The sequence below is a fragment of the Staphylococcus sp. GDY8P94P genome (assembly GCF_017892255.1).
GTDB lineage: Bacteria > Bacillota > Bacilli > Staphylococcales > Staphylococcaceae > Staphylococcus > Staphylococcus cohnii.
In genome coordinates this window covers 1-57,671 of sequence record NZ_JAESKU010000014.1, presented here as the reverse complement: position 1 = coordinate 57,671, position 57,671 = coordinate 1, and the positions used below count along the sequence as shown (strand labels likewise).

The following is a 57,671-nucleotide window of genomic DNA, read 5'->3' as shown; positions in this document are numbered from 1 at the left end:
AGACTTTATAAATTTCATCTTATACGTATGAACAGGATGGAATAATTTAAGTGGCGACTCATCATAAGGATCTTCATGCGCTAACGTTATGTAGTCGCCCTCAGCTTTGTTGGTTTTCTTATTAATAATGCGATACACATTTTTCTTACCTGGTGTTGTTACTTTTTCTGCATTGTTAGATAACTTTATTCGGTCTACATAATTCCCTGAAGCATCTTCAACTGCCACAAGTTTATATACAGCACCTAAGGCTGGCTGGTCGTAACCAGTAATTAATTTAGTACCAACTCCCCATGAATCGACCTTTGCACCTTGCGATTTCAAACTTGTAATTGTTTGCTCATCTAAGTCATTTGATGCAATAATTTTAGTCTTAGTGAACCCAGCCTCATCTAACATGCGACGTGCTTCTTTTGATAAATAAGCAATATCACCAGAATCTAAACGTATACCAATAAAGTTAATTTCATCACCAAGTTCTTTAGCCACTTTAATCGCTGTTGGCACACCAGATTTCAAGGTATGAAAAGTATCAACTAAGAACACGCAATCTTTATGACGTTCTGCATATTTTTTAAATGCAATATATTCATCACCATATGTTTGAACCATTGCATGCGCATGTGTCCCTGATACTGGTATACCAAAAAGTTTTCCTGCACGCACATTACTAGTTGAATCAAATCCACCAATATATGCTGCTCTTGCACCCCACAAAGCAGCATCCGCTTCTTGTGCACGTCTTGTTCCAAATTCCATTAATGTGTCATTGGGCGCTACTTGTTTTATTCTACTTGCTTTCGTAGTAATTAACGTGTGAAAATTCACGATATTTAACAACATCGTTTCAATTAATTGCGCTTGGATGAGTGGTGCTTCAACTCTTAATAAAGGTTCATTACCAAAGCATAATTCTCCTTCTTGCATAGAACGAATATTACCAGTAAATTTCATATCTTTTAAATATTCCAAAAAGTCTTCTTGATAACCAATAGATTTTAAATATTTAATATCCGATTCTGAAAAATGAAAGTTATTAATATAAGCTATAACTCTTTTTAATCCATTAAACACTGCATAACCACTGTTGAAGGGCATATTTCTAAAATATAAATCAAATACAGCGTATCTCTCATGAATACCATCATTCCAATAACTCTCCGCCATATTTATTTGATATAAATCATTATGTAATACTAAAGTATCATCCTCAAATTGGTACACCGCTATCTCTCCTATCGGCTTTTTCATTAGTTTAACACAAAAAATTAAACGTTTATATCTGAAACAAATTTATCTATATTACTTCAATTATAACTCAGCACATTATTAAATATAATTTTGTTATTTATTAATTATTTAGTTAGTAGTAAATTCAAAATAGTAGCGACAAAATCATGACAATTACACAGTTAAGCATTAAAAATAGAAAAAATACCGTATAATATGTGCGAGGTGTTTTATATGTTAAATGAAGCTAAATCATTTATTCAAACAATGTATAAAGAATTAAATTATAATGAAAATATTATATTAAAACGACTAAATCAGATAGAAACACAAATCAACTTAACAGGTACGTATGAACATACTAATGAAGAACTTGTATATGGTGCTAAGATGGCATGGAGAAATTCAAATCGTTGTATAGGTCGTGCATTCTGGGATGCTTTAACTGTCAAAGATGCAAGACATATTCAGTCAGAACACGAATTTATAGACGCAATAGAAAATCATATTCAATTTGCAACAAATGATGGAAAAATCAAACCATGTATCACTATTTTTGCCGCTCAAAACCCACCAAAAATATTTAATAATCAACTCATCAGATATGCTGGGTATGAAGATGTTGGCGACCCTGCTGAAATAAAAATCACTCAATTAGCAGAACATTTAGGGTGGACAAGCAATCATACTGATTTTGATATTTTACCTTTAATTTATAAAATTCCTGGGGAAACATTAAAATTTCATAATTATCAACCTGAATTAATTAAGGAAGTACCCATTACACATGACCGTTTTCCAAAATTAGCAAAGCTTGGATTAAAATGGTATGCCGTACCAATTATATCTAGCATGGACTTGAAAATTGGTGGAATCACATATCCAACCGCACCATTCAATGGTTGGTATATGGTAAATGAAATTGCTGTGCGTAATTTTACGGATTCATATCGCTATAATTTACTAGAAACCGTTGCAGAAGCTTTTGAATTTGATACACTAAAGAATAATTCTTTTAATAAAGATAGAACATTAGTTGAATTGAATTATGCAGTATATCATTCATTTAAAAATGAGGGCGTGTCAATGGTTGATCATTTAACCGCGTCAAAACAATTTGAAAGATTTGAAAAAAATGAACGCAAGAATGGAAGAGATGTAACTGGTAAATGGTCTTGGTTAGCACCCTCTTTATCTCCAACGCTAGTATCTAATTACCATCATGGATATAAAAACGAGATGAGAGAACCAAATTTCTATTATAAAAAGCAATCATCTGCTTCTGGGTGTCCTTTCCATTAATTTTTAAAATTAACACATATATTTAAGGGGTAACGTCAAATGAAATTATATTATTTAGGTCCAAAAGGAACATTTTCATATTTAGCGGCAAAACAATATCAATCAGAGTCTGAGTTTGACTATATATCTAAATCTAATTTGTATGAAGTAGTTACTGCTGTCTCAGAAGATGATCAAAGCATTGCTGTTGTGCCTATCGAAAATTCAATAGAAGGTACAATCAATATTGTTGCCGATGCCTTAACTCAACAGAACATTTATGCTCAGGGAGAAATTCATTTAGATATACAATTTGCTTTATATGGCCCTGAAAATGCTACAGTAAATGATATATCAAAAGTTTATTCAATAAGCCCAGCAATTAGTCAAACGAGTAAATATATACAACAGCATAACTTCACATATGATTATGTAGATAGCACAATACAAAGTTTAGAAAAAATAACTAACCAAGTTGGCGCAATCGCACCTTTAGGTAGCGGGGAAACTTATGGTTTCCAACCTATAGAACAAAACATTCAAGATTTCCCTCACAATGTTACTCGTTTTTTAGTCGTAAGTAACCAGCCGCAACATTTGGACAATGCAAGCGATACAATGTTACTCATCACACCGCAATTTGATAAACCAGGTTTACTAGCAAGTATTCTAAATACCTTTGTACTTTTTAACATCAACTTATCTTGGATTGAGTCTAGACCTTTAAAAACACAATTAGGTATGTATCACTTTTTCGTCCAAGCAGACACTGGATTGACGGAAGAATTATCTAAAGTCATTAAAATCTTGAACACTTTAGATTTTCAAGTTACAGTCATTGGGTCTTTCAATAAGTTAAATCACGATTAATTAATAAAGTAAAACTTACTGAAATTCCAACTCGAAAACTTATCATTTTATATATTTCAATAATAGAGCCTGAGACATTTTATATGCCTCAGGCTCTATGACGCTTTTAGTTATTTTAATGGTAAAGGCTTGGTAACATCTATACCTAATACTGGTGGTACTAAGAAATAAACCACTAACACAATAACAATAATACTCAACATATTGACCCAAAATCCAACTGATGCCATTTTTTTAATACTAATTTTTCCAGTACCAAATACAATAGCATTTGGCGGTGTACCAACCGGTAACATATAAGCACAATTGGCAGCCATAGCAGCCGGCACCATAAGTAGTAGTGGATGTACATTAACTGCAACAGAAAGTGTAGCAAGAATAGGTAAAATCATAGTCGCAGTAGCTGTATTCGAAGTTATTTCTGTTAAGAATAACACAAATATTGTAATGACAAGGACGATAATTAATGGACTGACACCTTCGATTAACTTTAATTGTTCCCCTAGCCATGTGGCTAAACCGCTCTCTGAAATACCTTTAGCAAGTGCTAAACCTCCACCAAACAAAATGAGCACGCCCCATGGCAAGTCCTTGGCAACATTCCAATCAATAATACGTGTATGTTGCGCTTTATTTTTAGCTGGAATTAAGAATAATAATACAGCTATAAACATTGCAATCGTACCGTCGGCAACTTCTGAGGTGAACGACCAATTTTTCAATAAGAATTCTCTACTAATCCATAATAAACTTGCCAATATAAAAATTACTTGTACTACTTTTTCTTCATATTTCATCTTGCCTAATTCATCTAATTTTTTTCTAATTAAATTTTGACCGCCTGGCAGTTCCTTCATATCATGTTTAAATGCAACATAACGCAAATATAACCATACTAAAATCAATAGCACAATGACCGTTGGCACGCCAACAACCATCCATTTGGCAAAGCTGATTTCTTCACCAAATGCTGATTGATATTGCCCTTTTAGAATAATAAGTGGTGGCGTTCCAATCAAAGTTCCTAATCCACCAATTGTTCCTGCATATCCGATAGCTAATACTAATGATTGTTCAAATTTATTGATGCTTGTAGCATTCATTTCTTCCCCTTTTAAATCATTTGCTTCTTTAATAATTGCTAAACCTATCGGTATCATAATCATCACAGCTGCAGTGTTCGAAACAAACATAGATAAAAACCCTGTCGCAATCATAAAACCTAATAAAATTTTTCCAGTACTTGTACCTAAAATACTGATAATTGTTAATGCTACACGTGTATGTAAATTCCATCTTTCCATAGCTATAGCTAGTATGAATCCACCTAAAAATAGGAAGATAATATCATTACCATACTGAGCAGATACTTCTTCCGGGCTAAGTACATGACCAATAGGCAATAAAATTAATGGTAATAAACTAGTTGCTGCAATTGGTATTGCTTCAGTAATCCACCAAATAGCTATCCAAATTGTAATTGCTAACACAAAAACACCTTTATAAGATAAATTTTCAGGTTGAAAAGTTAACAATGTCAAAATAAATAATAGTGGCCCTAAAATCAATCCTGTCAGCTGTCCTGCATTATAAGATTTATTTTTTTCAGAAAAAAATGTTAAATAATGTGAACGTCTAAATTCCCCTTTGTTCATGTTATTCATAATGTTCCCCCCGATTTTAGTTGTTTTCTGAATTTTCTTACATTATTACTCTTTAAGATAATATAATTTCAATTAAATTACAATATGTTTTATATTGTGTTTTAATTCAGAACTACTAAAATAAAGAATCATTATTTTATGTTTATTTTTTTAATGTTTATATTTTTTTCATCTGATAGATACAAATTTTCTATATCTTTTAAATAAAGTCTTTGATGTTTATTATCAAAATAATTCTGTGCAATAAATATATTCTTGTGTTTTACGTTATGGTAACTTTGCACTCGAATTGCATCTTTAGACATATGACCAATAAAATGATTCTGGTAAATATATAAATTACTTCCAGATTGAGTTGTTCTTACCTTACCGGTAAGGTCTTGCGCATTTTTACCATCTTTCACTGCTAAAAACCGAATACCGCCCCCACAATTTTTGAATATATTATCGTGAATAAAAGTATCTTTTGATTTTAAAGGTGTCAGTGCATATTGATTTATTCCTTCAAACGTATTAAAACGAATATGTATGTTTTCATAAAATTGATTAAATCTACTCGCGTGAGATCCTATCGCTCTATTCCACGCGCCCATTGTAGGTGTTTTCGAATTTCCAAAATAACAATTTTCAATCACTACATTTTTAGTTATCGTACCATCCGTTGCACCGAATTTTGGAAATGCGCCTTTTACTTGTATATCAATTTGTACCGCTTCTGAAAACAATCTTTCCCCTTTGTCATCTTTAAATCCTAAAAATTGGCAGCCATTGATATATAATCCATTGATGCCACATGCATCTATGGCATGACCTCCAACAACATCTTTAAATGTTACGTCTAAAATTTGAATATTTTGAGCATGACCCATGCACATTGCTGTATTGTTATACGGATAGTCATAACCATTCATATCCAGTGTGCCACCAGCAATACAGATTGCACCATTACCTTCGTATCCATAATAAGATTTCAACCATCTACCGTTTTTTAATAAAGTATCTTTACCTACTCTTTTTAATACTGCTTCATCATCCAATATCAAAGTAGTTGAGTCATATATTACCAACGGCCTATGAATATGATACTCTCCTTTAGGAATATAAATTGTTGTGTTTTTGTGATTTCTAGCATATTTCAATGCTTTTTGAATCGCACGTGTATCTGCCCATTTATGCTTACCTTTTAATCCAAACTGCATTGCGTTAATGATCATTAGCAACTCTTCCTCCTTACTTAATACTTTATAATAAACTAATATTTAGTTTTTAAACGCTTTAAATGCTCCTTTAATGATTTATGTACTTAGTATATAATAACTATAATCTTAATTTTGGGAGTGTTACATTAGATGAAAAATAGTGCGCTTATTATTGTTGACTATTCAAATGATTTTGTTGCTGATAATGGCAAATTAACTTGTGGCCTTCCTGGGCAACAAATTGAAAATTATATTGTTGAAAGAATTGAAGTATATAATAAAAAACAGGCTAATATCTTTTTTCTTATGGATTTACATTATGAAGAAAATAGTTATCATCCAGAAAACAAACTTTTCCCACCTCATAATATAATAGACACCACTGGAAGAGAACTCTACGGTAAAGTAAATGATATTTATCAAAATATCTTATTTAATGATCATGTTCATTATTTAGATAAAACGCGTTATGATTCATTTTGTGGTACGCCTTTAGACATTATGTTACGCGAACGCAACATTACGCATTTAGAAATTGTCGGGGTATGTACAGACATTTGCGTGCTTCACACTGCTATCACTGCCTACAATTTGGGATATGCTATTTCAATTTCCCATAAGGGTGTTGCTTCATTTAATCCAACAGGACATCAATGGGCATTAGATCATTTTAAAAATTCATTAGGTGCTGAAGTAGAATAACAATAGAAAATCATGATAAAATAAAATTAAATAAAAAATTAAGGAGAATTAAAACATGGCAAAAACTTATATTTTCGGTCATAAAAATCCAGATACAGATGCAATTTCATCAGCTATTATTATGGCAGACTTTGAACAACAAACAGGAAATACAGACGCAACACCTTATCGTTTAGGTGAAGTAGGACCTGAAACTCAATATGCATTAGATCATTTTAATGTGGAAACACCAGAATTACTTAGCGATGATTTAAATAATCAAAATGTTATTTTAGTTGACCATAATGAATTCCAACAAAGTGCTGATACGATTGACAAGTCATCAATTCAACATGTCGTTGATCATCATAGAATTTCAAACTTTGAAACTGCAGCACCATTGTATTATCGTGCAGAGCCAGTAGGTTGTACTGCAACAATCTTATACAAAATGTACAAAGAACGCGGATTTGAAATCAAACCTGAAATTGCTGGTTTAATGATTTCTGCTATCATTTCAGATAGCCTACTATTTAAATCACCAACTTGTACACAACAAGATATTGACGCTGCTGAAGCTTTAAAATCAATTGCAGACATTGACTTAGAATCCTATGGTCTAGAAATGTTAAAAGCAGGTGCGTCTACAACTGATAAAACTGCATCTGAACTGTTAAATATGGATGCGAAATCATTTAATATGGGTGACTATATTACACGTATTGGCCAAGTTAATACTGTAGATATTGATGAAGTATTCCAACGTCAAGAAGAGTTAGAAAAAGAAATGTTAGAAGTAAGTACAAATGAAAAATATGATTTATTTGTATTGCTTGTAACTGATATCATCAACAGTGACTCTAAGATTTTAGTCGTTGGTGCCGAAAAAGATAAAGTAGGCAATGCATTCAATGTTCGACTAGACAACAACACTGCATTTTTACCAGGTGTTGTATCTCGTAAAAAACAAGTGGTACCACAAATTACAGAAGCTTTAAGTTAATTTCATACTTTATCAATATATAACGTTGTAATAGTAAAAACTTAAATAGTTTACTATATAGAAAAACTGGAACATAATAATAATTATGTTCCAGTTTTTTATCCATCATTTTAAACTATCTAAATCATCAATATACTAGGAGGAATAATATTTGAATTCAATAGAACAATCTTTCCACAATAGTAAACAATATTTTAATACTCATGAAACCAAATCACTTAAATTCAGAAAAAAGCAACTCAAGCAATTAAGTAAGAGTATTAAAAACTATGAAAGTGAATTACTTGAAGCTTTTCAAGAAGATTTAGGTAAAAATAAAGTAGAAGCCTATGCAACTGAGATTGGCTTTACATTAAAAAATATTAAATCAGCTCGTAAAGAACTTAAAAATTGGGCGAAAACCAAACAAGTAAACACACCATTATTTATGTTCCCTACTAAAAGCTACATTATGAAAGAACCTTATGGCACAGTACTCATTATTGGACCTTTTAACTATCCGTTCCAATTACTAATAGAACCGTTGATTGGTGCAATTGCTGCGGGGAACACTGTGATACTAAAGCCTTCTGAGTTCACACCAAATGTATCTGGTGTCATACAACAAATTATTGCCGATGCATTTGATCCTGAATATATTAATATCATTCAAGGAAATGCTGATACAACTCAAACTTTACTTCAATTTCCTTTTGATTATATTTTCTTTACAGGTAGTGAACAGGTTGGACGCGTTGTTTATGGCGCAGCAAGTAAAAACTTAACACCAGTAACTTTAGAGCTTGGTGGAAAGTCACCTGCAATCATTGATGAGAGTGCAAATATTAAAGTTGCAAGTGAACGTATTTGTTTTGGTAAGTTTACAAATGCTGGGCAAACTTGTGTTGCACCGGATTACTTACTTGTAAACCGTAAAGTTAAAGATGAACTTATCAGTGCATTAAAAAAGACAATCACTGAATTTTATGGCACAAATATTCAAGATAGTCCAGACTATGGGCGAATTGTAAACCAAAAACATTATCATCGTTTAAACGAATTATTAAATATCCATTACCCTGAAATTACTTTCGGTGGTCAAACTGACATTAATGAAAATTTTATTGCACCTACGATTTTAGAAGGTACTACTTTCGATTCAAAAATTATGGAAAATGAAATTTTTGGCCCAATTTTACCTATTATAGCTTATGATGATTTTGACGAAGCAATTGATTTAATACGTACTAAACCTAAACCACTAAGTCTTTATTTATTTAGTGAAGATGAAAACAGTTCAGAGAGAATATTAAATGAATTATCATTTGGTGGCGGTGCAATCAATGATACCCTTATGCATTTAGCAAATCCTAACTTACCTTTTGGCGGTGTTGGTGCTTCCGGTATAGGAAAATATCATGGAAAATACTCATTTGATACTTTTAGCCATGATAAATCTTATATTTTCAAATCTACAAGGCTTGAATCAAGCCTATTGTTCCCTCCTTATAAAGGAAAATTTAAATATATTAAAGCATTTTTCAACAAATAGTATTTTGATATATTAAAGCCCGAAAACTTAATATAGTTTTCGGGCTTCTTATCATTTGTTTTTATTTTAAGAACTGAACACAAACACCTTCTGGCGCATTTTGTGATTCATCTGATTTCTCTAATTTCCCAGTAACTTTATCTCGCTTAAATACAACTACTTCATAATTACCTTCTTGGTGAGCGCAAACTAAGAAATCATCTGATTCAGGAATATTAAAATCACGTGGAAATGCTCCGCCGCTCGCTACTATATCTACAAGTGAAATTGTTGATCCATTGTCTCCAACTTTAAATATAGCTATACTATCATGTCCTCTATTGCTGATATATAGGAATTTTTGATCATGAGATAATCTTACTGCAGCTAATTTTGTTGCACCTTCAAAATTTTCGGGTATTGTTGCATGGCGTTCAATTTCTGAGAACTCACCATTTTCATATGCCATAACACTTACAATATTTGATAATTCATGTACAACATAAGCAATTTTGCCATTTTCATGGAATGAAATATGTCGTGGCCCATCTCCGGGCTCAAAATCATATACAGCATATTCACTGTAGCCATTATCTCCAAATTCATATGTCACAATCTTGTCAGTCCCTAAATCCATGGCTACCACATATTTTTCATCTGGCGTTATACCAAGGTAATGGACATGAGGTTGCTCTTGTCTTTCTAATGGGCCTGTTGGATAGTCATGTGTTAACTCTTGGATTAAACGAATAACTTCACCAGTAGTCGGATTCGCTTCATAAATACGAGCCAGTCCTGCACCATAAACTGCCTCAAAGATATATTTTCCATCTGGTGAAACTGAAACATAACATCCGCAACCTTTTGTTGAAGCTAAACATTTATTAATAAGGCTAAGTTTGCTATCTTTTTCTATTTTAAAACTTGCGATACCGCAGTCTTCACCTTCACGTGTGACAGCATATAAAAATGAATGATGCTGATTCACGTATGTTGATGCTTCTAATTCATAACCCGTTTCTACCTCGACAACCGTTCCTGTTTGTTCATCTAATTCAAAACGGTAAATGCCCTTTCCCTCTTTTTTCGTATATGAACCGATATATCCTACTGTAGTCATGTAAACCCCTCCATATTATGATACTTTCATTTTAATAAATATTAATACTAAATGACAATATAATGGTTTTAGCGTTAATACGCCGTTTATAAATAATCCTATTGAAACTTGCATGACATAAATATATTTTACTTTTATTGAACTGACTTATCTTAATTAAACTTATCATTTTCTAACTTTCATTTTAATTATTATCTACTTTCTTTTATAAGATAACTGAGTTTTCAGACATTGGAATCAATGTTTTATTAAATATTGAAAAATAACTTGCAATAATACGAACAAGTGTTCTATTATTAAGTTGAGGTGATTGGATGCTTTCAAGTAAATATAATAATAAAGAAACAGATTACAGAAAAATACCTAGAGAAAAATTAAATCCTAATATTCCACAAGGGCGTGGTATGGTTAAATGGGCGCCTTTTGCAACGTTACCCGAACAATTTGAGGCAGTACAACAACATATCATTGATCAAAATAAAATTGACCGTCCTATTTTATCAGACGATCAATTAAATGAACTCAATATTCAACTACATCAAGCACTACATGCGAATACACCAGTGAATATCGAATACTATAAGAATGGTTGGTTAGAATATATCACATTGGAAATTAAGAATATTGATATGCTTCATATGTATTTGGAAGGATATCCACTTGCTACTTCAAACACAATAAAATTATCGCTTTTTGATATCACAAACATAAATCTAAAGCACCAACCAAAGTCGAATTAAAAGTCAATTATTGGATACACTTAATTCTCAGTCTTTCGACTGCATAAGCCTCCGTATCATCTGCATTCTGCAGCACTCTCGTTTTAGGTTCGCAGTCTTTCGACTGCATAAGCCTCCGTACATCTGCATTCTGCAGATGTACGGAGGCTAAAAAAATAGAACACTTAAAAGTGTTCTATCAGTAATTAATTATTAGATTCGATGTCTGAAACGATTTCTTTTGTTTTATTTTCGATATCTTCAAAGTCTTTTTTGAAAATATAAGCAAATACAACAGCACCTATTCCTGCTGCTAACGATACAGTAAGAATTGTACCGAATACAAATTTAAATAAACCTTTAATAAAATTCCACATTCTGTTTCACCTCAATAATTTATTAACATGTCTAACATTTATGATAGCATACTTAAAGACATCAATAAATATATACCCTTTTTCAAATAAATTATTCTTAGCATTCATAATATAAAATTACATTATAAATATACTAAATAACTATTATATACTAAATAGTTTGAAAAGAATTGAAATATTAATAACCATTTGAAGTAAACATGATACTACTATAAAATAATTATTAGATACTAATTACCCCACCAAGTTGATAGAGCATCTCTTAATTGTCCATAGTAATTTAACATAATCATCACCTCATTCAACTAAATTAAGCTTTAGTTTTAAAAGTTAATTTTATGATAACTTCCACAGCACGGTAATACAATTAACATGACGTTACAATGAGATAACATTATTGTAAGGTTACACTTAACATAGGAGTTTTTTTATGCAAAAAGTACAATCAGATATTTTAACGCATCGAGGATCACATTTTGATTTAGGCATCAAAACTGCTCAATGGATGCAGCAAACGCCAATGCTAAAAAACAGAGAAAAAGAATGGAAAAAGCGTATGCCTAGATTTGATATAAACATTAAAGAAACATATGATGTTTTCCAAATGTACGCACCACAAATTTGGGAAGAAATAAAAGGTATGCAAGAAGTTTTAAACCTTCCTACCAAACAAATGATACTAAACTTCGGACATTATCGTTTTACACCATTAAAAAATAGCGGCTGCACTGTATTTTTAGGTAATGATTACATGGTACGCAACTACGATTATCATCCTGCCACTTATGATGGTCGATATTTATTATTTCAACCAAATGATGGTGGTTTAGCACAGATTGGCCCAACTTCACGCGTAACTGGAAGAATGGACGGAATGAACGAAGCCGGCCTTTCTATGGGCTACAATTTCATGCATCGTAAACATCCTGGTGATGGTTTTGTATGTTACATGATTGGCAGAATTATTTTGCAGTACTGTAAAACTGTGCCAGAAGCAATTCAATTGTTAAAAGAAATCCCACATAGAAGTTCGTTTAGTTACATTGTTATGGATAAAAACCTAGAACATGCAATCATTGAAGTTACACCTCGTTCGATTAATGTGCGTTATGACCAAACTTGTACGAATCACTTTAAATTATTAACACATGAAAATAGAAATTATACAGCAGAATCAGAAGCGCGTTTAGAACGGCTTATTAAGCATAAACCAACGCATTTAAATAAAGCAGAAGCCTTTAAGCTGTTTAATAATCCACAATATAAAATTTACAGTAAATTATTTAAAAGTTGGTCAGGAACGATACATACAAGCATGTATGAACCTCAAAGTTTAACTGCACATATTGCAATCGGCGAAAATAATTATCCGACCATAATAAACTTTGCAGATTGGATTAATGGACAAGCTTTATCCACAGACACACTTTTTGGTCATTTAGATACCGAATTAACTTTTGCAACATATTGAACTATATTAAAAAAGTGGGACGACGAAACCTAATTATATTAAAAAGATTTCGTCGCCCCATACCAATAAAGATGACTAGGATTGAAAAAAGTATAAAATGATTACTTGAGCTGAAGCTCAGTCAACTACTAACAACAAGCACGAGTCAGGGACGAATCAATGATGTCCCTGACTCTATAAAATAATTAATCAACCACTATATCCCCATCAGTGGTATATAGCTCTAAAATATTATCCCCATTTCCAACTTTTTCATTCATAAAATGCTTATTATTAACTTTTTTATCACCATGAAATGGATATAACTTAAGAAGTGTGTTTTTCGGAGCGTTTTTATAACTAATGTTAATATCTCCTTTTTTAGCAGATGCCTTAAAATTTGAATTGATGTCAGTATCAGATAATCTTATAGTTCCATTGTTTGCTAATAACACTGAGTCCTGAATAAGCGTATTTTCACCCGTTATTCTGGCATTTTCAGTTTTAATATTGGCATTATTTATTTCACTTTCTTTAAACGTTATAGCTGAATTTAATCCTTTATATTTTAACTTTCCAAACTTAGATTCATTTAAAATCACTTTACCGCCATTTTTATGATTTTTTGATAAATTTGCATCATTTACATTTAATTGTTTAACAATTATAGTATTATATTTACTTGATACATGTAGCTTATTTAATTTTTCTTCAGGCAAAGTAATAATTAAGTTATCCTCAAAATTTCTAAAAGGATTGTAATTTAAACCATAATGATTTTCTAGTTTTTCAGTCTCTTTAACTTTCAACGTTTTATCATTATTGTTGATATCAAGATTTCTTTTACCTTTATATCTCACTGACGTTTTATCTCCAGGTTTAATTAAAACTTTACAATTTTCAGTTAAAACATCTAAATTATTAATATCTTTAGAATCTAATACTTTATTAACACTATTTAATTTTTCATTTTGTTTTTCAAAACCGAACCATGTAACACTTCCTAAAAGAAAGCATGTTATAAATAAAGTTAGCCCACCTAAAAATAACCGCTTCATAAATCTACACTTCCTTTAATTGTTCGGATATTCCATCTTAAGTATTTTAAAATTAAACGATAGACAAGTTGTGCTAATTTAGCAATAATTACAAATAAAACAATACCTAATCCTGTAAAAGAAAAAGCAAAAAAGTAATTGCTTATCGCGAGGCTGATCATATGATTCAATAATCCATGCACAATTAACAATATGGGGCTAATAGTTAAGAAAAATGCAACGAGCAATAATGCACACATAAACACTGCTAGTATAACCATGGGTATCAAAATAATAATTAATGACAAGATCCCCATACCTAAAGAAGCCATAATTGCTCTGACAATATTTTTAGTATTTGGCCTATATTCAGCAGATACAATAGCATTTTTTGCCATTATCTGCTTACCAATCTGCTTTGGTGATTCTAAAGCTCCAATGATTTGGTATTCATTTTTTCCATTATTTTCTTGTTCAAAAAAATATTGTTCATATTCATACATCACTTTGTCTCGTTCATTTCGAGGTAGGTTTTCTAATTCTTGTTCTAGCGCATTTAAAAATGTGATTTTATCCAAGTTATCTACCGCCATTCAAATTGTAGGATTTAATCAATTTCTATTTCAATTCAAAAATGGCAAACCACTGCGGAGTGTCATTACCAAATTTAGTTACTATAAATTTCAATGCTCTATATTTCACCATTTCTATGTACAAAAAAAATTTTAATATATTTTATTATCCAAATGTAACTTACAAAAGTTCAATGATTATATAATTAATTAATGTTTAAATATTATTAGTTAAAAAATAGATATCAAAAAGTTATGTAACTCAATGTTGTTTTACACTATTCATACTAAATCAATATAGCATAAACATTTAGTATTTTCATTTAAAACAAATATTAAAACTTATTACTTTTCTAAGTATTAAAAATTTTCTTTCATTTAAAATTGTTGATATAATAATAGCTAATAAATTAAAGGGGGAAAAATAATGACAAGTTTAGAAACTTATTTCAAAAACAGTCAACCACTTGATCAGTACATTGAGGATATGACTGAAAACCAAGAAAATTTACTAACAATTTATAAATCATTCTCACTTCCTCAAGATGATGAACGTCTTGAAAAAATCAAATCTTTACCTTACAGTAAAGTGCTTGTAATAACGGAAGATTGGTGTGGAGATGCTATGATGAACCTTCCTATTCTAAAGCATATAAGCGAAGAACTACACTTGGAAGTCAGAGTATTCCATCGCGATGAAAATACAGATTTAATAGATCAATACTTAACAAATGGCACAGCTAGATCCATTCCAATATTTGTTTTTCTAAATGATGACTTTGAACAACAAACTGTTTGGGGTCCTCGTGCTAGACAAGTCCAAAATTTTGTAGATGAAACGCGTTCAAAATTACCTGAAAAAGACGATCCTACATTTAAAGATAAATCTGCAGAAACACATACAATTATTGCAAATCGTTACAAAACAGACTCACAAATGTGGAAACATGTTTACGATTCCATCTTAGATAAATTAATCACTAAATAATTAAACACGTATGAATTGGATTAGCTTTACTACAATTCATACGTGTTTTTTATTGAAGTTTAATTTCTACTATTAAATATCTTTTTTAGATGCATAGAATAGATTAATAATAAATAAAATAACAATTGAAGCTGAGGTAATAAACCATTGCCAATTACTAAATGTATAATCTCCAGAAGTCGTTTTCGATGTTAAATAACTAAATGGAATATATTTTAATGAGTCTTGTATATTATCTCCAATTTTTGGAATCATTGGTAAGAAAGGCTCTGCAAAAGGCACAATCAATACTAAGAAAATCCCTAATGTGAATATAAGCGCTGTTTTAGGCACTACTAATGCAAATAAATATAATAGTAATCCAAAGAATAAATGGAACATTAGGAAAAACCATAATAATTCAAAAATTTTATCAGTTTTAATATTTTCACCATCTACAATACCCTGAACAATTAAAACAAATGCAACAAGAATTGCTGTTATTAATATGGCAATTAATATAATAGAAACAACTTTTGCAACAACATAACCTACACGACTCGATGTTTTATTCATATATAATTGAATCGTACCTTGTGAAATATCACGTGTGATTGTTTTTATTACAAAAAGTAGTCCCATAATAGAAAAGAACCAACTACCTATTGAAAGTAATGTATTACCGTTCATTTCATCAGATTGTTGAACAAATAAAATTGTAAATCCAATCATTGGTAAAATAGTCAATAATAATGCTAAGTAAGTTAAAGGACTTTTAAAAATACTAATCAAGTCATATTTTACAAGTTGAATACTGTTCATTATTGGCCACCTTTCTGATTGATATTGAAGTACGTATCACGTAAAGAACTTTTGCGTGTTTCAATAAACTCAGGGAAAATTTCTTTACTTGCTAGTCCTTTTAATATGTCTTTATAGTTTTTTTGAGCCTTTAATATAACTTCTCCTGTCTCTCTTTGAGACTGTATAACATCAAAGTGTTCATTTAAATAAGCTAATCCTGCTTCAAAGTCATCCGCTTCAAGATTCAATACTGTAGAATCAGTTGGGGCGCCTTCTTTCATATCAACATCTTGCACAAATGTACCATCTCTTAAAAAGACTGCTCTATCACAAATTAATTCTATATCCTCAAGTTTATGACTTGAAATCAAAATTTTCATATCTAGTTCCTGAACAAGCGATTGTATCGTTTTTAAAACGTCAATTGAGCCATCAGGATCCATTCCATTTGTTGGTTCATCTAATATTAAATATTTAGGCTTATTCATTAAAGAAACTGCAATGGCTAACTTTTGTTTCATACCCATTGAATATTTTTTAATTTTCTTTTTAATATAACTACGCATTCCAAATGCATCAATAATTTGATCAGCATACTTTTTATCAAATCCTTTTCCTAACACATTTGCAAAAAGTTTCAAGTTATATAAACCAGATTTATTATCATATAGTTTAGGGTGTTCTATTAAATAACCTACGTTTTCTTTATTACTTAATTGAACTTCACCTTTATAATTTACAATGTTGCCATTCATCACTTTCATTAAAGTGGTTTTACCCACCCCATTTTTGCCTATTAAACCAACAATTTGACTATGGCCAAAATCAAAATCAATATGGTCTAATACATTATTATTACCATATGTTTTAGTAATTTGTTTTAACTGCATAATGCGCCTCCTTTAAAGTTAATTTAGCTTTTTATATTGAATGATATAATTTACTCCTAAAAATATAACACTTAACAATAAGAAGCCATAGTTAAAGAAATCTTTAAAATATCTTAAATGTTCAAAGTCATAATCAAATAGTACAGAACAACCAATAATGATAATTGCAATGACAAAAGGTAAGAAAATTAACATTCCTAACACATAAGGAATAAATGAAATATATTCTGCCTTTTGTTCTATAAACCGCTTAAAACCTAATGGTATCGCGAAAAGATTAATGGCAATATAAGAAAATGGCAATGTGAAGTTAATATTAATTGTATTACTTGAATAGTTATCATTGGATATGCCATATAAGGATAAGATACCTGCACCAACCAAAGTAAATACCAAAACAGTTATATAGTTCGCATTTAATAAAGATAATTTAGAAACCGGTAAACTGGCAAAAAAATCATATGACTGTTTATGTCCTAGCTTTTTATTAAATCTAAAAACATGTCCTGAATCTAACACTGAAATAACTACTAGTACCATAACAAGTGCAGAATAAAGCACTTTATTTATCAATGTCTCATGATTCAAAATTAATTGTAGAGGTGAAACAATCAGTAAAACTGCATATAAAACAATCGTCCATTTGCGTAACTTAAGGTTTCGAATAAGTAAATTTTTCATCTTATACCTCCCACATTGTTAATTATTAGAAAGTCCCAAATTATGCTTTGGGGTTCCTTTTTCGAGGTAAACCATTAAGTCTTCAATTGTTGGACTTGTGATTGCAACAGCATTACCAAATATTTCATAAAACACATTAGCCTGTGTTGTTAACGCAGTATAACCCGTTTTATTAATTTCAAAATATTGAGTTAAATGCATTAACTCTTCATCAATTTGGTTGGAATCACCTTTGACAATTTTAAATTGAGTTAAAAGATGATCTAAAAAGTCATTTAAAACAACTTCACCATCCTTAATATAAACTAAATAATCAGCAATTTTCTCCAAATCAGAAATAATGTGTGTCGATAAAAAAACAGTCTTTCTTTCATCAATAAGTTCTTTTTGAATGATATCTAAAACTTCATTTCTATTTATAGGATCTAAACCTGAAGTAGGTTCATCTAAAATAAATAGTTCAGCTTGATGACTAAATGCGATTGCAATCGATAACTTCATCTTCATTCCCGTTGAGAATGTTTTAATCTTTTTATTAAAAGGCAAATCAAATAATCCAACATAATGTTCAAAAACATCATGGTTCCAATAACTATAAAATGGCGCAATATAATTTTCGATTTTTTTAATAGTCCATTTGTCATTAAGATATAATTCCGAATAAATAAAACCAATTTTATCTTTTATTGCTACAGCGTTATTTTTCATTTTTTGATTAAAAACTAATATTTCACCATCATTGGGCTCAATTAAGTCCATGATTAACCTGATAATTGTAGTTTTACCAACACCATTTGCACCGATGAAACCAGTTACAAAACCTTGAGGAACTTCAAATGAAATATCATTTAATTGAAATTCTTTAAATTGATAGTTAATATTTTTCAATTCTATAGCATTCATTCGTCGTCCTCCTCATAAATCAACGATAAAATTTCTTGTAACTCAGATAAAGTCATCCCAATGGTCTTGGCTTCTTTACTCATTGATTTGGCTAAGGACTCAATAACTATAAACTGTTTTTCTTTTAAAATTGAACTATCCTGTTCCTTCACAAATGTACCTTTTCCTCTTATGGTAAAAACAAAACCATCTTTCTCTAAATCTTCGTAAGCACGTTTCGTAGTGATTACACTAACACTTAAATCCTGCGCCAGTTCTCTCATTGATGGCAAATGTTCTCCAGGAGTAACGTGTCCTTTTAAAATGTTCTCTTTTACTTGTTGTTTGATTTGTTCATAAATCGGTCTTTCACTACTGTTTTTTAAAAGTATTTTCATTAACGTCCTCCCCTATAACTGTATATACACAATATATACACGCTTGTAAAGTCAAATTTTCATTTTTACTAAAAACTTTAAAGTGATTAAAAATTTTGAGCTAAAATAAGTGCAAATAACTATACCATTTAAAATAAAAAAAGACTAACCCACATAAAATGGTCAGCCTTATCCAATATGAAAGAGATGTCTCACTCTTATTACTTATTTCTTTTTATTATTTTGATTATTTTTTTTGCGTCTATCATTACTTCTATTTATAAATGCACAAATCATAAACATAATTGCTGCAATTAACAATTTTATGCCTGAATTTTCATGTCCAGTAGCCTGTAAATAGTAACCAACGACAAATAATACAATAGCAATAATCACAAATATTTTTGTTAAATGTTTCACTATACTCACCTCAAATAATTACATTGTATCAAAATTTACTCACAATTTCTAAAACTCATTCATACTATTTTAATTTTAAAATAATCTTATTATTAATTTGCATTACATGCAATAGAATATATTGTTTGCAGTTTATACTTGGCGGTGCTAAAATATAATTGTATCCACGAATTATACTACACAACCCCAAGTCTGATAGCGCAGACTTGGGGTTTTTTTGTGTAAGGCCACCTATTTGTCTTTCCACTTATCTTCTAACCAAACACGGAATACAACAAGTAAGCCACCTGTTATTAAAGTTACTAAAATTTCTTGCCACCACGTAATCATACTACACCCCCCACAAAAAAAGTACCATGTAGGATTTTGATGGCCTATCTATATTCTAACATAAAACAGAACACCTGTTCGTATAAAATGACCTTAAATTTATATTTTTCTTATAAAATGTTTGCAACGCTTTAATTTTGACTGATTTCAAGATAATATAGTTATATCATTTAAAAAGTAAAGAGAGGTTAACAAACTATGAATCCTTTAGCTTTAGATTTAAACGAACAATTATCTAAATCCAATCCTGAAATTGCAGATATGCTTTCTGATTTAGGCAAATTAATGTATTATCCAAAGGGCATTTTATCACAATCCGCAGAAGCGAAAGCTACTAAATATAACGCCACAATCGGTATGGCAACATATAAAGATAGTAAAATGTATGCTGAAACGTTAAATGATATGTTCAATCATTTAGAACCAAATGACATCTTTCCGTACGCACCTCCTCAAGGTTTAGAAGCACTTCGTGATTTATGGCAACAAAAAATGTTGAAAGATAATCCTGATTTAACTGCGAACCACATGACAAGACCTATTGTTACGAATGCATTGACACACGGTCTATCTATTGTAGGAGATATGTTCGTTGATAGCGGTGACACAATTTTACTACCATCACATAATTGGGGTAACTATAAACTAGTATATAGTACAAGACATAGTGCTGAAATTGAAACATATGATATCTTCGATGAGCACGGACATTTTACCACTGAACAGCTTGTTCATACTTTAGAACAATATAACAAAGATAAAGTTATTTTAATCCTAAATTATCCTAATAACCCAACTGGCTACACGCCTACTAAAGATGAAGTAGCCGTTATTGTCGATGCCATCAAATCACTTGCAGAGCGTGGTACTAATGTTATTGCATTAATAGATGACGCTTACTATGGTTTATTCTATGAAGATGTTTACACGCAATCTCTATTTACTGCATTAACAAATTTGCATTTACCTAATTTATTACCTATCCGTTTAGATGGAGCTACTAAAGAATTCTTTGCATGGGGATTACGCGTAGGCTTTATCAGTTTTGGTGTTAACGACCCTATTACAAAGCAAGTCTTAGAAGCCAAAGTAAAAGGATTAATTAGAAGTAATATTTCTAGTGGACCTATGCCCTCTCAAAGCGCAGTTAAATATGTACTTGAAAACCATGATCAATTTGATAAAGAAATTCAAAAGAATATTGATACATTAAATGCAAGATACCAAACTACAAAATCTGTTGTTTATGACGAAAAATATTCAACATATTGGCAACCCTATGATTTTAACTCTGGATACTTTATGGCGCTTAAAGTTAAAAATGTTGATCCAGAACAATTGCGTAAGCATTTAATCGAAAATTATTCTATTGGTATAATTGCATTAAATGATTCTGACATTAGAATTGCTTTTAGTTGTGTAGAAAAAGATGATATCCCTCATGTCTTTGATTCAATAGCTAAAGCCATTTCTGATTTACAAAATGTATAAAAAAAGATGAAATTGCTATTCATAGCAATTTCATCTTTTTTAATTTATTGTTGTTGTTTTAAAACACGTGACATTTCTTCAATTTTACCAGCATGTAAAGGAATATGAATGGCATTTAATACCAACAATTCATCCAATGTATTACAACCTGCGATTGTTTCAGTTAATTCTGTTTGTAGCTCTTCATCTGAAAGTTTTTGAGCGCGCTCTGGTAAGGTCTGTAAATCGTTCAATATTTCATCTATTTTTGGTATTGTTTCATCTCCCCAATTTTCTGGTGAGGAACCATAACCAAATAAGCGTGTGTATTGTTCTATATCAACTGTATTTTTATCATATAGAGATAAAGCAGATTCAAATATAGTTAAAACATGACCATATTGCCAATGTATTGTATTTGGAAATAAATCAATTTTATCGTCCAATACTTGGTCATTATTCCAATTATCATAACCTGAAATTAAATAATTAACACCCATATCAATAACATCATATACTGATTTCTTAGTCATAATTTAATTCCCTCCACTCTTCAAATATCGTGCAGCTAAAATATGTTGCAACTATTAAAACGTACACCCACTCTCTACCCTTTTATTTAATACTTATTCACATTACTAAAATTATTATTAACAATAAATATTATGATTATTTATTTCCCTCACATTAATTCAAAATTTATATATAAACTATAATATAAAATAAGACGCTTCTCAAAAAGCTTTATGCTTAATGAGAAACGTCAATGATTAACTTCAATAGCTATCTTACATCATACCTGGCATACCGCCCATACCTGGTTGTGGTTCATTGTTATTTTCTTCAGGAATATTGGCTACGACTGCTTCTGTTGTTAAGAACATTGCTGCAACACTTGCTGCGTGTTGTAGCGAAGAGCGGGTTACTTTAGTTGGGTCTACAATACCAGCTTCAAGCATATTTACCCATTCATTAGTAGCCGCATTAAAGCCAACGCCAACTTCTGAATTTTTAAGTCTTTCAACTATAATTGAGCCTTCTAAACCAGCATTCTCTGCTATTTGACGTACAGGGGCTTCTAAAGCTTTTAAGACAATATTAACCCCAGTAGCTACGTCGTCTTCAGCTTCAATTTTCGATACTTTGTCAAAAATGTTCATAAATGCTGTGCCACCGCCTGCTACGATGCCTTCTTCAACAGCAGCTCTTGTAGAATTTAAAGCATCTTCAATACGTAATTTACGTTCTTTTAATTCTGTTTCACTTGCAGCACCAACTTTAATTACTGCAACACCACCTGCTAATTTTGCTAAACGTTCTTGTAATTTTTCTCTATCAAAATCAGAATCAGTTTCTTCAATTTGTGATTTGATTTGACTTACTCTTGCATCGATATTGTTTTGATCACCATCACCATCGACAACTGTAGTATTGTCTTTAGTAATTTCAGCTTTGTTAGCAGTACCAAGCATATCAATTGATGCATCTTTAAGTTCTAGACCTAAATCGTCAGTAATCACTTGTGCACCTGTTAAAATTGCTAAATCTTCTAACATAGCTTTACGACGATCACCAAATCCAGGCGCTTTTACTGCTACTGCTGTGAATGTACCACGCATACGGTTTAAGACTATATTTGTTAATGCGTCGCCTTCAACGTCATCAGCTACAATTAAAATTGGACGATTAGCTTGAACCACTTGTTCTAATAACGGTAAAATATCTTGGAAAGATGAAATCTTTTTATCTGTAATTAAAATATACGGTCTTTCTAACTCTGCAACCATCTTATCTGAATCTGTGACCATATAAGGAGATTGATAACCTCTGTCGAATTGCATACCCTCTACAACTTCTAATTCAGTATTAAAGCCACTTGACTCTTCAATTGTAATAACACCGTCATTTCCAACTTTTTCCATTGCTTCAGAAATATATTTACCAATTTCTTCATCAGCTGCTGAAATAGAACCAACTTGAGCGATTTCATTTTTATTATCTACATTTTGTGAAATTTCATGTAAAGCTTCAATCGCTACTTCTACAGCTTTGTCGATACCTTGACGTAACCCAACTGGATTAGCACCACTTGTAACATTTTTTAAACCTTCTTGAATCATTGCTTGTGCTAATACAGTAGCTGTTGTTGTACCATCACCAGCGATTTCATTTGTTTTATTTGCTACTTCTTGTACTAATTTAGCACCCATATTTTCATAAGGATCTTCTAATTCAATTTCTTTTGCAATCGTTACACCATCATTTGTAATTAATGGTGAAGTGTACTCTTTATCTAATACAACATTACGCCCTTTAGGACCAATTGTAACTTTAACAGCATTTGCTAATTTATCTACACCTCTTAGCATAGATTGACGTGCATCTTCAGAGAATTTTAAATCTTTAGCCATATTTCTTAACCTCCATGTTGTTAGTATGATTTATCGTTTTATAATTTATTATTCAATAATTGCTAAAATATCATCTTCGTTAAGGATTAAATATGTTTCGTCTCCACGTTTAACTTCTGTGCCAGCATATTGTTGAAAAACAACGTTATCGCCTTCGTTCACTTCAGGAGCAACTCGAGAACCATCTTTTAAAATACGTCCTGCACCTACTGCAATTATCGTACCTTCATTTGACTTCTCTTTAGCGCTATCAGTTAATACAATACCACTTTTTGTTGTTTGCTCTTGTTCTATTTTTTGAATAATTACTCGGTTACCTAATGGTTTTAACATTGATTGTTCCTCCTTAGAATTGGAAATCTTTAGCACTTCATTACCTTGAGTGCTAATCTAATTTCTATAATAATCAAAGTTGGTCAACATTTCAAGTTAAAACCATCGTTGTATATTTTGTGTGTGACGATAATTTACGCTAAAATAAGATATAAACTATTTTTTGGAGGTTCATTATGTCTCGTTTGTGGGTATCCATATTGACATTAATTATTTATGGTCTAGCGCAATATGGTGTTATATTTTTACATATGGCAGGTTTTTTCAACAATTTAAGTGGTAAATCGTTAATGTTTACCAATATTTATACACAAGTTATTTTATTTATAATCGCATCAATCATTATCATTATAATCAATAATTTCATTGCTAACCCAACACAATTAGAACAACGAACAAAAGAAAAGAAACGCTATGCAATATTATGGGCGCTCGTTGGATATGTTTGTGTTATGGTATATCAAATTATTGCTAATTTAATTAATATGTTCGTATTAGGTGGTCCACAATCAAGTCCAAATACTGAAAGATTAATGAAAGTAGCTCAAGATATCCCCGTCTTCATTATTTTAATTTCAGTTGTAGGTCCAATCCTCGAGGAATATGTATTTCGAAAAGTTATTTTTGGTGAGTTATATCAACTTATGAAAGGCAATAAAACCTTAAAATTCATAGTAGCTTCAGTAGTAAGTTCTATTATATTTAGTGCCGCACATGGCGACCCAGCATTCTTCATCATTTACTTTGGTATGGGAATGATTTTTTCAGGGTTATACGCTTTTACAAAACGCATATGGGTACCTATTGCTGTACATATGATGCAAAATGGTTTTGTGGTAATAATTCAAGTTTTAATTGGCCCAGAAAAAATAAAAGAATTACAAGAAACCACTTCTTTTATTTTCAGTCTTATTATTTAACAAATTTGGAAATAACTTCTATGCTCAAAATAAAGGACTAATCCATACTATTGAATGGATTAGTCCTTTTTATATTTCAATTATTCATTATTTTTATTTTTACGATGAACAAAGTAACCAACTACGACACCAATAAATATAATAAAAATAGCTGTTATTAAAGCGAATAAAGTACGTTCAAATTTTATATCGATAGTATTTTTTGAATTTTTGTCTGCAGTTTCAGTCATTTCTTCATCGCTGCTAGAATGATACTCATATTTACCTGAAGCACTTTCCGTTTTTGGATTTTTTAAATCTGGCATTGATCCAATTTCACCAGTAATCAAAGCTAATACTTGATTATCCAAATTTTGATAATAATCTTGTGATTTCAAAGGATTAAAATACTGAAATTTAAAATAATTCGTTCCTTTCTGTAACTCATTTAAAAAAGCATTATCATCAAATCGTTGTGGTCTAAGAATGGATAAAATATCTCTGTTAGAGATTTTTTGTTCACCATTATTTAATTGTTTTACTTGGTTTACGACAAAAGGATTATATTTAAACGAACCGGTAGACATTTGATTAAATCTATTTAAAATTTGACGATCACTATTTGTACTGCTCGACGTTTGACTTGTATCTTGTTTAACTGACAAGTCTCCATAATTTATTTCATTTTGATATTTGTTTTGTTGCGTATTTTCACTTGGTCTTTTTAAGTTTGGTCGTGTAGGGTTTGAAGGTTTGACTGGTTGTGTTGGTTGATACGCATCGTCATTAACGCTTCTATGGTTTCCATTACTTGGTTTATTTGGATAATGTGATTGCGGAGGTGTCAAATTCGGTCGGTCTGGATTTGTCGGTACGCCTGTTCCTCCATTTGAACCAGATGTATCTCCATTACTTGGTTTATCTGGTTTTGGTGGCGTGCCTCCACCTTCATTTGGTCGTCCAGGGTTCGTTGGTTCGTCTGTCCCTTCATTTGTATCAGTGTTATCTCCATTACTTGGTTTATCTGGTTTTGGCGGCGTGCCTCCACCTCCATTTGGTCGTCCAGGGTTCGTTGGTTCATCTGTCCCTTCATTTGTATCAGTGTTATCTCCATTACTTGGTTTGTCTGGTTTTGGCGGCGTTCCTCCACCTTCATTTGGTCGGTCTGGAGTCGTTGGTTCGTCTGTCCCTTCATTTGTATCAGTGTTATCTCCATTACTTGGTTTATCTGGTTTTGGCGGCGTTCCTCCACCTTCATCTGGTCGGTCTGGAGTCGTTGGTTCGTCTGTCCCGTCATTTGTACCAGAATTATCTCCATCGTTTGAATCAGACGTGTCATCATTACTTGGATTGTCTGGTTCTGATGGTGTACTCTCATCTTCGCTTGGTTGATCTGGTGTTGATGACTCTCCTGTATTAGTGTCTTCACTTGAATCAGACGTGTCACCATCGCTTGGTTCATCTGTCCCTTCATTTGCACCAGAGTTATCGCCTTCACTTGAATCAGACGTGTCTCCATCACTTGGATTGTCTGGTTCTGATGGCGTACTTTCATCTTCGTTTGGTTGATCTGGTGTTGATGGCTCCCCTGTATTATCGTCTTCATTTGGTTCATCTGGTGTTGATGGCCCACCTGTATTAGCGTCTTCATTTGAACCTGATGTGTCTTCATCTGGTTGAACTGGTGTATCAGTACCTTCATTATTAAATACGTCATCGTCTACTGATTTTTCTTTTTCACCTGAATTTAATTTATCAGCTGACAACTCATTTTTTATTGTATTATTGTTTTCAATGTTAGTGTCAAAATTTTCTTTACCATCTATGCTATAAAGGTCGGAAATTGAAGGTACAAAATTTGAACGTCCCATGTCATCAGTTCCAGCAAAATCATCTTTTGTATCAGTTGATATATTATTATTTTGATCTTCAGCTGCCTGAATCGGTTTAGATAATAAAGAAGCACTTATAGCAAAAGCGAAGCTAGAAACTAATATTTTATTCATTTTATAACCTTTCATATTCTCACCTCCATAGTAATAAACCTTATATTCATTATAATTATATTAGAAAGCTAACTTTTTTTCATTAAATAGATGGTTATTGAAAGGAAAAAGTAATAAATCTGAAATTTTTTGTAAAAAGCCTATTTACAAAATCTGATATAATTATTATACTAGATATATATTTTGAATTAATAAAGGAGCTACTATAATGGGATTATTCACTAAAAAATCAAAAGATTTAGATGCATTTCAAAAAGCAATAGAAACGAGACGTACAATTTATAGTTTAAATAAAGAAATTTCTATTTCTGATAAAGAAGTTGAAAATATAATTGAACATGCAATTAAACATGTACCCTCTTCATTTAACTCACAATCTACACGTATTGTTTTATTATTAAATGATAATCATGATAAATTCTGGGAAATCACAAAAGAAGAACTAAAAAATACAATGGGACCTGATCGTGATTTCCAACCTACCGCTGATAAAATTGATAATTTTAAACATTCATACGGTACAGTTTTATACTTTGAAGATGAAGAAGTCATCGAAGGTTTACAAAATCAAATGCCTAACTATGCAGAAAACTTTGCGATCTGGTCAAGCCAAACAAACGCTATGCATCAATTCGCTATTTGGACAGCACTAAGTACTGAAGGTATCGGTGCTTCATTACAACATTATAACCCACTTGTAGACGTAGCAGTCTCTGAAGCATTTGATATTCCTAAAACTTGGAAACTTATGGCACAAATGCCTTTCGGTAATATTCGTGAAGAAGCTAGCGAAAAAGAATTTAATGATATAGATAAACGCTTCCTTATAAAAAAGTAAAAAATTAAATATCTACAGAATGACAAGATATTTTACATCCAACATCAAAAAACATAGACAAAAATAAATTTATTTATATAACTATCATTATATGAGGCAAAGACTTTCATGTCTTCGCCTCTTTTTTATATTTGCTTTATAATACTATTAACCAAATTTTGAATTTTCTAAATATATTTAGTATATTTAGTCTAACACTAATATAAGGGGTGAAATTGATGAATATAGAAATCTTTCAACTTAAAATTGAACCAGCAAATGTTTCATTTAATGAAACAACCATTAAAAATTGGTTCTCTAATTATGTAACAACTGAAACAGATGTTGTTGTATTGCCAGAAATGTGGAATAACGGATATGCCTTACCCCAATTAAACAAACTAGCTGATCAACAGTTATCACGAAGTTTTGAATTTATTTCAAAATTAGCTATACAATATCAAGTAGATATTGTAGCAGGTTCTGTGTCTAATATTATGAAAGAAAATGTATATAACACTGCTTTTGCAGTATCGAAACAAGGCTATTTAATCAATAGTTACGATAAGGTACACCTCGTCCCGATGCTAGATGAGCCACTCTTTATGAGTCCAGGTAACGCTGTGCCTGAGCCTTTTTCACTTTCTAACGGGGTGAAAATTGCACAAATTATTTGTTATGACTTACGTTTTCCTGAAATATTACGTTATCCAGCACGTAAAGGTGCAGAAATCGCATTTTATGTAGCGCAGTGGCCAAGTGTTAGATTAGACCATTGGATTGCTTTACTAAAAGCACGTGCGATAGAAAATGATATGTTTGTCGTTGGTTGTAACACCTGTGGTGATGATGGTAAAACTGAGTATGCTGGTAACTCAGTGATTATTAATCCAAATGGTGAAATTATAGATCAACTTAATGATAAAGAAGGAAGATTAAGTTGTTCACTAAATTTAGATGAGGTTGCCAAACAACGTGAAGCAATACCAGTCTTTAAAAATTTGAGACCACACCTTTATAAATAAACATAAAAAAACCGTGAGCTTGGGAGGGACTCACGGTTTTTTGTAACTTATTATTAAGGGAATGTTTTATACAGTTATTTCTCTATCTATTTTTGGGGATGTTATTAATTATGAAAAAAATTAGTGAATTTACCGATTAAAATGATAAATTGAATGATGTTTACGATAGCTTACATGTTTAAATTTTAAATTGTCTCTGTTATAGACAAAGTTAAAATAGATTTGATTTGAGACTGGGAAAGGTCTACAAATACAAATTTAAGGGATTTGCTTAACGTATTAAGCGAGTTGTGTACTAATCTAGTACTATTTTACGAAACCACTAGCTATTACTGAAAAGGTTCTTGTCACAACATCAGCCTCCTCTTGTCCGTATTCAAAGAAATGAAACCGACAACTAAACTTGTAACTCCAATAACTATACGAAGATACAGTTACAATTTAGTAAAGCCAATTAGACTCCTGCTCAAAAGCCTAATTAACATCTTCATTTAAACGGTTAAGTCTAAATAATTTTATCACTTCTTTGTGATACAAGTATATTAAACCATGGATTTCTAGAATTGCGTTTAATAATTCCTAACTCGTTATATTTCATACTTATTTGTTAAGAATTATATGTTAAAATTAAAAAGATAAGAAATTCAAACAGTTAGGAATACAAAACTTACAGTTAAGCAATGAGACGCCTAAAATATAATTAAAATTGTATAATACGGGTGAGGAGAGAATAGCCATGTTAAGGGGAATTGATAACAAAATTGAAAACTTAGCACGATATCTTCAACAAAGAAATAATCTTGATCATCTTGAGTTCCTAAAACTCCGTTTAGGCATGCAAGTTTTTGTTAGCAATCTTGCGAAAACTATTGTAGTTTATGGCATTTCAATCCTTTGCCATATATTTTTATACACTCTAACTGTACACTTATCTTATTATTTGATTAGACAGTATGCACACGGTGCACATGCGAAGTCATCGCTTTCGTGTCATATTCAAAACATTGTTTTATTTGTTTTACTGCCATGGTTTATTGGGTATATAAAAGTGGATATTATACTAATGTATATACTTGCTTTATTAGGTTTTATTATTTTAGTTATTTATGCACCTTCAGCAACTAAAAAACAACCGATTCCAATAAAACTTAGAAAAGGTAAAAAAATTAAAACAATCGTTGTAACTTTATTATTATTGTGTGTTTCATTAATCTTTAAGGAGCCGTATTCACAATTTGTGCTTTTAGGCATTACACTTATTGCGTTTGCACAACTCCCGATATTTTTTCCTAAGGAGGATGTTTAGATATGCATATTTTTGAATCTATTGTAAACTTATTCGTTAAATTTTTTAGTGTTTTAGGAGCAGTTTCAGGTGGAAAAGTTTGTAGTGCTTTTTTTGATGAACCAGAAGTTCCGAAAGAAATAACAGATTTATACAAATAATCTATTCATTAGAAAGAGTGTATAAGTATGGTAGTTTTTAATTCCGTAGTATTAGCATCGATTCAAGCAGTACTATTATTTTTTAATATTAAGACTTTAACAAATATAAAATATGTTTTTAGGGATTATATCGCAATGATTTGCATTATAATCCCTTCAACTGTTCTTTATTACTTTTTCAATGAAAAAGCAACCATTTTTTTATTGATAGCTATCGTTATATTTATGTATAGAAGAAAGCAAACCATAGGTGTCGTTGCAGCATTGATCAGTTTTTTCATCTTATATATGGCTAACTTCATTTCTATTTGGCTAGCTACTCAATTAATAGAAGTTATCACATTAAATTATATTTTTAGTTCATTCTATGCAGTAAGTTTTATCTTAATTGCAATAAGTTTAGGATACATAATAAAATATTTTTTTATAAAAATGTCAACTTCATTTTTATCTTTAAATAAAATATATCTTTCAATTGTATGCTTGTTTTTACTCACAGTTTTACTGTTAATTTATTTTTATTTACCAAATTCCATTTTATCATTTTCAGATATTAAATTTGTTGTAATCATGTATGCAGTGGTCATTATTACTACTGCTATTTTAATCATTACTATTTCCTTCAGCATTATACGACAAATTCAATATAAACGTAATATCAAAGAAATAGAAAATTATTATAAATATACGTTGCAAATTGAAAAAATTAATAATGAGATGCGTAAATTTCGACATGACTATGTTAATATACTTTCAACATTATCTGATTATATCCGAGAAGACGATATGGAAGGTTTACGTAAGTATTTTAATGAAGAAATCATACCAATGCAAGATAATATGCAAATGAAAACACTTAAAATTAATGGCATTGAAAATTTAAAAGTTCGTGAAATTAAAGGTTTATTAACAACTAAAATATTACAAGCTCAAGAAAAAAATATAAGATTGAGCATTGAAGTTCCAGAACCAATTGAAAAAATTGATATGCCTATTATCAATTTAAGTAGAGTTATTGGTATTTTATTAGACAATGCCATAGAAGCATCAGAAAAAATTGAAGATGACCCTTTAATTCGCATTGCTTTTATCAAAAATGAAGATGATTCAGTGATGTTTATCATCATGAATAAATGTAAACCTGATATGCCTAGAGTGCATACTTTATTCCAAGAAAACTACTCAACAAAAGGAAAAAATCGTGGTTTAGGATTATCTAACTTAAAGGAAATAACCGATGCAACTTCCAATGTTTTATTAGATACAACGATTGATAATAATTACTTTATCCAAAAAGTAGAGATATTAAATTCTAATTCATAAGGATGTGTAAATATGAAAATATTCATTTGTGAAGATGATGTAAGACAACGTGAAAATATAGTTTCAATTATCAATAATTACATCATGATAGAAGAAAAGCCAATGGAAATTGAAGTAGCTACGTCAGATCCTTATGAGGTATTGGAACGTGCAAAAGAACTTAAGGATATTGGTTGTTATTTTCTTGATATACAATTAGAAGCTGATATTAATGGCATTAAATTAGCAAGTGAGATTAGAAAATACGATCCAGTGAGCAATATTATATTTGTCACAAGTCACAGTGAGCTCACTTATTTAACTTTTGTATATAAAGTTGCTGCTATGGATTTTATTTTCAAAGATGATCCTGATGAATTAAAATCAAGAGTAATTGATTGTCTCGAAACATCAGAAACACGATTGAAGCTACTTTCAAAAGAAAACACAGTTGAAACAATCGAGCTCAAACGTGGCAGTAATTCTATTTATGTACAATATGATGATGTAATGTTTTTTGAATCTTCTTCGAATTCACATCGTTTGATTGCTCATCTAGACAATAGGCAAATTGAATTTTATGGTAATTTAAAAGAAATCGATAATTTAGATGAACGATTTTTTAGATGTCATAATAGTTTTGTTGTTAATAGACACAATATAGAATCCATTGATTCTAAGTCTCGTATTGTTTACTTCAAAAATAATGAACACTGCTACGCGTCCGTACGTAATGTCAAAAAAATTTAATACATAAATTAATAGGCAGAGACAATTCATTGTCTCTGCCTATTATCATTAAAGCACACTTCTCAATTTATTGAGTTAGTGGTGCTTGTGCATGAGCTATACTGCTCAAGTATTCCTTAATCCCTAATTTCCCGTACTTATCTTAACAGAATTGGATTCAATGAATAAGATTGCTTTCCATGTCCACGCTCTTAATATTCAAGCACCTCATGAACTTCATCTAAACTAGGTATACTCTCAATCGCGCCATATTTAGTAGTAACTTTTGCAGCAACTATGTTACTAAATTGAAGTATATCTTCACCTTGTAGTTTTAATGCTTCTATAGGATTCACAATATCAGATACTGCCAACCTATTAATTAATGCTCCTATAAAAGCATCTCCAGCGCCAGTAGTATCTATCGCTTTCACTTTATAACCAGGGTGATCAATCACTGTGCCATCTTTAAAATGAATTTCTGCACCTTCTTTGCCTTTAGTATAAATAACTGCCTCCACGCTACCTTGGAATAGCCACGCGATGGCCTCTTTTTCAACTTTTTTTCCAGTCACAAATGTCAGCTCTTCGTCTGAAATTTTAAGCACATGCGCTAATGGTAAAAATTCACGAATTGCATTTTTACATTCCGCTTCACTAGTCCATAACGGCAAGCGTACGTTAGGATCAAAGATAATCGTACCATTTGCCGATTTCACCTTATTTATTAACGCTTTATGCGCCTGTTTCATTGGACTATCTACTAAATCAACAGAACAAAAATGTAACATATCCTTTTCTGTTACATTAATTGCATCTATATTGCTAGGCTGGTATAACATATCTGCTGATGGTTTACGATAGAATGAAAAATCACGTTCACCTTCTTTGGTTAAACTTACAAATGCTAAAGCAGTATTCGCTTCATCTGTACGTCGAATATAGTTTGTATGCACACCAATATTACTTATGGTTTCAACAATCAAATCACCAAATGCATCATTACCTAACTGGGTAATCATTTCTGCTTGCCCACCTAATTTTGTCGTAGTACAGGCAACGTTACAAGGCGCACCACCGACTTGTCTTGTGAACCCTTCAACATCTTTTAATTTTGAATCTTTTTGATTAGGGATAAAATCGATAAGCGCTTCCCCTATTGCAAGTAAACGTTTCATTTATTGATCATCCTTTATGTCATATTTTGTAAAATTAAGAAAGACTTGGCCAGATTCGGTAGAAGCTTTAAATCCTATGGCATCATCATCTGTGAAAATTCTTGAAGTCATCACACGTTCACCATCATTACAAAATAGTTCAATACTCGATGTATCTACGAACATTTGTAGTTGAGATAATGGCGTATCTAAATACGTGCTACGTGTATTACCATCGACTGGTTCTGGTAATAAGCCACTTTCACTACGATCCAATGTAATTTTTCTTGTTTTTGTATTATAAGCAATAAGTAAAGACTGTGATTTTGAAGCTCTGATTTCAAAATAAATTTCAGTAGCGTCATTTTCCAAAATATCAATAATCAATTCAAATTGTTTACCTTCATATGGATTTAAAAATCGCGTAAACTTATTAGCATAACCTAATGCTGTTTCTTTATTCGTTCTTAATTGTTGAAGTGCTTTAATAGGACGTTGTTTTAAATTACCTTGTTCAATTGTCAAAATACGAGGAATTGTTAAACAGTGCGCCCAACCATCTGAATCTGTAGGATAGTTCACTTCTGGTAAACCCATCCAACCAATGAGTATTCTTTTGCCATATTCATCCGTAAAAGTTTGAGGCGCATAAAAATCAAATCCATGATCTAATTCATGAAAATCACCATGATCCATAACGAGGTGATCTATGTCGTATTGCCCCATAATATAACCAGATTGATAAATATTCTTAAATTTTTCACCTTCTGGTTCAATACCTTGAGGACAGAATAACAGTAAATCAAAACCATCTAAATTAAAATAATCTGGGCATTCCCACATAAAACCAAACGCCTCAAGTTTTGTTTTTATTTCACCTTGAAATGTCCAATTCACAATGTCTGTTGATTGATATTGAAGTATTCTTCCATATCCTTCTTCATTTTGTGCAGCAATTACTGCATAGTAAATTTCATCTTTCACAAATACTTTAGGATCTCTAAAATGTTGCGTATAGCCTGACGGTGGTGCTGCTATTACTGCTTTAGGAAATTTTTGAACCTCACCATTGTCATGTACCTTAGCTATATGTTGTGTAGACTTTCTATTCCAATTTTCATCTCTATGATTTCCTGTATACATATAATACAAGTTGTTGTTATATGTAAATGCGCTGCCACTATATACACCATGACTGTCATCTTTCGTATCTGGTTTTAGTGAAATTCCTTGATCATCAAAATTTATTAAATCTTTACTTTTATATGTATACCAATATTTCAAACCATGGACGGCTCCTAAAGGAAACCATTGATGTGAGATATAGTAATATCCTTTATAATAAATTAGACCATTAGGATCATTTAACAATCCTGTTTTCGGCTGGATATGAAACAATTGTCTATATTTAGATTGATTCACACGCTCAGTTAATTCGTCCATTGTTTCTTGATTAATATCTTCATAACGTTGATAACGTTCATCTCTTGTCCATTCACTCACTTTATTTCCTCCTATTACAAACTACTACTTTCTGATATTTGTTCTGTCACAATTCAGTGCATCATAATATCTATGTATTTCATTATCATTATATTAGATTTATCCGATTCATTGATACAAAGCTATGGCTTCCACTACTACAAAACAATTGCACAAGCGGTATGATGTATTAATCGAAATGTGATTCCTGTAACAAGGGCGCCATCAACCAATGGTACTTAAAATGGCATCGACTTTATTCATATAAAAAGTTCCTCACACATCAATTTTTAAATTACTATATAAATTTGTATAGATTTGTTAACGTCCATAATTTAACTTATCGCATATTATTTTGACGCCATAATTGCACATATTGCCAGTAACTGAATTTATCATCAATTATCTAAAAAATATTATACTTTGATATGCCAATCATATTTTATTTTTACTCTCATTACTTGGCATTGTAAACATCATCTATTTTATCATATTGTATTCCCTTTAAATACTGTTAAAAGTCAAACTCAAACTACTTTGTAAACACAAAAATTAATATTGACTTCAAGAAGCAACTATATACATTATTAGTATTAAAAATATATATCATTCAAAAACGACAAATCTCATTAACCATTACAACAAGTGTCACTCAATATAAGACATTTTTATAAAACAAAATAAAGCCCGAAACATCATAGAATATGTCTCGGACTTTCTCTCAGTGAGCAGTATATAATAAATTAATATTTTTTAATATAATATTAACTTTCATTTTACCCAGTTATTTAAATTTAGTGTTATATCATTAAGCTTTCTGAACAGTGATTGTCCATGAAGCATCATCAAGTTGTTCATAATTAGTAACTGGATAACCTTCTTCAGCTGCCCAATTTGGAATTGCTTCAGTTGCTTGAGTACAATCGAAATCAATTTTTAATTCGTCACCGTTCTCTAAAGTAGTCATTTTCTTTTGTGCTTCAATTAAAGGAAAAGGACAAACCATACCTACTGTACCTAATTCATATACCATAATAAAATCCTCCTAAAAATAAAATTTATGTCGTTTGCGTTTGTGTTTGTGTTTGTGTGGAAACTGTTTGAGTTGTAGATTTTTGTGCTTTTTTCATCGGCTTAATAAATATGAAATAACTCATAAACCAAGCACCTAGTATCATTGATGCAAGCGCAATCCAGCCTTTCCAAGACATTGTAGCTGTTTCAACTAAACCATTTCCGATAGAACAACCACCTGCTACTGATGCACCAAATCCCATGCATACGCCACCAATAACACTATTGCGGATTGTCTTTTTATCAGGTAGTCTCCATTTAAATTCTCTAGCTCCTTTTGCTGCAATATAAGAACCAGCAAAGATACCTAAAACAAGGAATACACCCCAATCTAATAGTTGAAGATCACCAGTTACAAAAAATTGAACGATATTTGCAGAAGGCGTTGTAATTCCTAAACCGTACATTCTGCCAGTAGATTCACTCACTGGCCAAGCCAATAATGCAATTAGCCCAACTGCAATAGCTGCAACAAAAGGATGGTATTTTTTTTCAAATAAATAATAACGAATCCCTGTAAACTTTTGTTTTAATTTGGGTACCGCAAATTTGGGCTTTGGTTTACGTAGTGTTTTAACAGCAAATATAACCGTTATAATTGTTAATAATGCGACCCATACCCATGTTGGAATACCAGTTGTTTGAGCCATACTTGTATTTACATTAGTAGGTTTATTGATACCGTTCATTAAAGGTAATAATAAACCAAATTTAGTAGCAGCTGATGTAAATGCATATGCAATAAGTGCTATCCAGCTACCTATCAATCCTTCTCCAGCTCTATACCATGTACCAGTTGCACAACCACCAGCTAATATAATTCCAATACCAAAAATAAATGAGCCAATAACCGTACCTATGATTGGATATGTTGACTCTGGTATTTCTACTAACCCTGTCGAAGTTAGAATTAGCAGTCCAATACTTTGCACTGATATTGCTATTAACAAGGCATAAAACATTTTATTACTTTTTTGAATATACATATCCCGAAATCCACCAGCAAGACAAAATCGTGTACGTTGCATGACAAATCCCAAAAGTCCACCTACGATTAAGCCACTGATTATTAACCACGTCATAACATTACCTCTTTCCGATAAAATCAATAAGAATTATCATATTAGATTTGTACTGAAATTTCAACCTTTATGTTTTCAGGGTTATTCATAGGTATATGTATAAGATGAAGCGGAGCTAGCGAACAATAAAAAAACTTTGTAGAGACAACTAAACATCAATAATGTTTGTGTCTCTACAAAGTTAATATTTAAAAATCATTATTTATTACTATAATTTTTCATAAAGAAAAGTAAAGACTGTAATTCAATCCCTAAATCAATGTGATGAACTTGTACATCTGACGGTGTATAAACACGTGTTGGTGTGAAATTTAGAATCCCTTTAATTCCTGCTTCAACTAATGTATCTGCAACTTGTTGTGCTACGTTTTCAGGCGTTGTTAATATCACGACATCAATTTGCTCTTGCTTTAATACATCAGTGATTTTTGAAAACGGGCTTACAACCACATTGCCTATTTGTGTTCCTATTACATCATCACGTATATCGAACGCTTCTGTGATAGTCATTTCATCATGAATAGAAAAATTATATGTTAGTAATGCTTTACCTAGGTTCCCTACACCTACGATGGCTATTTTAATTTCATCATTTTCACTTATCTCATTTTTAAAAAAATGTAACAAGCTATCTATATTATAGCCATACCCTTTTTTGCCTAATTCACCAAAATAAGAAAAATCACGACGAATTGTTGCAGAATCAATGTTCAAACCTTCACTAATTGTTTTAGAATTAACTCTGTCTATCCCTTTAGATTTCAAAGTATTGACGAATCTATAATATAACGGTAACCGTTTTAACGTGGCACGAGGAATCTTTTCGCTTTGGTTAGCCAAGATCTTGTCCTCCTATACTATAATCTCTAATTAATCTTATAATTACTTCAACATTATACATTAATACATTATAAAAATAAACACTGGTAGTTTTAACAACACGCAGAATACGGTAGAATGATAATGAATAGAGAGGTGCAAAATCGGATGATATTATTACAATTAAACGACATTACAAAATCATTCGACGGAGAAGATATTTTTAACAATGTAAATTTTGAAGTTAAAACTGGCGAACGTATCGGTATCGTTGGACGTAACGGAGCTGGTAAATCTACATTAATGAAAATTATCGCTGGCGTCGAAGGTTATGATAGTGGTCATATTTCAAAAAGTAAAAATTTAAAACTTGGTTATTTAACACAACAAATGACTCTCAACACAAACCAAACTGTGATTGAAGAAATGTCCAAACCTTTTGAAAATATGAAAAAACTTGAATCTGAAATGAAAAAAGAAACAGATTGGTTAGCTCAGCATGCAAATGAATATGATACAAATGAATATAAAAATCATATTGATCGTTATGAATACTTATCCAATGAATTCGAACAACAAGATGGATATCAATATGAAAGTAAGATAAAAACCGTACTCCACGGTCTAAATTTCACTGAATCAGATTTCAATCGCCCTATTAATGACTTTAGTGGCGGTCAAAAAACAAGGCTTTCATTAGCCCAAATGTTACTAAGTGAGCCTGATTTATTATTGCTAGATGAACCAACTAACCATTTAGATATGGAAACAACGCAATGGTTAGAAAGTTATTTAAACTATTTTAAAGGGGCTATTGTTATCATTAGCCACGACAGATACTTTTTAGATAAAATAGTAAATCAAATCTATGATGTAGCACTTGGAGATGTACAACATTATATAGGTGATTATAAACAATTTATTGAAAAAAGAGATAAGTATTATGAAAAACGCATGAAAGAATATGAACGTCAACAAGATGAAATTAAACGCTTAGAAACATTTGTTGATAAAAATATAGCGCGGGCTTCAACTACTGGCATGGCTAAAAGCCGTAGGAAAATGCTTGAAAAAATGGAAAGAATCAATAAACCAATGGTTGATGCCAAAAGTGCTAATATCCAATTTGATTTTGATCGAAATACAGGTAATGATGTTTTTCATATCAAAGATTTAGATATTGGTTATGAACAGGCAGTTACCAAAGGTATCAACATTGAAGTAACTAAAGGCGACCATATCGCTATTATTGGGCCTAACGGTATCGGTAAATCTACTTTAATCAAGACAGTTGCAGGTATTCAACCAAAATTAAACGGTGAAATTACTACTGGTGCGAATTTAAAAATCGGTTACTATGACCAAAAACAAGCTGAATTTAAATCTAGTAAAACAATACTAGACTATCTTTGGGACCAATACCCTTCAATGAACGAGAAAGACATACGTGCAGTATTAGGTCGATTTTTATTTGTACAAGAAGATGTTAAAAAAATCATTAATGACCTTTCTGGTGGTGAAAAAGCTAGATTACAATTAGCTTTGTTAATGCTTGAACGTAACAATGTACTTATTTTAGATGAACCTACAAATCATCTTGATATAGATTCAAAAGAAATGTTAGAACAGGCATTGGATAACTTCGAAGGAACGATTTTATTTGTTTCTCACGACCGTTATTTTATTAATCAACTTGCAAACAAAGTTTATGATCTAGACACTCATGGTGGCACAATGTATTTAGGTAATTATCAATATTTTATAGAGAAGAAAGAAGAAAACGAAGCGATTCAAGCTAAAAAAGAATATGAAGCTTCACATCAGACAAAACCGATAGTGACCCAAAACGATAATTATATTGATCAAAAACTTCAAAAACGCGAACAACGTCAAATTGAACGCCAAATTGATGAATGTGAAACCGAGATAGATAACTTTGAAACTAAAATTAGTGAAATCAATGAATTGCTTACTTTACCAGATATATATAGTGATCCAGAGGAAGCAAATCGTTTAGCTAAAGAAAAAGAAAGTAGCGAACAAGCATTAGAACAAGTCATGTCAAAATGGGCAGAATTACAAGAAAAGTTAATTTAAAACTAATTTTAACTATAAGTACGAAAAATGATTTTTTCATTTTTCGTACTTTTTATTATTATTTTACACATTAACTATTCACAGCTTTAACCCTATCATCAAAGCTATCCACAGAGTTATCCTATTTATCCACAAGTAAAATGTAACTTTTAAACGGTTGAATATTCAGAAGACAATGCATATCCACACATTTGCTCACGACTTATCAACAAGTTATACACTAATTGTTGATAAGTACGCACGTTCTCTATTGACATATATCACCACTTAACATATCCAGCTATTTGTGAATCCATTTATTTCATGACATAATAAAACATATTAATTTAGTATGAGGTGAAACTTATGTATCCTATTTTTTGGTTCCTAATCGCATTAATAATTGGAACAACACTGTTATTTATTATCACGACAATCATTGCCAATAAAAAATTAAAACATGATATCAAACCTTTATGGTCACTAAGAAAACCTTTAGAATCTTTTGTTCGACCTAATCATAGGTATAGTTATCAATTTGATACATATAAACACCAATTTGATGAAACAAATCTTATAGATGATAAAACTTACGCTGATTTGAATTTAAATGCCCTTTTCGACAACATGAATTTTAATTTTTCTGCAATTGGCGAAATGCGCTTGTATGCAACCTTAAGAAAGATGTTTACGATTCATAATCAAGCTTTAATTCAAAAATTTAAAAATGATGATATTTTTCGTCTTAAAATATCAACCCACCTTGCTAAAATAGGTAAAGCGATTTATCCAACGTTCCCTGATCAATTGACTACAGTGAAACGTAATCATTTTTTTATGTTGACTACGTATTTTCCGTTAGCCTTTTTGCTATTTACATTTTTAAAACCTGAAATCGGTATACTTTTAACTATACTTGCTGCTATATTCAATATGATTTTGAGTGGCATACTTAGAAAAACGTTTGATCAAGATTTGAACTCTTTATTTTATACGTCAAATGTTATTAAAAAAGCTTATGCAATTCATAAAATAGATGGTGCGCCTACCATAGATGTTGACTTTAATCATTTTAAGGCTGCTCGTAGGCTAAGCGGTCTTCTAGGAAGAGTAAATACAGCAGAAGATTCTATGATATTTGCATTTTTATTTAAAGCAATATTTATGTTGGACTGTCATATCTTCCATTTAATACAACATAGCTTTAAAAAATATGAATCTGAAGTTATGGCTTGTTATGAATATATAGGTAGCATAGACAATCATTATGCAATAGCATTGTGGAGAGAAACGCTATCACAATATGCATTGCCTCAAGCAAGTAATGATGATTCAGTAGAATTTGAAGCACTTACGCATCCATTACTTGTCAATGCTATTTCTAATGATTTAGAAATCAATAGCCATATATTATTAACTGGGTCAAACGCGTCAGGCAAATCAACTTTTATGAAAGCAATCGCCTTAAATCTTTTATTAGCTCAAACGATAAATACAGTTACTGCAAATTACTTCAAGTATAAACCTGGTTTAATTTTCACTTCTATGGTGAACCAAGATGATATCTTGTCTGGTGATAGTTATTTTATGACAGAAATCAAATCTATTAAGCGATTATTTGATTTAAAAACAGAGGATAAAATTTATTGCTTTATAGACGAAATATTTAAAGGAACCAATACAACTGAACGTATCGCTGCTTCTGAATCCGTGTTAAATTATTTAGGTAATAGCCAAAATTACGAAATCATAGCTGCGACTCATGATATTGAATTAGCCACGTTATTAGAAGATAATTTCAAAAACTTTCATTTTAATGAGATTATTTATGAAAATGAGATCGCTTTTGATTATAAAGTTAAAGCTGGAAAAGCAGATACAAGAAATGCTATTGAATTATTAAGAATCTTAAAATTCCCTAATCAAGTTTATACGCGAGCTAAAGCATCTTCCACTTAAGTCTTTGAAATCTTAAACCTAATAACATAATCATAAATGCGTTTATGAATGCAAAAAAAAGAACAATGAAGTTTGCATTTACTTCATTGTTCCTTTATTTAGTTTAAATATTTTATTCAGCATTAATCATCCAAGTAACACCAAAAGGATCATTAAACATACCATATAATTCTGACCACTCCGTTTTACCTAACGGCATTGCCTCTTCACATCCAGCTGCTATAGCATTATTAAAAAAATCAATAGCTTGTTGCTTATCCGCTTCATTACTATGATCGAATGTAAATGTTACAATCGCACCACTATTATCGATTTTTTTATTTTTCCATGTGTCACTGCAATAAAATGTTTCACCTAAGACTTTAAATGAAGCATTCATTGTAAAGTTTTTATCTACTTGGAATTCTTCTGGCATATCTGTAAACATTTCATGGTCACCACCAATACGTTGAATATCTGTGGCACCTAAATTTTTTTCATAAAAGTCTAATGCTGCTAAACTATTTTCAAAATTAAAATACTGAACTGATTTCATTTATAAGACGCCTCCTAATAATGTAATGCTTATTTACATTATTCTATATAGTATGACTATATATTAAAATATATACCCATTTTTTAATATTTAAACATTTGAGCTTGATTAAATTGATAAAATCAATCCTTTATCTTTTTCTGAAAGTCATAGTAGTAAATTTCAAAAAAAGTAGAAACATAAATCAAATCACTGTTTGATTTAAAATTCCTACTCCAACATTTCCAGTATTAGTAATTAACATACTTTGTGCGCATTTAATAAGTACATTGTGATACTCAGTTAAAACTACACTATGATTTGTTATTACATATTTAAATATTTACAATACCAATTTTAATTATTTAATGAAAATTGTTCAATATCCATATCGTTAAATCCATTTAATGACATATCTCCAACTAACCCTGCTTGATATAAATAATGTGCTGCAGCACCAATCATTGCAGCATTATCTGTACAAAGGTTTGGGCTTGGTATACGCAAATTGATATCATAATCCTTACATGCTTTATTAAGCGCTGCCCTTAAACCTTTATTACTCGCGACACCACCAGCTACAATTAACTGTTTCACATCATAAGCCTCACAAGCTGACACTGCTTTTCCAACTAATACTTCTACAACACTATTTTGAAAACTCGTTGCAACATCTTCAGGTTTTATTTCAGACCCTTTTTGTCGTAAATTATGCAATTTATTTATCACTGCACTTTTCAACCCGCTAAAACTAAAGTCGTAACTATTTGCCTCTAACCAAACTCTTGGAAAGTTATAACAATCTTGACCATTTGCTGCTAATTGATCAACTTGCGGACCACCTGGATAACCTAAGCCAATCGTTCTTGCAACTTTATCATAGGCTTCACCAACAGCATCATCTCTAGTTTCTCCTATAACTTCAAAATTCAAATGATCTTTCATGTATACAAGTTCTGTATGACCTCCTGAAACGATTAAAGCTATTAAAGGAAATTGTAATGGTTGTTCTAAATGATTTGCATAAATATGCCCTGCAATATGGTGTACAGGTATCAATGGTTTATCATAAGCAAAAGCTAACGCTTTAGCTGCATTGATTCCTACTAGTAATGCACCTATGAGCCCAGGGCCTTGTGTTACAGCAACTGCATCTATATCTTCCATTGTTACTTTTGCTTCATTTAATGCTTGGTCAATTGTCGTTGTAATGCCTTCCACGTGGTGCCTGCTAGCGACCTCAGGTACCACACCTCCAAAGCGTTTATGACTTTCAATCTGACTTAATACAATATTACTTAAAACCTCTGTGCCCTGTTTAATAATACTAACACTCGTTTCATCACAGCTTGATTCAACTGCTAAAATCAATGTTTGCTCACTCATTTAAATTCACCCACATCACTATCGCATCCTCACCTTCACCATAATAATTTTTACGTTTACCACCAAATTGAAAGCCTAAATTTGTATACACATGTTGTGCAACCTCATTGTCTACACGAACTTCTAAGCTCATTATTTCACATTTGGTTTGTACATAATTCATCGCATATTTTAATAATAACTGTCCTAAACCATAACTTCTATATGTTTCATCTATGGCAACTGTTGTAACCTGAGCTTGATCTATCACTATCCAAATACCAATATACCCAATAATCATACGATTATATTCAATAATAAAATAATGTGCAAACTCATTTTGTTCTATTTCATGATAAAAAGCATCAATCGTCCAACTACTGTCGTTAAAACTATTTCTTTCAATATCAAATACTTGAGGTACATCGCTCAAAGTCATCAAACGTATATTTAACTCTTTTTCTGTTGGTTTAACCAATTTCGTTCAGCCTCTGATAATTTAATATAGTTTGGTTTAAATTGATGTATATCGTCAGTAGTTTCAATTAAATGTTTCATATATTTTGCTTTTGGTAAGTTGGGTATGCAATCACTATCTAATAATTCTTTTACTTTTTCAGTATCTATGCCCACAAATACATAGGGTTTCCCCAATCTATGTAATAAGTTGAGAAGTTCTTGTATTGGTAAATATTGATCTTCTTCTATTTGAACCAATTGATTTTCATTATATTGATAAACGCCAGTGTAAACCGCTTCTCTACGTGCATCAAATATTGGAACCAATAGTCGTTCGTCATCTTGAACAGTTGCAGCAAGCGCTTTTAGTGAAGATACACCGTATAGTTCAGCATTCAATGCATAAGCTAAAGTTTTAGCAACGGTTACGCCAATTCTAAGACCAGTATATGAACCAGGTCCTTGTGCAACAATAATAGCATTTATTTCTTCTTTTGCTATTTCACTCTCATTTATCAACTGTTGAATGGCTGGCATTAACTGAGTAGAATGATTTTGCTTCACGTTAGTATTGATTTCACCTAATACTACATTATTTTGCATTACTGCAACAGACAACGGTTGATTCGATGTATCAATCAACAGATATATCATGTTCAACAACCTCCTTTAACTTTTGGTAATGTTCACCGACTGCTTTTATCTCTATTTGTCTTTTCGTTTCATTTATAGTTTTAATATTTATAGTTAGGTGATTATTTGGTAAAAATGATTCAATAAATTCACTCCACTCAATCAATGTAACAGCTTCATCTTCAAAATATTCATCAAATCCCAAGTCTTCTTCACTATCTTCTAATCTATAGCAATCCATATGATGTAATTTAAATGCATTACCTTGATAAGATTTAATGATATTAAACGTCGGTGAATTTATATTTCGTTTTACACCTATGGCTTTACCAATAAATTGCGTTAATGTAGTTTTACCAGCGCCTAAATCACCATTTAATAAAATAATGTCCCCTGTAGATAAATGTTTCGCTAACACTTTTGCAAAATGTGCCATACTTTCTAAATCATTTATTTTAATCATATGCCTCTCCTTTTTTAGCAACAGTTCCAAATTAATTTAGTTAGGGTCGCTTATACTTGAGCTTCGCACAAGTATTTCTATTTACTTTCAAAATATTGTTGATGGATAAAAATGACTAATATATTTAATAATTACATCAGCGCTTAATGATTATCTGCTTCTTTAAAAACTTTATTATCATTAAATTAACTATTATAGTTTAACAAATTTTTTCTTATTTTACTTCAAACTAAAACAAGTTCCAACATTTTGGAATTATTTGAATTGATAGAAAATTTAAAAAAATCATTGACAGTAGAAGTTCAGTATAGTAAATTTAATTTATCGAATTTTTAGACAATTCAATTTAACACATTAAAAGATAAACCATTCTAACGGAAAGGAGCATAATGAGATGACCAAATATACAATGCAATACCAACCAACAACTTCAAATATTTTAGTCATTTTATTATGCTATTAGGACTGGAACTTTAGTAAAGAATCTACTAAATGTTTAAGTCCTATTTCTAGTTGAATGGGACTTGAAAGCGTCCCAATTATTTATTGGGACGCTTTTTTATTTTCAAATTTATGGGGGAATTAATATGAGAAGCGATATGATCAAAAAAGGAGATCATCAAGCTCCAGCAAGAAGCCTTTTGCATGCAACAGGTGCTTTAGAAAAACCAACAGATATGAATAAGCCTTTCGTAGCTATATGTAATTCATATATCGACATTGTTCCAGGGCACGTTCACCTAAGAGAATTAGCTGATATTGCTAAAGAAGCAATTCGCGAAGCAGGTGCCATCCCCTTTGAATTTGACACAATCGGTGTAGATGATGGTATTGCAATGGGACATATTGGAATGAGATATTCACTGCCATCTAGAGAGGTTATCGCTGATGCAGCAGAAACAGTCATCAATGCACACTGGTTTGATGGTGTGTTTTACATACCAAACTGTGACAAGATTACACCTGGCATGTTATTAGCTGCTGTAAGAACCAATGTTCCTGCTATTTTTTGTTCAGGTGGACCTATGAAAGCAGGTTTATCATCACAAGGCAAAGCTTTAACACTTTCTTCAATGTTTGAAGCTGTCGGAGCATTTAAAGATGGTTCAATTTCAAAAGATGAATTTTTGGATATGGAACAAAATGCTTGCCCTACTTGTGGCTCATGTTCTGGTATGTTTACAGCAAATTCAATGAATTGTTTAATGGAGGTTTTAGGCTTAGCTCTCCCATATAATGGTACAGCTCTTGCAGTAAGTGAACAACGTAGAGAAATGATTAGAGAAGCAGCATTTAAACTAGTCGATAATATCAAAAATGACATTAAACCAAGAGACATTGTAACTAAAGAAGCAATTGATGACGCATTTGCTTTAGATATGGCTATGGGGGGGTCTACCAATACAGTATTACACACATTAGCAATTGCAAATGAAGCAGGTATTGATTATGACTTATCAAGGATTAACGAAATTGCGAAGAAAACGCCCTATTTGTCAAAAATAGCACCAAGTTCTTCCTACTCTATGCATGATGTACATGAAGCTGGTGGCGTTCCAGCAATCATTAATGAATTATTTAAAAAAGAAGGTACACTTCATCCAGACAGAATCACAGCTACTGGTAAAACACTTCGTGAAAATAACGAACAAAAAGAGATATTAAATAGTGATGTTATCAGACACCTTGATAATCCTTACGATAAACAAGGTGGCCTTTCAATCCTATATGGTAACTTAGCTCCTAAAGGTGCAGTCATAAAAGTCGGCGGTGTAGATCCTTCAATTAAAGTCTTTAAAGGAAAAGCGATTTGTTTTGATTCACATGATGAAGCCGTTGAAGCGATTGATAATCACGTAGTACGTGAAGGTCATGTAGTTGTGATTAGGTATGAAGGCCCTAAAGGTGGTCCTGGAATGCCAGAAATGTTGGCCCCTACATCATCTATTGTAGGAAGAGGATTAGGTAAAGACGTTGCATTAATCACTGATGGTAGATTTTCCGGGGCAACACGAGGTATTGCTGTTGGACATATTTCACCAGAAGCTGCAGCGGGTGGCCCTATCGCTTTAATTGAAAACAACGACGATATTACAATTGATTTAACAAACAGAACATTAAATGTAGAAGTTACAGAAGAAGTGTTAGAATCTAGAAAGCAAAACTTGAAACCATTTAAAGCAAAAGTGAAAACAGGTTATCTTGCACGCTATACAGCGTTAGTAACGAGTGCTAACACTGGTGGTATTATGCAAGTACCTGAAGATCTCATTTAAGGAGTGAGTATGATGTCTAAACAAACTGAAATACTTGAATATGAAAAATCAGAAAATTTAGATTATTTTGAAACAGCAGAGACAATTGAACCCGAAGTTGAATTAGAAAAAGAAACAATTGATGAAATGAAATCTGGTTCAGAATTACTAGTAGATTCACTTGTAAATGAGGATGTAGATTTTATATTTGGTTACCCGGGTGGCGCTGTACTTCCACTATATGACACATTTTATGACGGGAAAATTAAACATATTCTAGCAAGACATGAACAAGGCGCTTCACATGCTGCTGAAGGTTATGCCCGTGTTTCTGGAAAAACTGGTGTTGTTGTTGTTACAAGTGGACCAGGAGCAACAAATGCAATCACTGGTATTGCAGATGCTTATAGTGATTCATTACCGCTTGTCGTTATCACAGGTCAAGTTGCTACAGCTGGTATAGGTAAAGATGCTTTCCAAGAAGCAGACTTGCTTTCAATGACCACGCCGATAACTAAACATAACTATCAGATTAAAAATGTAAATGAAATTCCAAAAATAATCCACGAGGCATTTCACGTGGCTAACACAGGAAGAAAAGGACCAGTAGTTATTGATTTTCCTAAAGATATGGGAATCTTATCTACTAACGCAGAAATTTCAAACGAATTAAATCTACCTGGCTATTCAGTACCTAATCAACCAGACAAAACAGAAATTCAAAAATTACGTGATTATTTAAAAACTTCTAAGAAACCTGTTGTTTTATCAGGAGCTGGTATAAATCACGCTAAAGCAAATGAAGTTTTCACTGAATTTGTTACACGACATCAATTGCCTGTAGTTAGCACTTTATTAGGTTTAGGTGCCATACCATATGAAAATCCCCTATTTTTAGGCATGGGAGGTATGCACGGATCATATGCCAGCAATATGGCATTAACTGAGTGCGATCTACTCATAAACTTTGGTAGTCGTTTTGATGACAGACTTGCTAGCAAACCGGATGAATTTGCACCTAATGCAAAAATTGTTCATATCGATATTGATCCATCAGAAATTAATAAAATAATCAAGGTTGATCTAGGCATCATTGCGGATTGTAAGGCAACATTAGAAGCTTTACTAGAATTCGATAGCTATTCAATCAACCATGATGACTGGTTAGAAAAATGCTTTAACAATAAAGCAGAACAACCTTTTGCATACAGTGAAGACCCTGATGGTACGTTTTCAAAACCACAACGCACAATTGAGTATATAGGAGAAATTACACAAGGTGATGCAGTAGTTACTACTGATGTTGGTCAACATCAAATGTGGGTTGCCCAGTACTATCCATTTAAAAATCATGGCCAATTAGTTACGAGTGGTGGCTTAGGAACAATGGGATTTGGCATACCTGCAGCAATCGGTGCAAAGTTAGCTCAACCTGATAAAACAGTTGTGGCCTTTGTCGGCGATGGCGGTTTCCAAATGACCAATCAAGAATTAGCAATACTAGAAGAATACGGTTTAGATATAAAAGTTGTAATTATCAATAATGGTACGTTAGGTATGGTTAAGCAATGGCAAGATAAATTCTTTAACAAACGTTTCTCTCATTCTGTCTTTAATGGACAACCCGATTTCTTAAAATTGGGTGAAGCATACAATGTTAAAGGTTTCCTTATCGATGATCCAACACATTTAGAAGAACAACTAGATGCTGCTTTCAAACATGATGGTCCTGCATTAATTGATGTTCGTATCTCACCTATCGAACCAGTTAACCCAATGGTTCCTAGCGGTAAAGCTAATTATGAGATGGAGGGATTATTATGAGACGCACATTTAGAACAAGAGTTTTAGATAAATCTGGTACTTTAAATAGATTAACGAGCATCTTTGTTCGCAGACAATTTAACATTGTCACGTTATCAGTTACACCTACTAGAGAAGATGGCGTTTCCAACATAACATTCGTAGCAGAAATTCCAGATTCAGATGTTCTAAGAAACCTAATTAGTCAATTAGAAAAACAAATAAATATCATTGATGTAGAAGATATCACTGATACTAACACTTACAACAGAGAATTGGTGCTTGTGAAATTAGAAACACCAAGCAACCATCAAGATTTACAAAAAGTAATTAAACCTTATGATGCGCTAGTCTCTATTTTAAAAAATGAAGATCCTTATACCTATCTACAAGCATCAGGTCCACAGTATACAATGGATAATTTATTAGACGATCTATCATCATATAACATTGAACAAGTTTCAAGAACTGGTTCAGCCGGTTTAGTTTAAAACACAAGTCACCAAACTATAATTTAAAAACATGGAGGATTTTATTATGACAACAGTTTATTATGACCAATCAGTAACGAAAGATGCATTACAAGGTAAAAAAGTAGCTATCATTGGCTATGGTTCACAAGGACATGCCCATGCTCAAAACTTAAAAGATAACGGCTATGACGTGATTATTGGCATCAGACCAGGGCGTTCATTTGATAAAGCAAAAGATGATGGTTTCGAAGTATATCCTGTAAATGAAGCAGCAAAACAAGCTGATGTCATCATGGTATTATTACCAGATGAAATTCAAGGACAAGTATATAAAGAAGAAATTGAACCTAATTTAGAACCAAATAATGCACTTGTTTTCGCACATGGATTTAATATTCACTTTAATGTTATTCAACCACCTGAAACAGTAGATGTATTCTTAGTAGCACCAAAAGGACCTGGACATTTAGTTAGACGTACCTTTACCGAAGGAAGCGCTGTACCTGCCCTATTTGCAGTTGAACAAGATGCTAGTGGAGAAGCTACTGATTTAGCATTAAGTTATGCAAAAGGTATTGGCGCAACACGTGCTGGCGTTTTAGAAACATCATTTAAAGAAGAAACTGAAACTGACTTATTTGGTGAACAAGCTGTACTTTGTGGTGGTACAACAAAACTAATTCAAACTGGTTTTGAAACTTTAGTTGAAGCTGGTTATCAACCAGAAATTGCTTACTTCGAAGTATTACATGAAATGAAATTAATTGTTGATTTAATGTATGAAGGTGGCATGGAAAACATGCGTTATTCCATCTCAAACACAGCTGAATTTGGTGACTATGTATCAGGACCACGCGTAATCACTCCAGATGTTAAAGATAATATGAAAGCAGTACTTAACGATATCCAACAAGGAAACTTCAGTGATCGTTTCATCAAAGATAATGAAAATAATTTCGAAGAATTCCATAAACTACGTGAAGAACAACACGGACATCAAATTGAAGCGGTAGGTAGAGACTTACGTGAAATGATGCCGTTCATTAAATCCAAGAGTATTGAAAAATAACTAGTTATATGATGATGTCTGAAGAATCAAGCGAAGTCCCCCTTTTATTTTAAGGACAAGTTAAGATTCTTCAGCCGACACATCATATTCAACTAAATCTATTTATTAGGAGATGTTTAAAATGACTAGCCATATTCAAATTTTTGATACAACACTAAGAGACGGAGAACAAACGCCCAGCGTAAACTTTTCATTCGATGAACGCTTGAAAATTGCGAAGCAACTTGAAAAATGGGGCGTTGATATCATCGAAGCTGGTTTTCCTGCTTCAAGTTCAGGTAGCTTTAAATCTGTGGAAGCTATTTCTAAAGCATTAACAACCACTGCTGTTTGTGGCTTAGCACGCTGTGTAAAAAAAGATATTGACGCAGTGTACCAATCAACTAAAGAGGCTGTAAAACCTAGAATACATGTATTCTTAGCAACTAGCCCTATACATCGTGACTCAAAACTCATGATGTCTAAAGAAGAAGTGTTAACATCAATCAAAGAGCATGTTGCTTATGCTACAAAGTATTTTGACGTAGTTCAATTTTCACCAGAAGATGCTACAAGAACGGAACTGCCCTTCTTAATCGAATGTGTGCAAACTGCAGTTGATGCGGGAGCAAGTGTAATCAATATACCTGATACTGTTGGATTTAGTTATCCTACAGAATATGGCAAAATTTTTAAAACACTCCAAGAAAACGTTAATACGAATCACGAAGTTATTTATAGTGCACACTGTCACGATGACTTAGGCTTGGCAGTTGCAAATAGTATGGCCGCAATTGAAAATGGCGCCAAACGCATTGAAGGCACCTTAAATGGTATTGGCGAACGTGCAGGTAACACAGCCCTAGAGGAAGTTGCACTTGGCCTATACGTTCGACAAGATCATTATGGTAATCAATCACAAATAAATCTTGAAGAAACTAAAAATACATCTGATTTAATAGCACGATATGCAGGTATTCGAGTCTCAAGAAACAAAGCTATTGTCGGACAAAATGCTTTTAGTCACGAATCAGGTATTCATCAAGATGGTGTTCTTAAAAACCCTGAAACTTATGAGATTATGACACCACAATTAGTAGGCGTCAAAACAACTGAACTACCACTTGGTAAATTATCAGGTAAACATGCCTTTTCAGAAAAGTTAGTCGCATTGGGATATGATGTAGATTCAGAAGAACAAAAAGAACTATTTAAGCAATTTAAAACAATCGCTGATAAGAAAAAAGCAGTTACTGACAGAGATATACATGCGCTCATTCAAGGTACTGAACACGAACAAAATGCAATCTATAAAGTAGAAGCACTACAACTACAATTCGTCTCAAATGGACTACAAAGTGCTGTCGTAGTTATTCAAGATAGAGATGGTAATACGTATCAAGACTCAAGTATTGGTACTGGCTCAATTGTTTCTGTATACAATGCGGTAGATCGAATTTTTGATCGCAAAACTGAACTTATAGATTATCGCATTGACTCTGTAACTGAAGGTACTGATGCACAAGCAGAAGTTCACGTGCAAATTAAAATAGGAGATCAAATTGTTACAGGTGTAGGTATTGACCATGACATCTTATTAGCGTCATGTAAATCTTATGTTGAAGCACATGCTAAATACGTTTCTAATTCAGAAGTGAAAGAAGGTATTCACTCATGAGTTATAAGATTGTAGCACTTCCCGGGGATGGGATTGGGCCAGAAATTTTAAATGGTTCACTAGAAATTCTTTCACAACTAAGTGATATCTATAATTTTAACTATGAAATAGAAACACATGATTTTGGCGGTATCGCTATTGATAATCATGGTACACCACTACCAGATACGACGCTAAATGCTTGTAAACAAGCCGATGCAATTCTATTAGGTGCTGTTGGTGGCCCAAAATGGACAGACCCTAACAATAGACCTGAACAAGGTCTATTAGGTATTCGAAAAGCATTAGGTCTATTTGCTAATATTCGCCCCACTATTGTAACAAGCGGTACCAGCAATTTATCACCTATTAAAAAAGAACGTGTAGCTGGTACAGATTTTATTTTAGTGAGAGAGTTAACAGGTGGTATTTACTTTGGCGAACCAAAACATTGGGATGAAGATAAAGCTTTAGATTCCTTAACTTATACACGCACAGAAATAGAACGAATTGCAAGGGTTGCTTTTGATTTAGCCCAAAATCGTCATAAAAAATTAACTTCAGTAGATAAGGAAAATGTACTATCTTCTAGTAAATTATGGAGAAAAGTTATAAATGATGTATCTAAAGAATATCCAGAGGTTGAGGTTAATCATTTACTTGTAGATGCTTGCGCAATGCACATCATTACAAATCCTTCTCAATTTGACGTCATTGTAACTGAAAATTTATTTGGAGATATTTTAAGTGATGAGGCATCTGTAATTCCTGGTTCACTCGGTCTTTCGCCATCAGCGAGTTTTAGTGAAAAAGGACCAAGACTCTATGAACCAATTCATGGTTCTGCACCGGATATTGCAAATAAAGATATTGCAAATCCATTCGGCATGCTTTTATCAGTGGTTATGTGTTTAAGAGAAAGTCTTAATGCACCTGAAGCAGCTCAAAAATTAGAATCAGTCATATACCAACTTATCGAAGATGAAAAAACGACTCAAGATCTCAATGGTAAATATAAAACAACAGATATTTTTAAATTTATTAAACAAAATCTTTAAAAAGGAGGAGATGTCATATGGGTAAAACACTATTTGACAAAGTTTGGAATAAGCATGTCTTAACTGGTAAAGAAGGTGACCCACAATTATTATATATAGACCTACATCTTATACACGAAGTCACATCTCCTCAAGCTTTTGAAGGGCTCAGACTACAAAATAGAAAGTTGCGCAGACCAGATTTAACATATGCAACACTAGATCATAACGTCCCTACGATTGATATTTTTAATATCAAAGATGAAATTGCTAATAAACAAATAACAACACTTCAAAAAAATGCAAAAGAATTTGATGTGCATATATTTGATATGGGTTCTGATGAACAAGGCATCGTGCATATGGTTGGTCCTGAAACCGGACTTACACAACCTGGAAAAACAATCGTATGTGGAGACTCACATACTGCCACACACGGTGCTTTTGGTGCAATTGCATTTGGTATTGGAACTAGTGAAGTAGAACATGTTTTTGCAACACAAACATTATGGCAAACAAAGCCTAAAAATTTAAAAATTGATGTAACTGGTAAATTACCTACAGGTGTATATGCAAAAGATATTATCTTACATCTTATTAACCAACATGGTGTTGACTTTGGTACTGGATATGCACTTGAGTTTTCAGGTGAAACTATAAGTAGTCTATCAATGGAAGCTAGAATGACTATTTGTAATATGGCAATCGAAGCAGGTGCAAAATATGGCATGATGGCTCCTGATGAAACTACATTTGAATATGTTAAAGGAAGACCCTATGCAACAAACTATGCGTACTCTGTGGATGAATGGCGTGAATTATACACAGATAAAGATGCAAATTTTGATAAAATCATACAACTAGATGTATCTGATTTAGAACCACAAGTGACTTGGGGTACTAGCCCTGAAATGGGTGTTAGCTTTAATACACCATTCCCCGAAATCAATGACGTTAATGATGAACGTGCCTACAACTATATGGGGTTAAAACCAGGCCAAAAAGCAGAAGACATTGATTTAGGTTATGTATTTTTAGGTTCTTGTACGAACGCCCGACTATCTGACCTAATAGAAGCGAGCCATATTGTAAAAGGAAATCAAGTGCATCCAAATATTACAGCAATCGTTGTTCCAGGGTCTAGAACTGTAAAGATAGAAGCAGAAAAGCTAGGGCTTGATAAAGTATTTAAAAATGCTGGATTTGAATGGAGAGAACCTGGTTGTTCGATGTGTCTTGGTATGAACCCAGATCAAGTACCTGCTGGTGTGCATTGTGCATCAACAAGTAATCGTAACTTTGAAGGACGTCAAGGTAAAGGTGCACGAACACATCTAGTCTCCCCTGCTATGGCAGCTGCTGCAGCCATTAACGGTAAGTTTGTAGACGTAAGAAAGGTGGTTGTATAATATGGAAATTCAACCAATCACAACCTATACTGGTAAAGTTGTGCCACTGTTCCATGATAATATAGATACTGACCAAATCATTCCAAAAGTGCACCTAAAACGAATTTCTAAATCTGGTTTTGGACCTTTTGCCTTTGATGAATGGCGCTACTTAGAGGATGGATCCGACAATCCAGATTTCAATCCAAATAAACCAGAATACCAAGATGCCACTATTTTAGTAACGGGTGATAATTTTGGTTGTGGCTCGAGCCGTGAACATGCAGCTTGGGCAATTAAAGATTATGGGGTTGATATTATAATTGCTGGTAGTTATAGCGATATATTTTATATGAATTGTACTAAAAATGCGATGTTACCTATCGTATTAAATGCAGATGAACGTCAATATATTGCCAATGCAGGCAAAGTCACTGTTGACTTACCTAATCAAACTGTAACTGCAAATAATAAATCATTTCACTTTGACATTGATGGAACGTGGAAAAATAAACTTGTTAATGGACTTGATGATGTTGCGGTAACACTACAATACGAAGATGAAATTCAAGCATATGAAACGTCAAAAACTTTTTAACGAAACTTAAATAAAGGTGTGAAATTTATGGCTGTTAAAACAACTGTTTCTTCAAAAGATATAGATGAAGCTTTCTTACAATTGAAAGATGTTGTTAAAGAAACTCCTTTGCAAAAGGATCATTACTTATCGCATAAATATGATTGTGATGTCTATTTAAAAAGAGAGGACTTACAATGGGTTAGATCATTTAAATTAAGAGGTGCTTATAACGCAATTATAGCGTTAAATGAAAGTGATAGACAAAACGGTATTACATGTGCAAGCGCAGGTAACCATGCACAAGGTGTTGCATACACGGCTAACAAACTTAATTTAAATGCTGTTATATTTATGCCTGTGACTACGCCTCTTCAAAAGATAAATCAAGTGAAATTTTTTGGTGGAAGTAACACTGAAGTCGTACTCACCGGTGATACATTTGATGATTGTCTAAAAAAGGCGCTCACGTATACACAAGATCATAAAATGAATTTCATCGATCCATTTAATAATATTTATACAATTGCTGGCCAAGGTACACTAGCTAAAGAAATTTTAGAACAATCTAAAGAGGATAACGTACAATTTGATTATTTATTTGCAGCTATAGGTGGTGGTGGATTAATTTCAGGGGTAGGTACTTACTTTAAAGAACATTCACCACAAACTTCAATCATTGGCGTAGAGCCTGCTGGTGCTAGTAGCATGTATGCTTCGGTTGTGCTAGAAAATCAAATTGTGACTTTACCTGAAATTGATAAATTTGTGGATGGTGCATCTGTAGCAAAAGTCGGTGAAATCACATATGATATCGCCAAAAATGTAGTTGATGACTACGTACAAGTCCATGAAGGTGCTGTATGTTCAACAATCTTAGACATGTATTCTAAACAAGCAATTATAGCTGAACCTGCTGGTGCTTTGAGTGTTTCAGCATTAGAACAATATCGTTCAGAAATTAAAGGTAAGACAGTTGTTTGTGTTGTAAGTGGTGGTAACAATGATATTAACCGCATGAAAGAAATCGAAGAACGTTCTTTATTATTTGAGGAAATGAAACATTATTTCATTCTCAACTTCCCACAAAGACCTGGAGCTTTAAGAGAATTTGTAAATGATGTGCTTGGACCAAAAGATGACATTACTAAATTTGAGTATCTTAAGAAAAGTTCTCAAAATACAGGGACTGTTATCATCGGTATCCAATTAAATAATCATCAAGATTTAGATAACTTAAAGTTAAATGTAGATGAATTTGACCCTTCAAATATCTACATTAATGAGAATAAAATGCTTTATTCACTATTAATTTAAAAAAGTCTAGCTTATGCTAGACTTTTTATTTTATGTTCAATACGAATTTAACATTTTCAATTTATTGTTCTAATGGTACTTATGCATGAGCTTTTGCTCATGCCATGTATTTCCGTTTCCTTTCTCTTACAGAACGTAAGTCGGCTACCTTCGGCGCTAAGGACCTTTCCTGACTTTAGACAAGCGCTCGCATCTTTTCTCAGTTTCACGCTTTCCTCACTCACTTACCACTTGTAAGCTCGTTTCGTCTTTCGCTCACTTCGTCAGCTTCAAGCGCTTTCTTTTGTCAGTTTGCAGTTCTTCGAACTGGAAGCTAAGCTCCTTTTTGATGCAAAAAAAAGAGACCCTTTCGGGTCTTAATTGCCTGGCAACGTCCTACTCTTGCGGAACGTAAGTCGGCTACCTTCGGCGCTAAGGACCTTTCCTGACTTTAGACAACCGCTCGAATCTTTTCTCAGTTTCACGCTATCCTCACTCACTTACCACTAGTAAGCTCGTTTCGTCTTTCGCTCACTTCGTCAGCTTCAAGCG

Annotated in this window: 55 protein-coding genes (1 of these 55 running past the window's edge); 27 read left to right on the top strand and 28 right to left on the bottom strand. The window is 32.2% G+C overall.

Going from position 1 to position 57,671, the window contains the following annotated elements:
• A protein-coding gene (locus KA926_RS09070; protein WP_107385058.1) for a nicotinate phosphoribosyltransferase crosses the window boundary here: on the bottom strand, positions 1–1,224 show its 5' portion. 246 nt of this gene lie to the left of the window's left edge; the window shows 1,224 of its 1,470 coding nt (coding positions 1–1,224); the start codon lies at positions 1,222–1,224; the stop codon falls past the left edge of the window.
• 240 nt (positions 1,225–1,464) lie between these two features.
• Here KA926_RS09070 and KA926_RS09065 point away from each other — a divergent pair, with 240 nt between their 5' ends.
• Both KA926_RS09065 and KA926_RS09060 read left to right on the top strand, forming a co-directional pair.
• On the top strand, positions 1,465–2,532 hold the full coding sequence (locus KA926_RS09065) for a nitric oxide synthase oxygenase (RefSeq protein ID WP_107385059.1): 1,068 nt from the start codon (positions 1,465–1,467) through the stop codon (positions 2,530–2,532).
• A gap of 39 nt (positions 2,533–2,571) precedes the next feature.
• Positions 2,572–3,381: a prephenate dehydratase gene (locus tag KA926_RS09060; protein WP_040029803.1), complete on the top strand. Its 810-nt coding sequence runs from the start codon at positions 2,572–2,574 to the stop codon at positions 3,379–3,381.
• A gap of 110 nt (positions 3,382–3,491) precedes the next feature.
• Here the strand turns inward: KA926_RS09060 and KA926_RS09055 are convergent, their stop codons facing one another.
• Together KA926_RS09055 and KA926_RS09050 are read right to left on the bottom strand one after the other, a co-directional pair.
• The gene (locus tag KA926_RS09055; RefSeq protein ID WP_107386327.1) at positions 3,492–5,045 is read right to left on the bottom strand and encodes an SLC13 family permease; all 1,554 of its coding nucleotides are present in this window, start codon (positions 5,043–5,045) and stop codon (positions 3,492–3,494) included.
• A gap of 131 nt (positions 5,046–5,176) precedes the next feature.
• Positions 5,177–6,259: a glycosyl hydrolase family 28-related protein gene (locus tag KA926_RS09050; RefSeq protein WP_107505232.1), complete on the bottom strand. Its 1,083-nt coding sequence runs from the start codon at positions 6,257–6,259 to the stop codon at positions 5,177–5,179.
• Positions 6,260–6,394: 135 nt separating this feature from the next.
• Here KA926_RS09050 and KA926_RS09045 point away from each other — a divergent pair, with 135 nt between their 5' ends.
• From KA926_RS09045 to KA926_RS09035, 3 genes are all read left to right on the top strand, one after another.
• Positions 6,395–6,946 carry a cysteine hydrolase family protein gene (locus KA926_RS09045; protein ID WP_064264577.1) on the top strand — a complete coding sequence of 184 codons (552 nt, stop codon included), beginning with the start codon at positions 6,395–6,397 and terminating at the stop codon, positions 6,944–6,946.
• 55 nt (positions 6,947–7,001) lie between these two features.
• A complete protein-coding gene (locus KA926_RS09040; RefSeq protein WP_064264578.1) occupies positions 7,002–7,928 on the top strand; it encodes a manganese-dependent inorganic pyrophosphatase in 927 nt (308 codons plus the stop codon).
• Positions 7,929–8,079: 151 nt separating this feature from the next.
• Entirely contained in the window at positions 8,080–9,459 is a 1,380-nt protein-coding gene (locus tag KA926_RS09035) for an aldehyde dehydrogenase (RefSeq protein WP_107385056.1), read from the top strand.
• A gap of 61 nt (positions 9,460–9,520) precedes the next feature.
• Here the strand turns inward: KA926_RS09035 and pglS are convergent, their stop codons facing one another.
• Positions 9,521–10,558, bottom strand: coding sequence for a 6-phosphogluconolactonase (gene pglS / locus KA926_RS09030; protein ID WP_210144163.1), 1,038 nt, complete (start codon positions 10,556–10,558; stop codon positions 9,521–9,523).
• Between the two features lie 314 nt (positions 10,559–10,872).
• Here pglS and KA926_RS09025 point away from each other — a divergent pair, with 314 nt between their 5' ends.
• Positions 10,873–11,298, top strand: a complete 426-nt coding sequence (locus KA926_RS09025; protein WP_064264581.1) for a YolD-like family protein — start codon at positions 10,873–10,875, stop codon at positions 11,296–11,298.
• Between the two features lie 185 nt (positions 11,299–11,483).
• Here KA926_RS09025 and KA926_RS09020 read toward each other — a convergent pair whose 3' ends face one another.
• Positions 11,484–11,654, bottom strand: a complete 171-nt coding sequence (locus KA926_RS09020) for a hypothetical protein (RefSeq protein WP_019469577.1) — start codon at positions 11,652–11,654, stop codon at positions 11,484–11,486.
• A 430-nt stretch (positions 11,655–12,084) separates the two neighbouring features.
• On the opposite strand from KA926_RS09020, the gene KA926_RS09015 reads away from it, so the two are divergent.
• Positions 12,085–13,125 (top strand): C45 family autoproteolytic acyltransferase/hydrolase, encoded by a 1,041-nt coding sequence (locus KA926_RS09015; RefSeq protein WP_210144162.1) that lies wholly within the window; start codon positions 12,085–12,087, stop codon positions 13,123–13,125.
• A gap of 185 nt (positions 13,126–13,310) precedes the next feature.
• On the opposite strand, the gene KA926_RS09010 is transcribed toward KA926_RS09015, so the two are convergent.
• Together KA926_RS09010 and KA926_RS09005 are read right to left on the bottom strand one after the other, a co-directional pair.
• Positions 13,311–14,162, bottom strand: a complete 852-nt coding sequence (locus KA926_RS09010; RefSeq protein ID WP_210144160.1) for a DUF4097 family beta strand repeat-containing protein — start codon at positions 14,160–14,162, stop codon at positions 13,311–13,313.
• Positions 14,159–14,719: an HAAS signaling domain-containing protein gene (locus tag KA926_RS09005; protein WP_064264605.1), complete on the bottom strand. Its 561-nt coding sequence runs from the start codon at positions 14,717–14,719 to the stop codon at positions 14,159–14,161. The genes KA926_RS09010 and KA926_RS09005 overlap by 4 nt, the downstream gene beginning before the upstream one ends.
• Before the next feature lie 421 nt (positions 14,720–15,140).
• Here KA926_RS09005 and KA926_RS09000 point away from each other — a divergent pair, with 421 nt between their 5' ends.
• Positions 15,141–15,701 carry a thioredoxin family protein gene (locus tag KA926_RS09000; protein WP_107386641.1) on the top strand — a complete coding sequence of 187 codons (561 nt, stop codon included), beginning with the start codon at positions 15,141–15,143 and terminating at the stop codon, positions 15,699–15,701.
• A gap of 72 nt (positions 15,702–15,773) precedes the next feature.
• On the opposite strand, the gene pmtD is transcribed toward KA926_RS09000, so the two are convergent.
• The 7 genes from pmtD to KA926_RS13985 form a co-directional block, all read right to left on the bottom strand.
• Positions 15,774–16,502, bottom strand: coding sequence for a phenol-soluble modulin export ABC transporter permease subunit PmtD (gene pmtD / locus KA926_RS08995; protein ID WP_019469572.1), 729 nt, complete (start codon positions 16,500–16,502; stop codon positions 15,774–15,776).
• Positions 16,502–17,374, bottom strand: coding sequence for a phenol-soluble modulin export ABC transporter ATP-binding protein PmtC (pmtC, locus tag KA926_RS08990; protein WP_210144159.1), 873 nt, complete (start codon positions 17,372–17,374; stop codon positions 16,502–16,504). The genes pmtD and pmtC overlap by 1 nt, the downstream gene beginning before the upstream one ends.
• An 18-nt stretch (positions 17,375–17,392) precedes the next feature.
• Complete coding sequence (gene pmtB, locus KA926_RS08985) at positions 17,393–18,055, bottom strand: phenol-soluble modulin export ABC transporter permease subunit PmtB (RefSeq protein ID WP_210144157.1); 663 nt, start codon at positions 18,053–18,055, stop codon at positions 17,393–17,395.
• 18 nt (positions 18,056–18,073) lie between these two features.
• Positions 18,074–18,958 (bottom strand): phenol-soluble modulin export ABC transporter ATP-binding protein PmtA, encoded by an 885-nt coding sequence (gene pmtA / locus KA926_RS08980; protein WP_210144155.1) that lies wholly within the window; start codon positions 18,956–18,958, stop codon positions 18,074–18,076.
• The gene (gene pmtR / locus KA926_RS08975) at positions 18,955–19,335 is read right to left on the bottom strand and encodes a PSM export ABC transporter transcriptional regulator PmtR (protein ID WP_019469568.1); all 381 of its coding nucleotides are present in this window, start codon (positions 19,333–19,335) and stop codon (positions 18,955–18,957) included. Before pmtR ends, pmtA begins: the two co-directional genes overlap by 4 nt.
• A 204-nt stretch (positions 19,336–19,539) precedes the next feature.
• Complete coding sequence (locus KA926_RS08970) at positions 19,540–19,734, bottom strand: SE1626 family protein (protein ID WP_064264599.1); 195 nt, start codon at positions 19,732–19,734, stop codon at positions 19,540–19,542.
• 231 nt (positions 19,735–19,965) lie between these two features.
• Positions 19,966–20,061, bottom strand: coding sequence for a Trp-rich small protein (locus tag KA926_RS13985; protein WP_225309943.1), 96 nt, complete (start codon positions 20,059–20,061; stop codon positions 19,966–19,968).
• A gap of 201 nt (positions 20,062–20,262) precedes the next feature.
• On the opposite strand from KA926_RS13985, the gene KA926_RS08965 reads away from it, so the two are divergent.
• The gene (locus tag KA926_RS08965) at positions 20,263–21,555 is read left to right on the top strand and encodes an aminotransferase class I/II-fold pyridoxal phosphate-dependent enzyme (protein ID WP_210144153.1); all 1,293 of its coding nucleotides are present in this window, start codon (positions 20,263–20,265) and stop codon (positions 21,553–21,555) included.
• A 44-nt stretch (positions 21,556–21,599) separates the two neighbouring features.
• Here the strand turns inward: KA926_RS08965 and KA926_RS08960 are convergent, their stop codons facing one another.
• The 3 genes from KA926_RS08960 to groES all read right to left on the bottom strand — a co-directional run bounded on the left by KA926_RS08960 (position 21,600) and on the right by groES (position 24,278).
• A complete protein-coding gene (locus tag KA926_RS08960; protein WP_064264597.1) occupies positions 21,600–22,067 on the bottom strand; it encodes a DinB family protein in 468 nt (155 codons plus the stop codon).
• 255 nt (positions 22,068–22,322) lie between these two features.
• Complete coding sequence (gene groL / locus KA926_RS08955; RefSeq protein WP_210144151.1) at positions 22,323–23,945, bottom strand: chaperonin GroEL; 1,623 nt, start codon at positions 23,943–23,945, stop codon at positions 22,323–22,325.
• Between the two features lie 48 nt (positions 23,946–23,993).
• Positions 23,994–24,278 carry a co-chaperone GroES gene (gene groES, locus KA926_RS08950; protein ID WP_019469562.1) on the bottom strand — a complete coding sequence of 95 codons (285 nt, stop codon included), beginning with the start codon at positions 24,276–24,278 and terminating at the stop codon, positions 23,994–23,996.
• A gap of 176 nt (positions 24,279–24,454) precedes the next feature.
• Here groES and mroQ point away from each other — a divergent pair, with 176 nt between their 5' ends.
• Entirely contained in the window at positions 24,455–25,198 is a 744-nt protein-coding gene (gene mroQ / locus KA926_RS08945; RefSeq protein ID WP_064264595.1) for an intramembrane glutamic endopeptidase MroQ, read from the top strand.
• Between the two features lie 80 nt (positions 25,199–25,278).
• Here mroQ and KA926_RS14085 read toward each other — a convergent pair whose 3' ends face one another.
• Complete coding sequence (locus KA926_RS14085; RefSeq protein ID WP_210144149.1) at positions 25,279–27,198, bottom strand: SdrH family protein; 1,920 nt, start codon at positions 27,196–27,198, stop codon at positions 25,279–25,281.
• A gap of 193 nt (positions 27,199–27,391) precedes the next feature.
• Here KA926_RS14085 and KA926_RS08935 point away from each other — a divergent pair, with 193 nt between their 5' ends.
• The 6 genes from KA926_RS08935 (at position 27,392) to agrA (ending at position 32,523) form a co-directional block, all read left to right on the top strand.
• Positions 27,392–28,021: a nitroreductase family protein gene (locus KA926_RS08935; protein ID WP_019469559.1), complete on the top strand. Its 630-nt coding sequence runs from the start codon at positions 27,392–27,394 to the stop codon at positions 28,019–28,021.
• Positions 28,022–28,239: 218 nt separating this feature from the next.
• Positions 28,240–29,025, top strand: a complete 786-nt coding sequence (locus KA926_RS08930) for a carbon-nitrogen family hydrolase (RefSeq protein ID WP_210144147.1) — start codon at positions 28,240–28,242, stop codon at positions 29,023–29,025.
• Between the two features lie 736 nt (positions 29,026–29,761).
• Positions 29,762–30,331 (top strand): accessory gene regulator AgrB, encoded by a 570-nt coding sequence (locus KA926_RS08925; RefSeq protein WP_210144145.1) that lies wholly within the window; start codon positions 29,762–29,764, stop codon positions 30,329–30,331.
• A 2-nt stretch (positions 30,332–30,333) separates the two neighbouring features.
• Positions 30,334–30,471, top strand: a complete 138-nt coding sequence (gene agrD / locus KA926_RS08920) for a cyclic lactone autoinducer peptide AgrD (RefSeq protein WP_107505417.1) — start codon at positions 30,334–30,336, stop codon at positions 30,469–30,471.
• A gap of 27 nt (positions 30,472–30,498) precedes the next feature.
• Positions 30,499–31,794, top strand: a complete 1,296-nt coding sequence (gene agrC / locus KA926_RS08915) for a quorum-sensing sensor histidine kinase AgrC (RefSeq protein ID WP_107521353.1) — start codon at positions 30,499–30,501, stop codon at positions 31,792–31,794.
• Between the two features lie 12 nt (positions 31,795–31,806).
• Positions 31,807–32,523 (top strand): quorum-sensing response regulator AgrA, encoded by a 717-nt coding sequence (gene agrA / locus KA926_RS08910; protein WP_019469554.1) that lies wholly within the window; start codon positions 31,807–31,809, stop codon positions 32,521–32,523.
• Between the two features lie 191 nt (positions 32,524–32,714).
• Here agrA and KA926_RS08905 read toward each other — a convergent pair whose 3' ends face one another.
• From KA926_RS08905 to KA926_RS08885, 5 genes are all read right to left on the bottom strand, one after another.
• Positions 32,715–33,680, bottom strand: a complete 966-nt coding sequence (locus KA926_RS08905) for a carbohydrate kinase family protein (protein ID WP_210144143.1) — start codon at positions 33,678–33,680, stop codon at positions 32,715–32,717.
• On the bottom strand, positions 33,681–35,162 hold the full coding sequence (locus KA926_RS08900) for a sucrose-6-phosphate hydrolase (protein ID WP_210144141.1): 1,482 nt from the start codon (positions 35,160–35,162) through the stop codon (positions 33,681–33,683). It abuts the gene before it with no gap.
• 787 nt (positions 35,163–35,949) lie between these two features.
• Positions 35,950–36,174 carry a sulfurtransferase TusA family protein gene (locus tag KA926_RS08895; RefSeq protein WP_019469551.1) on the bottom strand — a complete coding sequence of 75 codons (225 nt, stop codon included), beginning with the start codon at positions 36,172–36,174 and terminating at the stop codon, positions 35,950–35,952.
• A gap of 25 nt (positions 36,175–36,199) precedes the next feature.
• Positions 36,200–37,297 carry a YeeE/YedE family protein gene (locus KA926_RS08890; protein WP_210144139.1) on the bottom strand — a complete coding sequence of 366 codons (1,098 nt, stop codon included), beginning with the start codon at positions 37,295–37,297 and terminating at the stop codon, positions 36,200–36,202.
• Between the two features lie 198 nt (positions 37,298–37,495).
• Positions 37,496–38,137 carry a redox-sensing transcriptional repressor Rex gene (locus KA926_RS08885; protein WP_119535942.1) on the bottom strand — a complete coding sequence of 214 codons (642 nt, stop codon included), beginning with the start codon at positions 38,135–38,137 and terminating at the stop codon, positions 37,496–37,498.
• Positions 38,138–38,284: 147 nt separating this feature from the next.
• Between KA926_RS08885 and KA926_RS08880 the strand changes: the two genes are divergently transcribed.
• Entirely contained in the window at positions 38,285–40,213 is a 1,929-nt protein-coding gene (locus KA926_RS08880) for an ABC-F family ATP-binding cassette domain-containing protein (protein ID WP_119535941.1), read from the top strand.
• A gap of 345 nt (positions 40,214–40,558) precedes the next feature.
• Positions 40,559–42,151 carry a MutS-related protein gene (locus tag KA926_RS08875; RefSeq protein WP_210144138.1) on the top strand — a complete coding sequence of 531 codons (1,593 nt, stop codon included), beginning with the start codon at positions 40,559–40,561 and terminating at the stop codon, positions 42,149–42,151.
• A gap of 112 nt (positions 42,152–42,263) precedes the next feature.
• On the opposite strand, the gene KA926_RS08870 is transcribed toward KA926_RS08875, so the two are convergent.
• The 5 genes from KA926_RS08870 to tsaE all read right to left on the bottom strand — a co-directional run bounded on the left by KA926_RS08870 (position 42,264) and on the right by tsaE (position 45,585).
• Positions 42,264–42,686: a VOC family protein gene (locus KA926_RS08870; RefSeq protein WP_107383582.1), complete on the bottom strand. Its 423-nt coding sequence runs from the start codon at positions 42,684–42,686 to the stop codon at positions 42,264–42,266.
• A gap of 336 nt (positions 42,687–43,022) precedes the next feature.
• Complete coding sequence (tsaD, locus tag KA926_RS08865; protein WP_107383581.1) at positions 43,023–44,051, bottom strand: tRNA (adenosine(37)-N6)-threonylcarbamoyltransferase complex transferase subunit TsaD; 1,029 nt, start codon at positions 44,049–44,051, stop codon at positions 43,023–43,025.
• Positions 44,044–44,469 (bottom strand): ribosomal protein S18-alanine N-acetyltransferase, encoded by a 426-nt coding sequence (gene rimI / locus KA926_RS08860; RefSeq protein ID WP_419110155.1) that lies wholly within the window; start codon positions 44,467–44,469, stop codon positions 44,044–44,046. The genes tsaD and rimI overlap by 8 nt, the downstream gene beginning before the upstream one ends.
• Before the next feature lie 11 nt (positions 44,470–44,480).
• Positions 44,481–45,143 carry a tRNA (adenosine(37)-N6)-threonylcarbamoyltransferase complex dimerization subunit type 1 TsaB gene (gene tsaB, locus KA926_RS08855; RefSeq protein WP_210144136.1) on the bottom strand — a complete coding sequence of 221 codons (663 nt, stop codon included), beginning with the start codon at positions 45,141–45,143 and terminating at the stop codon, positions 44,481–44,483.
• On the bottom strand, positions 45,124–45,585 hold the full coding sequence (gene tsaE, locus KA926_RS08850) for a tRNA (adenosine(37)-N6)-threonylcarbamoyltransferase complex ATPase subunit type 1 TsaE (protein WP_119535880.1): 462 nt from the start codon (positions 45,583–45,585) through the stop codon (positions 45,124–45,126). Before tsaE ends, tsaB begins: the two co-directional genes overlap by 20 nt.
• A gap of 587 nt (positions 45,586–46,172) precedes the next feature.
• Between tsaE and ilvD the strand changes: the two genes are divergently transcribed.
• The 9 genes from ilvD (at position 46,173) to ilvA (ending at position 57,140) form a co-directional block, all read left to right on the top strand.
• A complete protein-coding gene (ilvD, locus tag KA926_RS08845; protein WP_119535879.1) occupies positions 46,173–47,861 on the top strand; it encodes a dihydroxy-acid dehydratase in 1,689 nt (562 codons plus the stop codon).
• Positions 47,862–47,873: 12 nt separating this feature from the next.
• The gene (gene ilvB, locus KA926_RS08840) at positions 47,874–49,664 is read left to right on the top strand and encodes a biosynthetic-type acetolactate synthase large subunit (protein ID WP_107383576.1); all 1,791 of its coding nucleotides are present in this window, start codon (positions 47,874–47,876) and stop codon (positions 49,662–49,664) included.
• Positions 49,661–50,134, top strand: a complete 474-nt coding sequence (gene ilvN / locus KA926_RS08835) for an acetolactate synthase small subunit (RefSeq protein WP_119535878.1) — start codon at positions 49,661–49,663, stop codon at positions 50,132–50,134. Before ilvB ends, ilvN begins: the two co-directional genes overlap by 4 nt.
• Before the next feature lie 46 nt (positions 50,135–50,180).
• Entirely contained in the window at positions 50,181–51,185 is a 1,005-nt protein-coding gene (gene ilvC / locus KA926_RS08830) for a ketol-acid reductoisomerase (protein ID WP_019469538.1), read from the top strand.
• Positions 51,186–51,306: 121 nt separating this feature from the next.
• The gene (locus KA926_RS08825) at positions 51,307–52,842 is read left to right on the top strand and encodes a 2-isopropylmalate synthase (protein ID WP_210144135.1); all 1,536 of its coding nucleotides are present in this window, start codon (positions 51,307–51,309) and stop codon (positions 52,840–52,842) included.
• The gene (leuB, locus tag KA926_RS08820) at positions 52,839–53,879 is read left to right on the top strand and encodes a 3-isopropylmalate dehydrogenase (RefSeq protein WP_107383573.1); all 1,041 of its coding nucleotides are present in this window, start codon (positions 52,839–52,841) and stop codon (positions 53,877–53,879) included. The genes KA926_RS08825 and leuB overlap by 4 nt, the downstream gene beginning before the upstream one ends.
• A 17-nt stretch (positions 53,880–53,896) precedes the next feature.
• Positions 53,897–55,267, top strand: coding sequence for a 3-isopropylmalate dehydratase large subunit (leuC, locus tag KA926_RS08815; protein ID WP_210144133.1), 1,371 nt, complete (start codon positions 53,897–53,899; stop codon positions 55,265–55,267).
• Between the two features lies 1 nt (position 55,268).
• On the top strand, positions 55,269–55,844 hold the full coding sequence (gene leuD, locus KA926_RS08810) for a 3-isopropylmalate dehydratase small subunit (RefSeq protein ID WP_210144131.1): 576 nt from the start codon (positions 55,269–55,271) through the stop codon (positions 55,842–55,844).
• Between the two features lie 27 nt (positions 55,845–55,871).
• Complete coding sequence (gene ilvA / locus KA926_RS08805) at positions 55,872–57,140, top strand: threonine ammonia-lyase IlvA (RefSeq protein WP_107383571.1); 1,269 nt, start codon at positions 55,872–55,874, stop codon at positions 57,138–57,140.
• Positions 57,141–57,671: the final 531 nt, after the last annotated feature.

What these genes read in the sequence shown, in the direction of transcription:
- groES (WP_019469562.1), bottom strand. Translation starts at nt 24,278, where the DNA reads ATGTTAAAACCATTAGGTAACCGAGTAATTATTCAAAAAATAGAACAA.
- KA926_RS08880 (WP_119535941.1), top strand. Translation starts at nt 38,285, where the DNA reads ATGATATTATTACAATTAAACGACATTACAAAATCATTCGACGGAGAA.
- tsaD (WP_107383581.1), bottom strand. Translation starts at nt 44,051, where the DNA reads ATGAGTGAGCAAACATTGATTTTAGCAGTTGAATCAAGCTGTGATGAA.
- mroQ (WP_064264595.1), top strand. Translation starts at nt 24,455, where the DNA reads ATGTCTCGTTTGTGGGTATCCATATTGACATTAATTATTTATGGTCTA.
- agrD (WP_107505417.1), top strand. Translation starts at nt 30,334, where the DNA reads ATGCATATTTTTGAATCTATTGTAAACTTATTCGTTAAATTTTTTAGT.
- KA926_RS09015 (WP_210144162.1), top strand. Translation starts at nt 12,085, where the DNA reads ATGCAAAAAGTACAATCAGATATTTTAACGCATCGAGGATCACATTTT.
- KA926_RS08895 (WP_019469551.1), bottom strand. Translation starts at nt 36,174, where the DNA reads ATGGTATATGAATTAGGTACAGTAGGTATGGTTTGTCCTTTTCCTTTA.
- KA926_RS08905 (WP_210144143.1), bottom strand. Translation starts at nt 33,680, where the DNA reads ATGAAACGTTTACTTGCAATAGGGGAAGCGCTTATCGATTTTATCCCT.
- agrA (WP_019469554.1), top strand. Translation starts at nt 31,807, where the DNA reads ATGAAAATATTCATTTGTGAAGATGATGTAAGACAACGTGAAAATATA.
- ilvC (WP_019469538.1), top strand. Translation starts at nt 50,181, where the DNA reads ATGACAACAGTTTATTATGACCAATCAGTAACGAAAGATGCATTACAA.
- ilvA (WP_107383571.1), top strand. Translation starts at nt 55,872, where the DNA reads ATGGCTGTTAAAACAACTGTTTCTTCAAAAGATATAGATGAAGCTTTC.
- KA926_RS09040 (WP_064264578.1), top strand. Translation starts at nt 7,002, where the DNA reads ATGGCAAAAACTTATATTTTCGGTCATAAAAATCCAGATACAGATGCA.
- tsaB (WP_210144136.1), bottom strand. Translation starts at nt 45,143, where the DNA reads ATGATATATCTGTTGATTGATACATCGAATCAACCGTTGTCTGTTGCA.
- pmtB (WP_210144157.1), bottom strand. Translation starts at nt 18,055, where the DNA reads ATGAAAAATTTACTTATTCGAAACCTTAAGTTACGCAAATGGACGATT.
- KA926_RS08925 (WP_210144145.1), top strand. Translation starts at nt 29,762, where the DNA reads ATGTTAAGGGGAATTGATAACAAAATTGAAAACTTAGCACGATATCTT.
- ilvD (WP_119535879.1), top strand. Translation starts at nt 46,173, where the DNA reads ATGAGAAGCGATATGATCAAAAAAGGAGATCATCAAGCTCCAGCAAGA.
- pmtR (WP_019469568.1), bottom strand. Translation starts at nt 19,335, where the DNA reads ATGAAAATACTTTTAAAAAACAGTAGTGAAAGACCGATTTATGAACAA.
- KA926_RS08875 (WP_210144138.1), top strand. Translation starts at nt 40,559, where the DNA reads ATGTATCCTATTTTTTGGTTCCTAATCGCATTAATAATTGGAACAACA.
- rimI (WP_419110155.1), bottom strand. Translation starts at nt 44,469, where the DNA reads ATGACTTTGAGCGATGTACCTCAAGTATTTGATATTGAAAGAAATAGT.
- KA926_RS09045 (WP_064264577.1), top strand. Translation starts at nt 6,395, where the DNA reads ATGAAAAATAGTGCGCTTATTATTGTTGACTATTCAAATGATTTTGTT.
- KA926_RS08825 (WP_210144135.1), top strand. Translation starts at nt 51,307, where the DNA reads ATGACTAGCCATATTCAAATTTTTGATACAACACTAAGAGACGGAGAA.
- KA926_RS08930 (WP_210144147.1), top strand. Translation starts at nt 28,240, where the DNA reads ATGAATATAGAAATCTTTCAACTTAAAATTGAACCAGCAAATGTTTCA.
- pglS (WP_210144163.1), bottom strand. Translation starts at nt 10,558, where the DNA reads ATGACTACAGTAGGATATATCGGTTCATATACGAAAAAAGAGGGAAAG.
- KA926_RS09000 (WP_107386641.1), top strand. Translation starts at nt 15,141, where the DNA reads ATGACAAGTTTAGAAACTTATTTCAAAAACAGTCAACCACTTGATCAG.
- KA926_RS09025 (WP_064264581.1), top strand. Translation starts at nt 10,873, where the DNA reads ATGCTTTCAAGTAAATATAATAATAAAGAAACAGATTACAGAAAAATA.
- leuB (WP_107383573.1), top strand. Translation starts at nt 52,839, where the DNA reads ATGAGTTATAAGATTGTAGCACTTCCCGGGGATGGGATTGGGCCAGAA.
- KA926_RS09065 (WP_107385059.1), top strand. Translation starts at nt 1,465, where the DNA reads ATGTTAAATGAAGCTAAATCATTTATTCAAACAATGTATAAAGAATTA.
- pmtD (WP_019469572.1), bottom strand. Translation starts at nt 16,502, where the DNA reads ATGAACAGTATTCAACTTGTAAAATATGACTTGATTAGTATTTTTAAA.
- ilvN (WP_119535878.1), top strand. Translation starts at nt 49,661, where the DNA reads ATGAGACGCACATTTAGAACAAGAGTTTTAGATAAATCTGGTACTTTA.
- KA926_RS09020 (WP_019469577.1), bottom strand. Translation starts at nt 11,654, where the DNA reads ATGTGGAATTTTATTAAAGGTTTATTTAAATTTGTATTCGGTACAATT.
- KA926_RS08890 (WP_210144139.1), bottom strand. Translation starts at nt 37,297, where the DNA reads ATGACGTGGTTAATAATCAGTGGCTTAATCGTAGGTGGACTTTTGGGA.
- groL (WP_210144151.1), bottom strand. Translation starts at nt 23,945, where the DNA reads ATGGCTAAAGATTTAAAATTCTCTGAAGATGCACGTCAATCTATGCTA.
- ilvB (WP_107383576.1), top strand. Translation starts at nt 47,874, where the DNA reads ATGTCTAAACAAACTGAAATACTTGAATATGAAAAATCAGAAAATTTA.
- KA926_RS08935 (WP_019469559.1), top strand. Translation starts at nt 27,392, where the DNA reads ATGGGATTATTCACTAAAAAATCAAAAGATTTAGATGCATTTCAAAAA.
- pmtC (WP_210144159.1), bottom strand. Translation starts at nt 17,374, where the DNA reads ATGCAGTTAAAACAAATTACTAAAACATATGGTAATAATAATGTATTA.
- leuD (WP_210144131.1), top strand. Translation starts at nt 55,269, where the DNA reads ATGGAAATTCAACCAATCACAACCTATACTGGTAAAGTTGTGCCACTG.
- KA926_RS09055 (WP_107386327.1), bottom strand. Translation starts at nt 5,045, where the DNA reads ATGAATAACATGAACAAAGGGGAATTTAGACGTTCACATTATTTAACA.
- KA926_RS09010 (WP_210144160.1), bottom strand. Translation starts at nt 14,162, where the DNA reads ATGAAGCGGTTATTTTTAGGTGGGCTAACTTTATTTATAACATGCTTT.
- tsaE (WP_119535880.1), bottom strand. Translation starts at nt 45,585, where the DNA reads ATGATTAAAATAAATGATTTAGAAAGTATGGCACATTTTGCAAAAGTG.
- KA926_RS09060 (WP_040029803.1), top strand. Translation starts at nt 2,572, where the DNA reads ATGAAATTATATTATTTAGGTCCAAAAGGAACATTTTCATATTTAGCG.
- KA926_RS08870 (WP_107383582.1), bottom strand. Translation starts at nt 42,686, where the DNA reads ATGAAATCAGTTCAGTATTTTAATTTTGAAAATAGTTTAGCAGCATTA.
- leuC (WP_210144133.1), top strand. Translation starts at nt 53,897, where the DNA reads ATGGGTAAAACACTATTTGACAAAGTTTGGAATAAGCATGTCTTAACT.
- KA926_RS09050 (WP_107505232.1), bottom strand. Translation starts at nt 6,259, where the DNA reads ATGATCATTAACGCAATGCAGTTTGGATTAAAAGGTAAGCATAAATGG.
- KA926_RS08960 (WP_064264597.1), bottom strand. Translation starts at nt 22,067, where the DNA reads ATGACTAAGAAATCAGTATATGATGTTATTGATATGGGTGTTAATTAT.
- pmtA (WP_210144155.1), bottom strand. Translation starts at nt 18,958, where the DNA reads ATGAATGCTATAGAATTGAAAAATATTAACTATCAATTTAAAGAATTT.
- agrC (WP_107521353.1), top strand. Translation starts at nt 30,499, where the DNA reads ATGGTAGTTTTTAATTCCGTAGTATTAGCATCGATTCAAGCAGTACTA.
- KA926_RS14085 (WP_210144149.1), bottom strand. Translation starts at nt 27,198, where the DNA reads ATGAAAGGTTATAAAATGAATAAAATATTAGTTTCTAGCTTCGCTTTT.
- KA926_RS08965 (WP_210144153.1), top strand. Translation starts at nt 20,263, where the DNA reads ATGAATCCTTTAGCTTTAGATTTAAACGAACAATTATCTAAATCCAAT.